The organism is Methanimicrococcus hacksteinii (assembly GCF_032714515.1).
In the GTDB taxonomy this organism is placed as follows: domain Archaea; phylum Halobacteriota; class Methanosarcinia; order Methanosarcinales; family Methanosarcinaceae; genus Methanimicrococcus; species Methanimicrococcus hacksteinii.
This window is the reverse complement of the sequence record NZ_JAWDKC010000013.1, coordinates 57,672-115,342: the sequence shown is the minus strand read 5'-3', so window position 1 is coordinate 115,342 and position 57,671 is coordinate 57,672. Positions and strand designations below refer to the sequence as shown.

Genomic DNA, 57,671 nt, shown 5'->3' with positions numbered 1-57,671 from the left:
CGTCGAAATAAATGCTTTTTTAAATTCATGCCAACCACCGTTTTAAACAATTGACTGTTTCAATTGATGCAATCGTGAGAGAATTGCAAGTAAAACTAACGCAGTAAACGTATATAAAAATGATTCAAAAATGAGACTGTCAAAACAAAAAATCAGGAAATCAAAAATTAAGAAAATACCAACAAATGAATGAAAAAAACAAGAAATAAATGAAAAAGAATGAAAAACGAAAATGAAAAGAAAATAACAAAAAAATGAAGAAAATAAAACGAAAATGAAAAGAAAAAAATGAAAAGAAATAAAAAATGACCGGAATTAAGGTTCCGGCGGGATGGTTTCGAGTTTTCCGAGGATGCTCCAGATCAATGTCCCGGTATGCATCGGAAGGTTTGAGTCGTAGCTGACATCGGAAAGTGTTTTTAAAGCGGACGCGGCACGCAGGAAAAGTTCCTGATTTTCGTCTTTGAGGACTTCAATAATTTCCGTCACGGACCGTCTGATATTTCTCGGAACGGACGTATCATTTGCAATTACGTCTAATTCAGCAATGCACTGTTCAATAGTTTTTTGATATTCATCAGCTGCCATATTATCACCTGAAAAAAGAGTCGAATCAACACACCCAAACATTATTCCCTGAAAGATCCAAAAAACAAGAGAGGAGAAAGTCGGAAAACAGAATTTCAAAAATTCCGATTCGGGCTCTTTATATAATTTTGATTAGAAATTTTGATTAATGAAATTATGATTAATTAAATCAAAGTAATTAGCATTAAATTAAAACTTTATCGCTTAATTACTTTATGCATAATATGCATAATGTCAGTCAAACGAAAGTTTAGTACAAACAACTCTCATTTAAATTTATCCTTTGAGAAACCGGAAATTCTTTCGCCCTCAATTTTGACGGCACGCATTAAATAGACGCGGTGCCGTGAGAAAGATTAATTAGAAAAACCGACAATTTCAATAATCATTCAATAAGATTTCAATAAAATTTCAACAGATTTAGATTTCAACAAATTTAAATTTTAACAGTAAATAAATTGGATTTCAATACAAATTAAAAATGAATTGACACAAGTGAAAAAATGGACTCAGACGACAACGTAAAAAAGATTGCCCGTTTCCTTGAAAACGGCGGCACGATGCTTGCCAACCACTGCGACACATGCGGCGCGCCTTTATTCAGATTTAAAGGCGAAATCATCTGCCCGCTTTGCAGCGGCATGGAAACCGACGAAACGCCCGTGCCGATTTCAAAAGACGCGGCGCCCGTATTTTGTTCTCCCGGCGTTCCCGCCAAAAAGGAAAATGCGCCGCAGAAATACAACAAATCAAGCAAAAAGCAAACCGCTTCCGGAACGCCGATTGAAAATTTGAAAAATTATACGATTGAGCCGACCGTCTATTCGGTGGAGGAAGAACAGCTCAGAGAACTAATTCTGTTTAAGCTCACCGCCGTCGCCGAAGACATGCAGAACGAAAACGACCCGCGCCGCGTTTTAGAATATTTGGAAATTATCGAAAAAGGCTTGGATTTAATCGAACGGCTTTATTAAAGCCGTTTTTCTATTTTTCATATATTTTTCATATATTTATTCATATGTTTTTAATTTTTAAAAATGAAGAGAAACATCAATGAACGAACTGCCCGAATGTATCGTTATCGCCGGTCAAATGAGTCATGAGCTGACCGGAAAAACTGTTTCATCCGTCATCGCCGGAAAATCGCCTCACAAATTTGCCTTCTTTTACGGCGATCCGAACAATTATGAAGCTCTGCTGCGCGGAAAAACAATTCAGAAAATCACACCGATTGCCGGATACGTTGAACTTTCATTCGGAAACGAAATCCTGCTTTTCGGAGAAGGCGTAAATATCCGCTGCTTAAAAGAAGAAGATTCAATTCCGGAAAAACATCAGCTTTTGATCGAATTTGACGACAAAACCGCTTTAGTCTGTACCGTTCAAATGTACGGCGGTATGTGGGTTTATAAGAAAGGCGAAAACGATAATCCGTATTATACCGCTGCTGTTGAAAAACCGTCTTCGCTGTCGGGCGCGTTCAGTGAAGAATATTTCAATGAGTTAATCATCGGCAGCAAACAAACCTTGAACTTGAAAGCTTTTTTGGCAACGGAACAAAGAATACCGGGACTCGGAAACGGTGTGCTTCAGGATATTTTGTTCAATGCCAAACTGCATCCGAAACGCAAATTGAATTCCTTATCGGAAGATGAAAAAAAGGAATTATACAAAAGCATAAAGAAAACACTTAAAAAGATGGCAAATGACGGCGGCAGAGATACGGAAAAAGATATTTACGGAAAATCAGGCGGTTATTCGACCATCCTGTCAAACAAAACAGCCGGTAAACCCTGCAAAATTTGCGGCGAAACGATTCTTAAAGAGACGATGATGGGCGGAACTGTATACATTTGCCCGGGCTGCCAAAAATTGTAAAAATCGTAAAGACGAAGATTTCATCAAATATAAATCAGCAAATTTTCAAATCAGCAAATTTTCAAATCATCGAATATTCAAGTCATCGAATATTCAAGTCAATAAACTTTCATTTTTTATATTCCGCTTCCACGACTTCACGAATGCGCTTTGCTGTGACTTTGCCGATGCCTTTGACGCGGCACAGTTCTTCTTCGGATGCGTTGAAAATATTATTGAGCGACCCGAATTCCTGAAGCAGAATCTGAGCGGCATGCGGGCCGACGCCTGAAATGGAAGAGAGAATATATTCCTGCTGCTCATGCGTTGTTTTCGCCGGCTTTTTGCCGTGCGGGTTGACCGTTTTTTTCTCGTTGACCTGTTCCTTTTTGGCCATCATTTTCAGCAGCAATGCCGTTTCTTCTTCGGTTTTGGTGTAAAAAATCGAAACGTTCAAATCAATTTCAATGGAAAGAAGCGCGCCCCGAATGGAATTTTCATTCATCCTGCCGGAAGCCAAATTTTCGTCGCCCTCAATAATCAGAACCGGTTTTTTGTACGTTTTGGAAAGATCGATCAGCTGAGAAAACAAATTGCGTTTGCCGTCGATTAAAGACGCCGAGAAATCGGCGATTGTTTTTCGCTCGATTGCCATGTCGTCGCTGACAACATAATCGGCGACCTCTAATTTCGCGGTTTTGATTTCAATGCCGGCAGCATCCAAACATTTCAAAACCCCGCTTTTGATTTCACGCGTATCGGCCAAAATTTTCAATTTCGGCTCCGAAGAATCTTCACCACTGTCGGAAAGAGAAGCGAAATTTTCGGAAAAGTCATGAGAACGGACAGGAAGAGTGTCAGACAAAGCAAATTTTTGCAAGCTGCTGACATCAACCAGATCAGATAAAGCCGGCTCAGAAACAGAACCGGATTTGGCAGGTGTTGAATCAGATTCAGCTTCGAATCCAATATCAGAGTTAAGATCAGATTCAAACCCGCGTCCGAATCCCGGTTCGGACCCGAGTTCAGATTTATCCATTTTCACAGACATTTCTGCGGATTTGCTTCCTGTAATTTCATTTTCAGATTTTTTGGCTTCATATTTGCTTTTAAATTCTTTTTCAAAATCCAAAAAAGTCTTTTGCGTTTCATTTTGATTTTCGTTCTCGTTTTCATTTCGGTTTGCGGCGCCTTTGGAAAAAGAGCCGGAACTGCTGCCGGAATAATTTCTTTGAAGACTTTTCATTTCCGAAAGCATTCTTTTTTCCTTGTTCTGGCTGCTCCAGCGGTAAGCCTCGTCGCGCGTCCCTTTCGTCACCAGCATAATCACGCGGCCGGTTTGGAAACGCCCGGTTCGGCCTTTACGCTGAATGCTTCTGATTTCAGACGGAACCGGCTCGTAAAACAAAACCATGTCCGTTGACGGAATATCCAATCCTTCTTCGGCAACGGAAGTCGCGATGAGAACGTTGTAAACGCCGGCGCGGAACTGTTCGATGATTTCGGTTTGCTGTTTTTGAGTCAGCCCTTTGTCTTTATTGCGCGACCCCTGCCCGACAAAACGGACGGGACGGACATCCGAAACATCCGACAGCGCTTCTTTGACAATGTTTGCCGTTTCCCTGAAATTGGTAAAAACGATAATTTTCGAATCCGGATAATTTTCAAGCTGTTCGCGGACAATTTTTTGAACCGCGTAGAATTTCGGATGCTCGACGCCGCACTTTTCCGTTAAGTGAAGTGCCTGTCTGAAATAGAGGTCTGCCGCCAGCCGTTTAACCGCTTTGCTGGCATTGGCCGTTCCCGCCTCTTCATCCATTTTTTTCAGATAAGCCAAAAGCGCTTTCGTCCCCTGCGTTTCGGTCAATTCCACAGCGTGCTCGATTTTCATGATTTCGGCCATCACGGAAACCGCCTGATAAACATTCGGGTCAGCCGTTTCGTTTCGCATTTCAGCCGTCAGCGCCGACTGAAGCGCCAGCAAATCCCTTTTCGCCAAAAACTTTTTGTCAAGCGGATAGCCGTATTCGGTCAGTTTGTCCAGCCGCTCGTTTAAGATTTTTTTCAAAGCTTCCCGAATTTCAGCCAACTCCTTCGGAAGTTCCAAAGACATCCATTCCAGTTCTTTCTTGTGAACATACGGTTTGATATCCGCGTCGTCTTCCGTTTTAACGACAACGTTTTCAATAAAAAGAGCGTCGCAGACTTCATCAATCTTTTCCTTTTCACTTCCCGGACTTGCCGTAATCCCGAGAATCAGCGGAAAATCCGCCGTCTGCGCATACTTGTCCGCGATATATGTGTAAGCGTAATTCCCGACCGAGCGGTGCGCTTCGTCAAAAACAATGCAGGAAACATCCTTCAAAGAAAAACGGGAATTAATCAAATCATTTTCAATGACTTGAGGCGTTGCGATAATGAAAGCCGCATCGTCCCACATTTCCTTTCGTTTTTCAGGCGAAATACTTCCCGTAAACGCTTTAACCGACCCCTCCGGAAGTTTCAGAACGCGGGAAAAAAAAGCATAATGCTGTTCGACCAGCGGTTTTGTCGGCGAGAGCAATAAAACTTTGCCGCCAAACTTCTCAAGACGCATCACCATAACAAGAAGCGCGACAACCGTCTTTCCCAATGACGTCGGCAAAACCACAAGAGAATTTTTCATCGTGCATCCGGAAACAATATTGAGCTGATACAAGCGCTGCTCGACGGAATTCTCCAAAATCAGCGGATGTTTGATATATTGCTTGTTTGCGGTCTCTTCCTGCATACCGGTTGTCTCCGAACGGTCATTTTCAGTGTTTTAATGTTTAAGCTCTATGAGATTTTTTCTTATAAATAATCAGCCTGCAAAGTGAAACTATTGAATTATATTGAAATGAATTAGAATTAAAAAATGAAATAAAACCGGAAAATAAAAACAAAAGAAAAATGAAAAAAGAAAATGAAAACAAAAATGAAAAGATGAAAACGAAAACAAAGGATGAAAACAAAAACAAAGATGAAAACAAAAACAAAGATGAAAACAAAAACAAAGATGAAAACGAAAAGACAAAAATAAAAAAGAAAAGATGAAAACAAAAAGACAAAAATAAAAACGAAAAGACGGAAACAAAAAATGAAAATGAGAAGCTGAAAACAAAAATAAAAGAAAACAAAAAAAGAAAAAGAAAAAGAAAAAAGGAAGAAAGAATGAAAAGGGGTGAAGAAATGAAAAGAGAAAAGATTAATCTTCGACTTCAATCGTGTCGACTTTTTTGGGGAGGAAAACGGTCAGAACGCCGTTTGCCAGTTTCGCCGTTGCTTTTTCTTCATCGATCTGAACGGGGATATTGACGGATCCTTCATATTTTCGATAAAATCTTTCGCGGCGGATGTAAATACCTTCTTCGATGTCTTTGAGACACTCGGCGCGCACCGTTAACAGGCGGTCCTGAATTTCAAGCGTCACATCGTCTTTTGTGACACCCGGAAGATCGGCTTTTAAAACGATATCGTTTTTGCGTTCAATCAAGTCCATCAAAGGCGTTTGTTTGAACTCGCCGAAAGCATTTTCTTTACTGTTCTTTCCAAATGAGGTCAGCTTGCTGAAAATCTGATTGACCGAAGATTTCGCCTCGGTTTCGTGTTCAGCCTCACACTCTTTTTCTTTGGATTGTTTTTTCTGAAACGGATTCATTTCCCCTCATCCCTTCTGATTGAATTCAACCGTTTTTGGATTTATTAAACTAAATGAAATAATATTGAAATGAATTGTAGATATATTAATCTATTTCAAAACTTACGCCGATTTGACCGCAATATCTTTTTCACCCGTTTTCATCCATTTCAAATTCAGTCGTCTTGAATCATCAAAGAAACCAATTCGGAGGCATAAACCGTCCCGAAACTTCCGGACTTCACCGATTCCTCGTCAAACACAAAAACGCCGTCGGCGTCCGTTTCACGCGTGTCGTACAAAACAAACGGAATCGGATCACTCGTGTGCGTCTTCAGCGCAACCGGGGTCGGATGATCGGGCATCACCAAAATCCGGCACGGCTCATCCAAAGACTTGGCATATTCCAAAAGCGGCCCGATGATTTTCGAATCCAGGTCAACAACCGCCTGCATTTTCTTTTGATAATCCCCGATGTGACCGCATTCATCCGGCGCTTCGATATGAACAAAAACAAAATCTTTCGACTTCAGCGCTTCAGCGGCAGCATCCGCCTTGCCCTTATAATTCGTGTCCAAAAAGCCGGTCGCGCCTTCGACATCAATCACATCCAAACCCGCGCAGATGCCGATGCCCTTGAGAAGATCAACCGCAGAAATGACCGCGCCCGTTTTGTGATGAAGCTTTTCAAACAATTCAAACTTGGGCGCATTTCCCTGTCCCCAAAGCCAAATGCAGTTCGCCGGAAGTTTGCCTTCCGACACACGCTTTTGGTTAACGGGATGATTTTTAAGAACATCATAAGACGCTGCCGTCATATCCAAATACGTCTGCGCCGCGTCTTCCGAAGCCGGGTCGCCGTTTCCCTTCGGGAAATAATCCGATGCTTTCTGCCCCGTAATGTCATGCGGCGGCGTAAACAAAAGTTCCTTTCCGTAATTGTCCTGCGCGACAAGCAAGTGCCGGTAACTGATTCCCGGATAAAATTTGAAACGGTCATTGCCGAACTTTTCATCAACCGCTTGAATCAATTCCGCCGCTTCTTCCGACGTGATATGCCCGCCGCTGTAATCAACCACATAAGCGTCTTCCAATCGCGGTCCGTCCGCTCCGACCGTGTTGTCCGCGTTTCCGATTGTAATCAGATTCGTTCGAAAAGCCAAGTCGTTTCCCTGAAGCGAAACGCCCATGCTGAGCGCTTCTAAGGGAGAACGCCCCGTATAATAAACAGCGGGGTCGTAGCCGAAAATGGACATGTTGGCCACATCGCTGCCCGGCGGATACCCTTCGGGAACAGTCATTGCAAGGCCTGTCCGGCCGTTTTTTGCCAAATAATCCAGATTCGGCTTTTCAGCCGCCTGCAAAATTGTTTTTCCGCCAAGTTCGGGAATCGGCAAATCAGCCATCCCGTCTCCGATAATGACAATGTATTTCATGAGAATGATGATGCCTTATTGTTATTTTAACTCTCTGATTCCAAAAAGATGAAAACGGGACTTCCTTTTCAGACGAATTTTCCATTTTTCCGTCAGAAGATATTTAAATATCTATTACATTGAAAAAGAATCAAAAAAAGAATTAAAATCCATATGCAACGGAACAGAGAATTATGAAGATTGTGATGAAATTCGGCGGAACTTCCGTCGGCGACGGGAAAAAAATACGCCATGTTGCCGAATTGGCGAAGAGTTATTATGACAAAGGAGACCAGGTCGTTTTGGTGACATCGGCGCTTGCCGGCGTAACGGACAGGCTTTTGGATGTCGGAAATGATGCCTGCGAAAACGGCAAAGTCACCGCCGTGACGGAATTCATTACAGCTTTGAAACAGCAGCATTTTACGGCCGTTGATGAAGCGATTGATGACGAATCTGTGAAAGCCGAAGTCATCGAATTTTTAACAACCCGAATCGACGAACTCGAAAAAGCGCTCGTCGGCATCTGTTACTTGGGAGAGCTGACACTGCGCTCGCGCGACAACATCTCATCCTACGGCGAACGCTTGGCAGCACCGATTGTTTCCGGCGCGCTTCGTTCATCGGGAATCGCTTCCGTTGATTACACCGGCGGCGAAGCCGGCATTATCACAACCGACGTTTTCGGCGGCGCAAAACCGCTTCAGAAATCTTATGCGCTGATTCAGGAAAGATTAACGCCCGGACTTAAAAATTCGGTTCAGGTTGTCACCGGATTCATCGGCGAAAATGAAGACGGAAACATCACGACACTCGGCCGCAGCGGCTCGGATTATACCGCGTCCATCGTCGGCGTCGGTATCAAAGCGGACGAGATTTGGCTCTGGAAAGAAGTGGACGGCATCATGACCGCCAACCCGAAAATCGTTCCGAGTGCCCGCACCATCCATTTTATTTCGTATCAGGAAGCCATGGAACTCTCTTCCCTCGGCGCAGAAGTCCTGCACCCGCGTGCGATTGAGCCCTCCATGATGCACAACATCCCCGTTCGCGTGAAAAGCACGTTCAAGCCGGACTTTGACGGAACGCTCGTCGTGACCGAGAACAAAAAATCCAAGAATGTTGTCAAAGCCGTCAGCATGATCAAAAAAGTCTCGCTGATCAATGTTTCAAGCCCGGAAATGGTCGATTCCGTCGGAAAGCTTGCGGTCATCTTTTCGATTCTTGCAAACAAAGATGTCGGCGTCCGCTTAATCAGTCAGGGATCCGAGTCCAGCATTTCATTTATCGTCAACGATGCGGACCGCTCCAAAACAGTCAAAGCGCTCAAAGCTGAACTCGGCGAAGCTTATACGATTGACTACCGCTCGGACGTGTCCGTTGTCGCGGTCGTCGGTGCCGGCATGGCCGGAACGCCCGGTGTCGCAAAACGTGTGTTCACCGCGCTCGGCAAGGAAAACATCAGCATTATTATGATCAGCCAGGGCTCTTCCGAGTACAACATTTCCTGTGTCGTCAGCAGCGCCGAAGTCAACACCGCCGTTGCCGCTTTACACGCCGAATTTGAGCTGGACAAGCCGGAAAACGGGAAAGAATAAAATAATAATTCGGAAAATAATTCTTAACAATTTCATTCATACATCATTCATTTATTCAATTTATCAAAATTCATGTAATTTAATGAGGCTTACTTTATGACGGGAAAAGAACAATCCACTTACGCGACTTCCGGCGTCGATATTCACCAGGAAGAAGACACCATTAAATCGCTGACAAAAACAATGACCTACAAAAGAGAAGGTTTCGGCGCGCCGTTAACGGATATCGGCCACTATGCCGGTTTGATGGATTTCGGGGAATTCGCAGTCGCCATGACAACCGACGGTGTCGGCTCCAAAGTCTTAATCGCAAACGAAATGGGAAAATGGGACACGGTCGGCATTGACTGTGTCGCAATGAATGTCAATGACTTGCTGGCCATCGGCGCGGAACCCATCGGTTTTGTCGATTATCTCGCGCTTGAAAAGCACAAACCCGGCTTTGCCGAGGAAGTCGGTATCGGCCTTGCCAAAGGCGCCGAGATTTCAAGAATGTCCATTGTCGGCGGCGAAACGGCAACGCTTCCGGATGTCATCAAAGGCTTTGACCTGGCCGGCACCTGCATCGGCGCCGTCAAAAAAGAAGATGTTTTGACGGGCGAAAAAATCAAAGTCGGCGACGTCATCATCGGCCTTAAAAGCAGCGGCATTCACAGCAACGGTTATTCCTTGGTCAGAAAAATCATCAAAGAATCGCCTTACGATTATCAGGATTACTGCCCGTACGACTCCAAGAAAACAATCGGCGACGAACTTTTGATCCCGACGAAAATCTACATGGAAGTTTTAGACGTTCTCAAACAGCACGAAGTTCACGGCCTCGCCCACATTACCGGCAGCGGTCTTTTGAAATTGAGACGCATCACAAATCTCGGTTTTGACTTTGACGACCCGATCGAACCGCCGGAAATTTTCAAATTCCTTCAGCAGCAAGGCAATGTCAGCGACCTTGAAATGTACAAAACATTCAACATGGGCATGGGATTCATCATCATCGTCCCCGAAGAAGTTGCGCCCTACGTGATGGGCCTGACGGGCGGAAAACGTGTCGGAACAATTGTTGAGTCCGGCATCAAAGTGAAAGATTTAGTGATTGAGTGATCTCAATCATTTCATTTTCTTTTAAGTTTTAAATTTTCAATCTTTTTTAAATTCAATTAATTCAAAATTCGATTAATTCAGATTTAATTCTATTTTTTAAAAACAAAATCAATTACGGTGTTTTCATGGTCTGCATTAAAAATATGGAAGTTGTCATCATCGGCAGCGAAATGACGCTTTTCGAATGTGAAGACTTAATCATGGAAAAATCGGATGATGTTTGGCTTGTTCCCGGCGGCTATGAATTGCTCGGAATCATGCTCAAAGGCGCGCGTCCGTTTCCCGTCGGAATTTCGGGAAATTGTTTGTATTTTCAATATGTAAAACCGTGTTTCGGAATTTTTGCGCTGCTGCTTGAAAATTGCAAAGAAATTGAAGCGCTGAAAAAAGATTTTTTGAAAAACGGATTTGAAAAAAAGAAATGATTGGAATTGAATAAAGAAAAAAATGAAATAAAAATAAGGCACGGCCGCTAAAAATGAAACGGCCGGAATCAAAAATCGGTTTACTCGATTCTGTATACCGGAATTTCGGGAACCGGATAATTTGAAACGATTTGTTTACCCCCAATGATTGAAAATTGGCCGGTAGGCATGGTTGTTTCAATCGTAAACGGCCCTTTATAAATGATTTCATAAGTTATATCTTTCATATTTTACGCTCCGTTATAAAACCTGATTTTCCATTCAATATCGGATGACGTGACATTTAAACGAATGTTCAAATCCATCGGGTTTCTGAATGCAAATATTTTGAATATTTCATCGCGGTAACTGCACGCACGTTTCGTTTCTAAAATCGCTCCTAATACTTTAACATCTGTAATTTTATTATTTATTTGTATTGTTCCGCTCGGAGGCGCCGATAACAAGAAAGCGAATTCATCCATTTCTAAAATTTCCGAGATGAAATCGAAATTTTTTTCACATTTCATTTCGTTTGAAATGTCTTCCCAAACATCCCAAATCAATGACTCCAATTCAGAATCCGGCAAAGCAATGTTTAAACCGATTTCTTTGGCTTCTTTTCTGCCGACCGCATACCCGTGATGGAAATAGGATGAGTTTAAGGTCTTTGCAATCGATTGTGCTTTTGACTGATCTTTCATATGCATCATCAGCATTTTTTCACAGAGCGAGACGGACAGTTGATTGCTCCGTTTTGCCGATCCGATCGGCAGAACGCCGACTTCGTCCGATAAATGACCCAATGCCTGAACGACATATTCCTGATCAGTGATTCCGAAATCATTTCGTATAAAATCAATGAAATTCCGAATATCTTCGGACCCGAAATGCAGCCGATTCGGACCGTCCGGCGTTTGTTTATGAGCAATAATTTGAGGATCGACCGGACCTAAATTTGAATAAGGATGCATAATAATTTCATCGGCCCCGAGCGCCAAAAGCGTTGCAGCGCTGTAAGCGACGAAAGGAATCAAAACAGAAATTTCTTCGAATCGTTCTCTTAAAATATTCATAATTCTCCAAGAAGCAATCGGGTCGCCGCCGTTACTGATAATAAGCAAATCCGCTTTATTCTCGGACTCGGGAATCAAGCGGATATGCTTAATAAATTCGGCAATCACGTCGCCGGCCATGTTGGAATTCATACCCGAACGAATGCTTGTCGCATAAACAATCAGCGGGCATTCTCGACGGTTTTCAATCTGAGTGTACAAATTAATTCGATCTGAATAGGACATACATATTCACCAAAATAGACAGAGAAACCAAGAGTTAAAGACTTAATTATATTATTTGAAAAGTGTAAATATGTTCAATATAATTTTAAAAACAATATTAAAAATGAGAATTAAAACAACGATTAAAAAACAATGATAAAAAAACAATGATAAAAAAACAATGATAAAAAAACAATGATAAAAAAACAATGATAAAAAAACGATGATGAAAAAATGATGATGAAAAAAACGATGATTAGAAACAATAATGAAAAAACAATGGTGAAAAAAATAACGATTAAAACAATGATGGGAAAAGCAATTAAACATCAAATGAAAATGAAAAACAAAATAACAAAGAAACAGAAATAACAAACCGATACTGAAAAACAAAATAACAAAGAAACAGAAATAACAAACCGATACTGAAAAACAAAATAACAAAGAAACAGAAATAACAAAGAAACAGAAATAACAAAGAAACAGAAATAACAAAGAAACAGAAATAACAAGCTGATACTGGAAAACAGAAATGAAAAAGAAGCAGAAATGAAAAACAGATATCAAGAAACAAAAATAAAAACAAAAATTCATCCGTAAAAACGGATGAACATTTATTTTTAACATTTAAATTTTAAAATTAAGCTTTTGTGAAAGTGTCGGAAATGTTCAAAAGTCCGGAGCCCAATGTGACCCGAAGAACTTTGCCTTCGAATGCGGCGGAGCCGACTTTAACACCCTGAACATAAAGCGTGTAATCGCCGTCAGTCTTTTCCCAGGTACCTTTGATTTCAAGGCCTAATTTTGCCGTAAAGCTGCCGTCTTTATCAAAAGTTATTGTTGCGCTGGTCTTTTCACCGTTCCATGTTCCGACGATTTTGTCGCCGAGGCAGCCGGAAAACATACAGGCTGCTAAAACAAGGACTAAAACTGATACGAGTAAAGTCTTTTTAATAGTATCCCCTCAATTTTTTTGTTTAAAGATAACTGCCGAATCAATCGAAATTCGACAGGTATTACAAATACCCGAGAGTATAAAAACATATTTCTCGTAACGATTTGAGGAGAATTATATAAAAAATAAACGGAGGCAAGCAGTGAAGCCGAACAAATAAACGGATGCAATGAAAACCAAGCAAAAAAGAAGAAGATCAACAAAAACAACGAAATGAAATCAATAGAACGGAAAACAACAAAACAAAAGCAACAGAGAGAAAAGAACACATTAAAAGCAACAGAAAAGAAAACAACAAAAATGAATGAAATAAAAAAGTAGTCCCGAACGGATTCGAACCGCTGTCACCGGCTCCAAAGGCCGGAATGATTGACCACTACACTACGGGACTGCACGAACACAGGATGAAAGGAAAAGATTACATAAAAAGATTTTGATATGAAAAGACCGATTTTAAAAAATAGAGGAGAGAGAAAAGTTCTCTCTCAAACGGATTCGGCTTCATTCATTAAACAGGATTTATGAACTTCAGCCGACTCTCGGGTTGGTTGTGTGCGTTACATTTAGAATTCTGTAACGAATTTGCGGGCCATGTAAAGAGCGGCGACACTGAGAGCGAGGATGAGGATCATCCAAGTAATATCAGCGGCCGGGACAATGCCTGCCCACATTTCATAATAAGCTTCCATTGCTGCTTCTGTTTGTGCCATATTATCACCTTAGACTTGTGCGCAAGCGCTGTTTGCTTTTTCTCTTCCGAAGTCAGTGATGACATACTTGTGCAGCAAGAAACCTTTCTTGTAGATACCGTCCGTATCCACTTTCTGTTCAATGTCCGCAAGCATGCCGCCGGAAGCCAATTCAATGAGGTCGAAGTTAATCAAATCGCGTTCGTAATTTCCGCTCATGTTGTAGTCCTTGAAAATCGTTTCAACGACTTCATAATTCCAGTGCGGCTGTCCATCCTTGAAGATTTCCAAAAGCCTGATTTTTAAAGGTCTTTCACCCATATTATTCACCTCTCAAACTTTCCATACCGTCCGTACTTTCCGTGAACATAAGCATACTGCCGATGACACAAAGAATACCGCCGATGATAATTGCCCAGCCGGGTGATGTTCCGAAGAACAGGAAAACGAAGATGACGGCACAAAGACCGTACAAGTTTCCGATACCCTGACCGCGGCCGACACCGATGAGCGGGAAAGATTTGTACCAGGTCACATAACAGAAACCGAATGTGATACCGGCAAACATCAAAACGACGATGACAAGCGGATCGAAGACCTGAAGCGCGTATGTAATGACCGGGAAACCGAGGAGCGCAAGGACCGGAATCACAATAATCCACCAGTAACCGGCTTCGGCAATGAAGCGGATGGTGAGCGCAGAGTCGGGTTCTGCCAAGTCCAATCCTTTTCCGGCAACAGCGCCTTCAAGACCCCAGCACAAAGCCGCCATCAAACCGCCGAGGTAACCGAACCACTGAACATTGCCTGTTGCAAGTTCAGAGACGAGACCGCCTGCGTAAATGGAAATACCTCCGGCAACGATAACAATAATGCCGGCTGCAGCGCGCTTAGAGATTTTTTCGCCGTACCACAGGCGTGACACAGTCGCGCCGACGACAGGATACAAGAGACCGGCAACAGCCGAGAAAGCAGCGCCGATGAAACCCATAGCCAAATAAGATCCGAAAACGGCCATCATACCGCAGATACCTGCGAGGAAGAACCATTTGGAACATTTTTTGAAGTCAAGAATTGTTCTTTTCAATTCTTTCAATTTGTGTTTTCCGAGAACGGCATTCCATACAAGCAAAGCAATAACACAAGTTAAAGCATTCAAAGCCGTAATCAAAACAGCGACAATCACCAAAGACATGGAATCGCCGTGTGTTGCCGCAATCGCGACAGACATATCGTCAAACGGGTTTAAGACCCAAATTGCCGTACCCGGCAAGTACCAGATACCCCAAAATACGGCACAGAAAAGCGCCCACATGTAGCCGTACTTAAATTTACGGCTTCTTTCTTTTGCTCTTATTTCATCTAAAGAGACCACATTTTCAACCATAGTATATTTCTCCTGAAATATTTATACGCCCACACACACTTTTAGCGACAGTCCGTTTTCGGACTCTATGGCCACCTTTTGTTTTTCCGTTATTTGCCAAAATTGCGGAATCGCAGACTGCCGAAGAGATCGGCAGACTGCTTTGATTCCTGTGATGAATTTTGTTAATAATTCATTTTGTAAATTAATTTGTAAATTAATTCATTTTTAAATTAATTCATTTTTAAATTAATTCATTTTTAAATTAATTCATTTGTAAATTAATTCATTTGTAAATTAATTCATTTGTAAATTAATTCATGTTAATTTATATGTCAATTTATGCCGATGCCTTGCTCTTTTTCTCTTTCTGAGCCCACCACCAAAGCGGAGCGAACACTGCAAGCACAACGAAACCGAGGAGCGTCGGGCCCCAGCCGGCATCTGTTGCGTTCAAGTAAACGATACCCACCAAGTAGAAGATAAGGTTCAGGAAAGCACAAGCCAATGCAACATATTTCCAGCCTTTGGGCGCCTTGAACGGGCGTTCCAAATCCTTGAATTTCGGGTCTGTGGCTGCTTTGTAGTATGCGAGTAAACTGATACCGTTTGCAAACACATAACCGAGTGCGGATGCTGACAAGATTGCTGCCGGTCCGCTGGATGCTTCCAGGAAGGAGAAGAGCAGAATCAGGAAAATGTTGAAAATCGCAATGATAATCATTGCTCTCATCGGTGTTCCCTTAGAGTTCACTTTTGCCAAGTAAGAGGGAAGGTTTCCTTCAATTGCCATGGAGTGCATAGATCTTGCAGAGCCGTTAAAGGCGGTCTGAATGATCAAAACCATTGCGGCAATAAGCATAACGATCGCAACGATAGCGCCCCAGTCACCGAAGACCATGGCGGCCATCGGAAGAAGCGGAGAAACACGCTGTTCAATAATGCCTTCGACGCCGAGCGTTCCGGTAACGGATGCCTGAACGAAAACGTAAGAGAACAAACAGATTAAACCGCAGATAAAGAGTGCTTTCGGAACATCCGATTTCGGATTTTTATATTCCGGACCGTAAATAGCTGCCGTTTCCCAGGCACAAGCACTCCACTGAGCGGTTGCCATGATACCGAGGAAAATTAAGACATTTGAAAGTCCCCAGTTCCATTCAGTCGGGAACCAGCTTCCGGTAATGTTTTCCATATGGAAATTACCGGTGAAGAACGGCGCGACTGTAATCACGAAGAGCGGAATTAATGAGAAAACGGCTAAGATATAACCGACTGTTGCACCGCTTGAAACACCTCTGGCATTAATCAAGATAAGTGCGGTAAAGATAATAATTCCGGCCGCGATTGAAAGCAAAACGGGCGAGACACCTGCAAATTCGGGAAGGAACATCGGCACGATACCGCTGAGGTAGTCGCCGATTAAAATGGAGTAAATCGCAAGCACGGGATTCCATGCAAACCAATAACTCCAGGCGGAGAAACCGCCGATAAATTTACCTGTTTGTGTTCCTGCGCCGAACACAGCCTGTGCGAAACCCGGCAATCCGGATGCGTTGGGAAATGTTGTTGCCATTTCACCGTATGCCAAGTTTTGGATAAAGCCCTGCAATACTGAGAGACCCCACGCCACAATAGCGAAAGCCCATAAGTAAATCGCAAAGGTACCTATTGACGGTAAAATCAATAAAGGCACACCAAGTGCGATTGCAAGACCCTGTTTCCAGTCAATTGATCTTTGTAATGAAGTACTGTCACTGTCCACAAAACCACCTTTTATGGGTTTATTATAATTACAACAATATCTGACAAACACCTCGATCATCAATATTCATTAACAAATCAATATCACGGTGTTCAAAAATTTTGACATTATGAATCGATTTGAAACTGATTTCATGAAAACGAGAATTATAGAAACGGCGGCGGAAGAAGAGATAACAGAATCCGTAAACCCGGCTGTCGCCTACAGCCTCCGCTCAACCAATCATTTTTGCTTGTCTTTAAACCTCCGTATATTTTGCACGCGTGTTTTGAGGCCCGCATACAAAATCAGGGCGCGAACGCAAAAAATAAAGTTCAAGAGAAAAGATCCCCTGAAAATACCCCCATATCCCTGTGACAATAGCTCGGCAAAGCCGAAAAATCGCAGGCTTTATTTTTTAATTCCCGGAAGAATAATAAAATTACCCTTTCGAAAATTATTCGCGGTGTGTAAATGGTCAAAATCGTATATAGCATAACCGACCACAAGTTTCTCGGAGCCCCGGGAAAATATGCTGTGATGAGAGAAAACGATTGAAAAAAAAGATTATAAAGACATTAGAATAATTGAACATTGTAATAAAATCCGCGAAAAACGGAAAATACAATGCGGATTTGAGAACGAATCGACATCGTTCGAAGTCCTTCATTTTTCGGCGTTCAAAAAAATACGAGCGTTGTTTTTCCTGATTCAACGCAAATAAATTTTTGATGCAATTTATCATCTGTTTTTGAAGCAGAATCTTTGATAATTCTGACCGAAATTTAAGGCATTTTATCCTTTTTTTTGCCGATTTTTCGTTTATTTCTTCAAAAAATTTGAATTCGGGAAGTTTTTTGAAAGAAATTGATTCCGACGTTATTTTGAAAGGATCCGCTTCAATAATTTATGCATAACATCTTCCTGTTAATAAAGCTTTAGATTTATATAGTTAAAAACGCATCTAAACTTACGAATCAAAATTTTATTTCATTTGAATTACAGAAATAAAACTGTCGGCAGCGGCAAAAACGGAGGGGAATCGGCTGCCGCCGATTTTCAGCAAAATAGGATGAAAATCGGATTCAAAAAGAAATCAAATCGTAAACTGAGACGACAGGTACAGGAGATATTCATAATCAATATTTATGACGAATAATTTCCGGACGGCTGATTTTTCACGCCGCCCGAAGACACGGCTGACAGCCGGTAAATAATTATTCGGCATTTCAATCTTTATGGACATTTTATGGACATATTTTCGATGAACTCAGTTGCCGTTTGAAAAAACGATGCAAAAGAGATATGGCATTAATAGTTTCGATTCGACGGAAAACTCGGGACGGCGGTAGTGTTTGAACAAATCAACTGTTGCATTAACTTTGAATGATATTGTATGTTTATCTGAGAAGAGAAGAGCAATTCTTCTGTATCTCGGAAAGAAAGGGCATACGATTGATGAACTCACGGAAAAAATGAATATGACAGCGCATTCATTAGCTCCGCAGCTGAAAACTTTAAGAGACGAGGAGATTGTTGTTTTAAAAGACGGGATTTACGAACTGACGGACATCGGCCAGGTTCTTGTTAAAAATATGTATCCGCTTTTTGAAACGATTGACATTCTTGAAAAAGACAACAGATTCTGGTTCACCCGGAATTTGTCGGTGATTCCGGCGGATTTGATGGAGCGCATCCGCGACATCGGCAGCTACAGACTTTTGGAATACGACATCAGCGAATATATGTTCGATGTGCCTGTCGAATTCAGCGACAATTTCAAAAAATCCAAGCATGCGATGTGTCTTTTGTCGGTTTATCATCCGGTGTACACCGAGATGTAGTTTGAAATGGCTGAGTCCGGCAAAGAAATGACGGTGATCGTCACGCCTAAAGTTTATGACAGGCTGGTTGAGGATCATGAAAAGCGTCTCAACGAAATTATTCAGAAAGAAAATGTCACGGTCATGAAAATCAACGACAAAGGCGGCATTATTTTCCCGTCCATGACGATTACGGATGTTTTCACTTACATTTATTTCTTCAACACCGACGGCGTTTACGACAATAAAATCATTGTCAGCCTGGATGACGCGACAAAATCGTGGGCAAAAGAACTGTACAAATATTACAAGAAACAGTCAGCGGTTTTGGAACAATAATCAGGCAAATTCAAAAAAGATACATAATCGGGAGATTAATTCCCGTCTTTTTTCATTTTTAATTCCTGTTAATTTTTATTTTTAATTCCTGTTAATTTTCATTTCATATGATTTTTAGATTCGTTTTTAAAATTCATTCAAACCGAAACATCTGTTTTTTTAAAGTTATAGAAACCCGAACGCCCCTTTTTACATATTAAATGGATTGAAGAGGGCGTTCGGGTTTGACAAAAAATAAAAAATGATGTTTCCGTTTTTAAAAAGAGAATTAAACCCCAAAAACCGCCCCTCCAATCCGAGTTTTACGAGCGCAGCGCGTAAAATGAGGATTGGAGATTCGTCCCAAAGAAGTCAATTAAAACAAAGCAGCCGTATTAGATTCTGTCTGTTTGCTGCCGCAGCTGTCAGTTATTGCCTGTTTGCTGCCGTTGTTGTCAGTTATTGTCTGTTTGCTGCCGTTGCTGTCAGTACTGCCTGTTTGCTGCAGTCTGCATCCATACACATCTGCTCTTTTTCATCACATCCGCTCGCTACGCGAGCGTGGGCACAGATTACCTACAGGTTTCTGTTTGCACTGCTACCGACAGGTTTCTGTTTGCACTGCTACCTTACCGATTCCGTTTGCACTGCTGTCGCAGATTCTGTAAATACAGTTGCCGACTTGCCGGCCTGTCTGCTGCGCCGTCCGCGCGCGAGCTGCACCGATTCAAAAAAATAACAAAAACGTACCGCGTTTTTTCAAATAATCAAGAAATGAAAAAATGAAAAAAAGAAAAAGGAAATGTAAAGAAAAGAAAAACGAATCTGAAAATAAATCAGAAAACGTTTTTTGCAAATCCTTCGAAAACGAATTTCGTCATAAACGGCAATGCGCCTTTTGAAATTGAAACGTCTTCTTCAAACATTTTGAAATCGACTTTTTCGGGGGGAACGGACTCTTTTTCCATGTATTCCATAATCATTTGCTTTCCGAGAGCGCGGGCAAATTCCAGCGCTTCTTCGCGTTTAACAAAAGCGCGGCGGCCGCCGGGGAAGTAAACCAAAAAGCCGCTGGTCTTGACAACATAATGGGATTCGCTTTGAATGGTCCGGACCGAAATGTCAATGCGTTTTGCGATTTTTCCGACAAGCGCGCCGACGGCGTTTCCGACTTCAAAGTGATCGGGCGTTAGGATCTCGGCGTCTAAGAGGTCCCCGAGATCATCGGCAAAAGCCTTGACGGGACCGCCGATTAAGACGACGGGAATATTCAATTTGTATTTCAGAAGCGGTTTTTTGAAAGACAAAACCATTTTGACGGACTCCCGAAACGGTTTTGAAGACGGCAGATTCGGATCGATTGCGGCTTCAAACTGAGATCTTGCGGAAAAAACATCCGAACGGGACGTGACGACAATGTTTTCCGAATTGTCGGCCAGTCCTTTTTCCGCCAGGAAATAAACCAGTTCCTGCGCCATTTTAGAAGCAAACGACTGCTTCAGATACCTGCACAATTCCGTGTGGTCCGTGTCCAAAAAAGAAGCCGTGATGCGGGCGGCCAAAACAGCCGCTTCCGTGTCAAATTCATTGTAATCGCCCAAAACGTGCAACACATCCGTCGGCGTAAACCCGATCATGTTCACCAGTTTCTTGGAAACCAAAGATTTCAGAATATCCGCCGGCACGTAAGACAAGTCCCACATAATGTCGTTCATTGAAACCGGCACATCGTCTTTGATTTTGTTGTAAATTTTCTGCTCGTCCGCCGTTAATCCTTCCGCGGGATTGCCGCTTCGGATGTAAAACCGGACCGGCTGAACAAACTCGCTGAAACGGTAGCGGTCCGCAAACCAGCGCTCTTTTAGGCTGTCCAAAAGAGACGGATAAATCGAAGCGGCGCGGCAGAACGGAATAATACGGCGCGGCCCGAACTTAATTTTATCCTGAACGGTGGAGTCGGAAAGCGAATGATGACGAATCCAAATTTGACTGTCACCGCCGAGCGCCGTTGTTTCCATCCGAATCGCGCGCACTTTTGTCCGCCATCCGCCGACAACAGCCCCGGCATCGGAAATGTCCGGGAAACCGTTTTCGACCATGGAAACATCCGAACTCGTGCCGCCGACATCAATCATCAGACACGTGTCCCGTCCGGACAAAAAGGAAGCACCCAAAAGACTGGCGGCAGGACCCGAGAAAATGGATTCGACCGGCTTTTCCATAGCTTCTTCGATGCCTGAAACCGCGCCGTTGCATTTGAGAATTTTAATATCCGCCTTCAATCCGCGGCGCTGAATTTCAGAAACAACCGCGTTGACAAAGCGGTGCGTCACCGGCAGAAGCATCGCATTCAAATAAGCCGTCACACCGCGCTCGTAAGTGCCGAGAGACTGCGCCAATTCATGGCCGCAGACAACCGGATAAGCCGGTTTTTCCCCGTCGGCCGTCAATTTCTGAATCAATTCTTTTGCCGAAAGTTCGTGTTCCGGATTTCGAATGCTGAAATAAGAAGAAACCGCAAACGCCGAAACTTTATCTTTAACCGAAAAGACATATTCTTCAATGGCTTTCGTATCCAGCGGTGCCGTTTCGGTACCGTCGTGATCATGTCCGCCGGAAACAATAACATAATTTTGAACCGCCTTTTGATCATCAAAATTCAAAAGTTTGGAATCCCCGATTAAAATCAAAGCCGCCGCTTCGCCGGTGTTTTCAAGAACAGTATTCGTCGAAAGAGTCGTTGAAACCGAAACCGTCGACACATTTTCGAGCAGATCCGCGGGCATTTTATCCAGCACATGCCGAATGCCTCCGATCGGATCCGGATAAGTCGTCAGCGATTTCGCCGACTGAAGAACAATTTTAGATTCATTATCAACGATAACGGCATCAGTATAAGTTCCGCCTGTATCGATTCCCAAAGATAATTTCATTCTTTAATCTCCCTGTATGGAATAAATATTCCCGTATGCAATTAATATCCTTGTATGCGCCGAATTCATAAAAGAATTCGTGCGGGATGAAATCCTAAAATTTTGCCGAGCCAGATTATAATTGGCGGCGGACAAAATTCATCCGTATCAAACATTACAAATATTACTATTGCAAATAGTTACTATTATATAATTTTTGCAAATACAACATTTACAGAAATTACAAAGTTTACAAGTTTAATTTATAATTAAAATTTACAAATCAAATTTCACAAATTTAAAATTTATAAATCAAAGTTTTACAAATTTAAGATTTACAAATCAAATTTTTACAAACTTAAAATTTACAACCAAATTTACAATTTAGGTTTACAAATCTAAACTAAAGTTCTTACAAATTCCGGTTAAAATTTATAAATTCAGCATTTACAGAAACCGTCATATCATATGAACAATTAAATAAAAATTTAAACGATATAAATTGCAAAGATTTATAAGAACCTGCACCAATGTGTGCACGTTTTTGGTAACCCCGAAAATAAAAAAAAAGGAAAAGGAAAAGCCGTTTATTCGGCCGTCCTTTTCCGACACGGGGGTTGTTGTATATCGTGTCGGCTGATTTGTTGCAGTTCGAATCGGAACAAACAGTGACAGTGATTATACAAAATATTAAAAACGAGTGGGACGGAGTGTGTGTGGAATTTTTCTGCGCCGCCCCTCCCGCTTCTAATCGTGAGTTATTTAGGCACCGGTTGCAGCTTTGACTTTTGCAACAGCGTCGGTTGCGCTTTCGCCGTAGATGTCTGCGCCGATCTTGTCAGCCCAGTCCTGCGTGCACGGTGCACCGCCGACCATCGTTTTAACGGAGTCGCGGACGCCTGCTTCTTTGAGCTGTTCTTCAATCTGGATCTGGTTGACCATTGTTGTTGTCATCAAAGCGGAGGAACCGACGATAACCGGCTTGTTTTCTTTGACGGATTCAACGAACTTTGCGATCGGGACGTCACGGCCGAGGTCGATAACGTCGTAGCCGGCAATGCCGAGCATGGAGACGACGATGTCTTTTCCGATGGAGTGGATGTCGCCTTCGATTGTGCCGATAACGACTTTACCTTTGCTGGTTGTTTCAGCTTTTGTCTTTTCCATTTCCGGTTTCAAGATTTTGATGCCTGCGTTCATTGCTTCGGATGCTGCTAAAACGTGGGGGAGGAAGAGTGTGCCTGCTTCAAACTGAACACCGACATCGCCCATTGCATCTGTGTATGCCTGGATGATTTCGACAGGGTTGACGCCTGCTTTGAGACCTTCCTGTGCTGCTTCTTCGGCCATTTCGCCGTCGAATTCCATAATTGCTTCTTTTGCCATTGCAATAACTTCGTCTTTACTTGCCATAATTAAACCTCTGTATATTTTGTTTAATGAATTCAGATTTTGAATTCTTTGTCTGCTTTGTCAACAATTGCTTTCATTGCTGCAAGGATGTCTTTGTCGATTGCCGGAACTTCGTGGTTCTTCATGACATCAACATACACGTCGTGTGCTCTGTCGGCTGCGTCTTTTGCGCCTGCTGCTGCCCAGTCGCCGAACATCTTTCTGTCGAAGAGTTTCGGGGAGGACGGGAGGTCAACGAGTTCTCTTGTCTTTTTGAGTGCAAGGAAGTTGTTGCCGATACCGACTTTCTTGATCTGGTCGACACCGAGGGTTTCTTCCGTAACCGGGATGCCTTCCATGGCTTTCTTGACCATTGCAATGATGTCGTTGTCGATAACGAGCTGTTCCATGGAGAAAGTCATACCGAGTTCGAGCATACCGGCGCCGTAGATTGTGTTTGCGCCTGCAAGTGCTGCAAGGGTTGTTGTGATGGTCTTTTCGTGGCCGGCCTGTCCGTCCGGAACTTTTGCGTCAGTCTATGCGCCTGCAACGAATGCGGGGAGACCGTAGAATTTAGCGAGCTTGGAGACACCGGCGCTGATAAGGCCGAGTTCGGGGGAGCCGACAGGTGCTGTTCCCATCTTCAAGTCGAATGTTGTGGTGGAGCTGCCGTAGTAGACAGGTGCGCCGGGGTTTGTGATCTGTGCAAGAACGATGCCTGCGAGAACTTCGGCGTTGTGGGTCACAAGTGTGCCTGCAAGGTAGACCGGTGCGGAACCGCCGGACATGGCCATGGAAAGAACGTTAACAGGCATGCCGCGCTGTGCGCCTTTCATGATAACTTGACAGGCGTTGCTGCTGAGTTCGAGCGGGCTGGTCGGGCAGACCAACATGGACATAATCGGCTTTTTGATTGCTTCTTCCTCGTTGCCGCCGTAGAATGCTTTGATGATTTCCCAGTATGTTTCGACGTTTTCGCCGACCGGGTCAATGTCATGGTAGTGTTTCTCGGTGCTTGTTAAAGGTGTGAAGACTTCGTGAACATCCTGTGCGCCTTTTCCGGCCCAGTCTCTTGCGGAAACAGGGAGAGAGAAGTAGTCGATGTTTTCAGCCCAGTCACAAAGTTTTGCAATGTTTGCAATGTCCTGTTCAACGGAGTCGACAGTTTCGTATTTACCGGGCGCGACATAGTTTGTCATCTTAACGCCGGTACCGAAGCAAGTCCAGTGGACTTTGCCGCCGCATTCCTGAACGGTGTTGTATTTTTTGTTTCTGGCCCAAAGCGTGAATCTGGAAGGAGCTGTCTGAAGTGCTCTTCTGACAACAAACTCGGGGATCTTAACAACCTGTGTTGCTTCGTCGACGTCACAGCCGTTTGCTTTGAAAACAGCTCTGGCATTCGCATCGGAAACCTGGATACCGGGGTCCATGAAGACATCCATGGTTGCTTCGTGAATTGCTTTTAATTCGTCTTGGGTAAAGAGTTCGAGCTCGATACCGTTGATTGATTTTGTTGCTGCAAATGCATTACATTTAGACATATTTCTAGCCTCTTGTATTATATTTGTACAGTTAGTTTATGTAAAACACACTGATGCGTGCTTTATAAATGTGAAAGGAGTGTTCGTAAACACATATTAGGGCGAAAGGGAGCAAAATCCGATTCTGGTTGTTTGGTTTTGTATGGTTGTGTGTTGGGTGTGTATGTCAGCCTGCATAATGCCGGCCTAAACTTTTTTTGTCGGGCAGTTTTTGCCGGACAAAAGACAATTTTTGGATTTTTTGGTATTGTTTACCAATTTTTTTGGATTTTACGTTAGACAATTTTTTTGGGATTTGTTCCGTTTTTTTAGACAGCATAAGCTCATCTGTGAATGGAATTTTGCTTCCCGCGCCGATAAGGCAATTTCGCCGAAGTGCGGTTTTGAAGTTTTAAGCTTTTTTTGAAAGGGTCATAAGACTTTGAAATTCAAAATCGGCCACAAACCCGGATACCGTAAATGATTTGCTGAAGGATTGCTTTGAAAACACATACAAAGCAACCCTTTTTATAACGCAAATCAAAAGTCGTTTACAATTACTGTTTCAGTTGGTTTCTGAATGTGTCACAGCAGTTGATCTTGATGTCAAGCGCTTTTTCGATGTTCATCTTAGCAGCGATGCCTTTGGGTGCGCCCGGAACGGATGTAATGACACCGATACCGAGTTCTTCTCTGACATCTCTCATTGCGTATTCGTCTGCTAAGTCGAATGTGTCGACGCCGACTTTCTTTGCGACGTATTCTTTGGCTTCCTTGATTCTCATGCTCTTGGAGAGTTCCATACGGGCAACGAGGTCGCCGCCTGCGCGAAGACCGGTCATACCGGATGCCATGATGTGGGCGATCGGCATACCGAGCGGGTCACCGACACCGATCTAGAGACCGTCGACATTGGTCATTTCGACCATTGCTTTGCTTGCGCGTGTGACAGCGTCAATCGGAGGTGTTTCAAGCATCGGGATACCGCCGACACCCATACCCATGTCAACATGGAGCGGAATTGTTGCGACTTTAGAACATTCTTTAATGAATGTAATAGCGCGTGCAAGATTCCACGGGAATGTGCGGCTTGTGTTTGTGTTCACGACAGGACCGAAGATGCTTGCGCCTGCTTTCTCAGCGAGTTTAACCTGCTGGTGCGGCCAAAGGCCTGCAAGGATCTGACCGTCGAATTCGAGCATGCCGTGCATACCAATGATGCTTTCTCCGGCCATACCGACTTCGATGTACATGTCGGGGAATTCTTCGCGGAGTGCTTTCACGGCGTTAAGGGTGCCGTATGCATCTGCGTCGCCTGCTGCGCCGGTTGTGTCTAAGTTGACACCGTCTGCGCCGGATGCCATTAACTTCTGCATGATCCAGACAATGTCGCGGGTCAAGTGTTCTGCAGAGTGTTCCATGGAAGCGAAGGCTTCGTCGAGCTTGAAGGCTTTGAGCAAGTCTCCGGGGTTCTCGAACGGACCGTCAGGGGTGTAGTAGAGACCCATGTTCGGCATTGCACCGTAGAACAACGGAACAATCATGTTCTGCTGAGCGACTTCCATCATTTGGCATTCGTTGGAAACGATGGGCTTGACGGGTTTGTAACTGTAGTCGATGTGACCGAGTTCCATTGTGTCAGCGCCGAAGGCGCGTTCGTGCATCATCATACCGACAAGGCGGCTGGACGGAATACCGACACCGCTGTTGCCCTGGTCACCGTCAAGACGGATGGTACCGATGTCGTGTGTGACAGGGACTTCCATACCGTATTCGACAGCAACGGATTTACCGGGCATTGTACAGATTTCAATGATCTTGTCGATTTCGTCAGCAGAGAGGTCGGGGACTAAGCCGTAGTCAACTGCGTTTGCGGCGCCGGCAATTGCTTCTTCCTTGATCTGATCTTTGGTCAAGAAAATGCGTTTACCGTCACCCATTCTTAAAACATATTCTGTTGCCATGTTTAACCACCATTCAATTTTTTAATTACAACAGAAGTGATTTTGCTTTGTCAACTGCTTCAGGAGCGTTTTCTGCGTAGCAGTCTGCACCGATCTTTTCTGCCCATGCGTTGGTTGCCGGAGCACCGCCGACCATGACTTTAACATTGTCTCTTAAGCCGTTGGCTTTGAGGAGCTCAATGACGTCTTTCTGGCCGTTGAGTGTGGTTGTCATCAAAGCGGACAAGCCGACCATGTCAGCATTGTATTCTTTAACTGCTTCAATGAATTTTGCGATCGGGACATCTCTGCCGAGGTCGTGGACTTCAAAGCCTGCGGACTGGAGCATTGTTGAGACGATGGATTTACCGATGTCGTGAACGTCGCCTTCAACAGTACCGTTGATGATGACTTTCTTGACGGTTGCGCCTGCTTCGCCCATGTCGAGTGTGTCAACAGCGGCCTGCATGCCGTTTGCTGCCATCATAACGTGGGGAAGGAAGAGTTTTCCTCTTTCGAACTGGTCGCCGACTTCGGTCATACCGGCTGCGAGACCGTCAATGATTTCGACGCCGGGCATGCCCTCGTCAACTGCTTTCTTTGTAGCTGCCATGATAACATCTGCTTTGCAGGTGACCATTGCATCGGATAATTCTTTTAAAATAGCTGCTTTATCCATTGTATTTTACCTCCGTAAATAACTCAATTGTTCAAAATTCTGATTTTTTCCATCAAAATTTTTAAAACTCGTTTTTGTCTGAGTCGGGTTTTTCAAAAGACGCAAAATCAATTGCATCCCCCCGTGTACAATTCGAAAAACCTCCAAAAAATTAATTGTACTGGGAATAAGAAGGGCTGAAATATATAAAGACTAATCCATTTCAAGTTTCTATTTTGGGAGATAAATCACATACAGATGGAAATTTTCAAGAGGAAACGCCCATTGCAAAGAGAGTACAAAATTAAAACGGCGTTGTAAGATAAGCCGACCGATTGCGAAAATAAGAAAACGCGCAAAAATGCAAAATAGGCAACAGGTGGCAACTTTTAAATTTTTTGAAACATTGTGCACAAATTTTTGAAGGCCCGAATCAATCAAAATAACAGAGAATATTTTCCGAAAAAAAACCTTTTTGAGCTTTTTTTTCAGGGTTTTTTCAAAGCATTTCAAAGTTTTTTTAAGTTTTTTCAAGGCATTTCAAAGTTTTTTTAAGTTTTTTTCAATAATCAATGACATTTTTCTGCAGGAATCGGAAGGAATTTCCGAACGGACGGCATTCGAAAGAATTCCGTCTCGTTCGGTGTATCCCGAGTCTGTTTTGAGTTATTAAAGATAAAACAGCAATCAGTTTCCTGCAGCGGTTTTGATTTTAGAAACGGCATCGGATGCACTTTCGCCATAGATATCTGCACCGATTTTGTCGGCCCAGTCCTGTGTGCACGGTGCGCCGCCGACCATTGTTTTAACGCCATCGCGGATGCCTGCTTCTTTGAGCTGTTCTTCGATCTGAATCTGGTTAATCATTGTTGTTGTCATCAAAGCGGAAGATCCGACGACGACAGGGTTGTGTTCTTTGACAGCCTCAACAAAAGTTTTGATCGGAACATCACGGCCCAAGTCAATGACATCAAATCCGGCAATGCCGAGCATGGAAACAACGATGTCTTTTCCGATGGAGTGGATGTCGCCTTCGATTGTGCCGACAACAATCTTACCCTTGCTTTCGGTTTGTGCTTTTGATTTCTCCAATTCGGGCTTCAAGATTGCCATTCCTGCGCCCATGGCTTCAGATGCTGCCAAAAGGTGGGGGAGGAAAAGTTTTCCGGCTTCGAATTCAACGCCGATGTCGGCCATTGCCGCTGCGTACGCTTCAATGATCTCAACAGGCGCAACGCCTGCTTTGAGACCTTCCTGTGCTGCTTCTTCGGCCATTTCGCCGTCAAGTTCCATAATCGCTTCTTTTGCCATTGTAATAACTTCGTCTTTGCTTGCCATAATTTAAACCTCTGTATATTTTTAGTATTTATATTGTCTAAATTTTAGTATTACTTGCTAAATTTTAGTTTTATATTGTCTAAATTTTAGTTTATTTCGTATTTATATTGCCTAAAATTTTTAAAATTCAGATTTTGTATTCTTTATCTGCTTTGTCAACGATTGCTTTCATTGCCGCGTAGATGTCTTTGTCAATCGGGGGGACTTCATAATTCTTCATGACATCGACGACAACATCATGTGCTCTGTCAGCCGCGTCTTTTGCGCCTGCTGCTTCCCAGTCGCCGAACATTCTTCTGTCAAAGAGTTTCGGAGAGGACGGGAGGTCAACGAGTTCTCTTGTCTTCTTAAGCGCAAGGAAGTTGTTGCCGATACCGACTTTTTTGATCTGGTCGACACCGAGGGTTTCTTCCGTAACCGGAATGCCTTCCATGGATTTTTTGACCATTGCAATAATGTCGTTGTCGATAACGAGCTGTTCCATCGAGAAAGTCATACCGAGCTCGAGCATACCTGCGCCGTAAATGGTGTTGGAGCCTGCAAGCGCCGCATATAATGTCGTAATTGTTTTCTCGTGGCCTGCTTGTCCGTCAGGGACTTTTGCGTCAGTCTATGCGCCTGCGACATATGCCGGAAGGCCGTAGAATTTAGCGAGCTTGGAGACACCCGCGCTGATAAGGCCGAGTTCGGGGGAGCCGACAGGTGCCGTTCCCATCTTCAAGTCGAATGTGGTGGTGGAGCTGCCGTAGTAGACGGGTGCGCCCGGGCAGGTAATCTGTGCGAGAACGATGCCTGCGAGAACTTCCGCGTTGTGGGTCACGAGCGTGCCTGCAAGGTAAACCGGTGCGGAACCGCCGGACATGGCCATGGAAAGGACATTGATCGGGATGTTGTATCTCGCGCCTTTCATAATCACTTGGCAAGCCTGACCGCTGAGTTCGAGCGGGCTGGTCGGGCAGACCAACATGGACATCAAGGGTTTTCTCATGGCTTCTTGTTCGTCGCCGCCGTACCAGGCTTTGAGAATTTCCCAGTAAATTTCGACGTTTTCGCCGACGGGGTCAATGTCATTGTAGTGTTTTTCCGTGCTGACCAAAGGCGTGAAAACTTCGTGAACGTCCTGTGCGCCTTTGCCGGCCCAGTCTCTTGCGGAAACAGGGAGGGAGAAGTAGTCAATGTTTTCCGCCCAGTCGCAAAGTTTTGCGATGTCGGCGATGTCCTGCTCAACGGAGTCGACAGTTTCGTATTTGCCGGGTGAGACATAGTTTGTCATCTTAACGCCGGTACCGAAGCAAGTCCAGTGGACTTTGCCGCCGCATTCCTGAACGGTGTTGTATTTTTTGTTTCTGCCCCAAAGCGTGAATCTGGAAGGAGCTGTCTGAAGCGCTCTTCTGACAAGAAATTCGGGGATTTTGACAACTTGAGTTTTTTCATCAACGAGACAGCCGTTTTCTTTAAAAACAGCTCTGGCCTCTTCGTCGGAAACCTGAATACCGACATCGGTGAGAACTTCCATTGTTGCGTGGTGGATGGCTTTTAACTCATCTTGAGTAAAAAGTTCAAACCCAATACCGTTGAGTGATTCTGTAGCTGCGAATGCATTACACTTTGCCATAATTTTAACCTCTATAAAACGTTATTAAGCATATGTTAAAACACACAAATTGACGCGTGTTCAAATCAAAAATACCGAAAATCCGGTCCGTTTTTGCTCTTGGATTTCTTCAAGGAATCTGTTTTCTAAGGAACCTGCTTTCCAAGAAACTTGTTTTCTAAGAAACCTGCTTTCCAAGGAATCTGTTTTCACAGATTTTGGTTTTACAGATTTTGGTTTTACAGATTCTGTTTTTAACGAAACACAGGATGAATTTTTTCTATAACCGTTCTCCAAATGACAATTTTTCGGAAGAATTGATACGGATTTGAGAAATTGTTCAAGCCACACAATTCAAACAACTTTTTTTTCAAATCCGAAAATCATTCAATACCATTTCAATAATTACTGCTTCAGTTGATTTCTGAAGAAATCACAGCAATTAATTTGAGTGTCCAGAACTTTTTCGATGTTCATCTTAGCAGCGATGCCTTTGGGCGCGCCCGGAACGGATGTCACGACACCGATGCCGAGTTCTTCTCTGACATCTCTCATTGCGTATTCGTCCGCTAAATCGAAGACATCAACACCGACTTTCTTGGCGACATATTCTTTGGCCTCCTTGATTCTCATGCTCTTGGAAAGCTGCATACGTGCGACAAGGTCGCCGCCTGCGCGAATACCGGTCATACCGGATGCCATGATATGTGAAATCGGCATACCGAGCGGGTCACCGACACCGATCTAAATGCCGTCGACGCCTGCCATCTCAACAATTGCTTTGCTTGCGCGTGTGACAGAGTCAATCGGAGGTGTTTCAAGCATCGGAATGCCGCCGACGCCCATACCCATATCGGCATGAATCGGGATCTTGGAAACTTTGCAGCATTCTTTTGTGAATGTGACCGCACGGGCAAGATTCCACGGGAATGTCTTGCTTGTGTTTGTGTTCACGGCCGGGCCGAAAATGCTGGCGCCTGCCTTGGCTGCAAGTTCGACCTGCTGATGCGGCCAAAGACCTGCAAGAACCGTGCCTTCGAATTCGAGCATGCCGTGCATACCGATCCAGCTTTCGCCGGCGCTGCCGACTTCGATGTACATGTCGGGGAATTCTTCGCGGAGTGCTTTCACGGCGTTAAGAGTGCCGTATGCATCGGCGTCGCCTGCAGCACCTGTTGTGTCCAAGTTGACACCGTCTGCACCGGATGCCATTAATTTTTGCATGATCCAGATAATGTCGCGGGTCAAGTGTTCTGCGGAGTGTTCCATGGAAGCGAAGGCTTCGTCGAGTTTGAAAGCTTTAAGCAAGTCTCCGGGGTTCTCGAACGGACCGTCAGGCGTGTAGTAGAGACCCATGTTCGGCATGGCACCGTAGAACAGCGGAACAATCATGTTCTGCTGAGCGACTTCCATCATTTGGCATTCGTTGGAAACGATGGGCTTGACAGGTTTGTAACTGTAGTCGATGTGACCGAGTTCCATTGTGTCGGCGCCGAAGGCGCGTTCGTGCATCATCATACCGACAAGACGGCTGGACGGAATGCCGACACCGCTGTTGCCCTGGTCACCGTCAAGGCGAATGGTACTGATATCATGAGACATCGGAACTTCCATGCCATATTCAACGGAAACGGATTTGCCGGGCATTGTACAGATTTCAACAATCTTGTCGATTTCGTCGTCAGAAAGTTCAGGAACCGAACCGTAATCGACCGCGTTTCCGGCGCCGGCAATCGCTTCTTCTTTGATCGTTTCTTTAGACATTGAAACGCGCTTGCCGTCACCCATTCTTAAATAGTATTCTGCTGCCATTTTAACCACCTTGAGGTATTCAATTTTAAAAATTACAAAAGAAGTCTTTTCGCTTCGTCAACCGCTTCTGTTGCGTTTTCAGCGTAACAGTCCGCGCCGATTTTTTCAGCCCATGCCGTTGTTGCCGGTGCCCCCCCGACCATGACTTTGATATTGTCTCTCATGCCGTTGGCTTTGAGAAGCTCGATAACGTCTTTCTGCCCGTTGAGCGTTGTCGTCATTAAAGCAGACAATCCGACCATGTCGGCGTTGTATTCCTTAATGGCTTCAATGATTTTGCCGACCGGAACATCCCTGCCGAGGTCATGGACTTCAAAACCTGCGGACTGGAGCATTGTCGAAACAATGGATTTGCCGATGTCGTGAACATCGCCTTCAACGGTTGCGTTGATGATGATTTTTTTGACGGCTGTGCCGGATTCGCCCATGTCGAGCGTGTCAACAGCAGCCTGCATCCCGTTTGCGGCCATCATGACATGGGGAAGAAAAACTTTTCCTCGTTCGAACTGGTCACCGACTTCGGTCATACCGTCTGCGAGACCGTCGATAATTTCGATACCGGAAATGCCTTCATCGACTGCTTTCTTTGTTGCCGCCATAATCACATCCGCTTTACAGGTGACCATTGCTTGTTTTAATTCATCTAAAATATCTTGTTTACCCATTAAACTTACCTCCGTTAGTATTAATTTCTTCAAAATTTTTGATGATTTTTTCAGAATTATTTCCAAATTTGCCGGATTTTTTCCAAAAGATACAAAATCAGATGCATCCCCCACCATACAATTTGAAAAATCCAAGAAAAAATGATTGTACAAATACCTAAAATGAATCGGAATATATATAGCCTAAACCATTTAGACTTTTTTTCACGAAGGAAAAAGAACCAATATCCAATAAGATTCCTGAATGATATATAATTACAAAGACGTTGTAATTTGAACAAAACTAATAGAATTTGTAATGGTGATATATGATTTTCGAATTTGAATCACGAATCGAATTTTTTGATAAAACAGCCGCCCGAATTTTATTTTAAAGAACAGGCCGAGAACCGTGAAAAGAGCGGGTTAAAAACAGACTTGCCTGGATTACGAATAAAAGACAAACAGAAGACATTGCGAAATTCGCCCTGAAGGAAAACGTAATTAATCATGATAAATACAAGATATGCAGTCAAAAAAAAAGAACCCTTGAATCAAATATTTCAAATGATTTTAAAAATTTGAAATAAGAGAAAAAAGAATTGATTTTATTTACATTTGCGAGATGATAAAACACCAAAAATTAAATGAAAAATATCAAATAAATTGAACAGATTGGAGACCGCAATGATAAAGCATACTCTGTTAAATTATTCACCCGATTCTTTGAATATGATTTGGTTAACGAATTTGACAGAATCAACAAATTTGACAGAATCAACAAATTTGACAGAATCAACAAATTTGACAGAATCAACAAATTTGACAGAATCAACAAATTTGACAGAACCAACAATTTGACAGAATCAACAAATTTGACAGAATCAACAAATTTGACAGAACCAACAAATTTGACAGAATCAACAATTAGACAGAATCAACAATTAGACAGAATCAACAAATTTGGCAGGATTAGCGGATTGATTTGCCGGCCGAGATTTTGCAATCCGGACGACAATTAAAAAAATAAAAAGGATAAGTTTTGTTTCAAGCATTAATTTGAAGAAAACAGTAAAAGAAAAATAGCGAAAATAAATTAACAGAGGTAAAGAGCGGAGACAAAGAGCAGAAATATTAATAGAAACAACGGGCCGGAACAAAAATTGGCATTGATTGTAGAAACAGAACGGTAAAATAAAAAATGAAAGCCGTTTGATTTTTCGGCTTTCGGAAAAAAGGAAATAAAAAATGAAAATCAGTCGGATTCGATTCTCGGAGCCAAAAGGAATGTCACATGACAGGTATTCGGCGCAATATCGAATTCGATTAAGATCGGGAAGTCGCATCCGATGGAAAGCGTGACTTCGTTTGCCTTGCCGGCCGACTTGATGATGTCAAGAAGGTAGTCCAAGGAGAATAAAGAGTTGGCTTCGCCGGATTTTAAGTCGATTAACTGATCGGTTCCCATTTCCAAACGGACTTGGTCGGTGTCGCCTTTGGCTTCCATGAAGAAGATGTCACCGGTTACGCCGAGCGTCATGTGGTCGCTGACTTTTTCCGCGGCTTTGACGGCGCGCTTTAAGTCCTGGCCGTTTAAAACGACGCGGGCGGGAAGGTCCAGCTGCGGAACGCGGGGTTCGGAGCGGATGGTGGACGGGTCAAGCAAGGATAAAGTGTAGGACAAACCGCCGAAATTCAAATGAAGCTTTTGTGCGGCCATGTCAAGTTCCAAGTCAACCAATGTCTTTTTCTCGACAATTCCGAGGATATCGTTGAGCTTGACAAGATCAAGGCCGACTTCTGTTTCATCCGCCTGATAGCTTTCAAAGGCACCGGCTTTTAAGTCAAAAATGACCATCGCAACGTTTGCGGCGTCCACGGCTTTGACTGAAATGCCGTCCGGCTGAATTTTTAAGCGGACCTCACTGACGATGACGTTAAGCGCCGTCACGGAATCTCTGAGAAGATCAATATCGATTGAAGCTTTAAGCATAGGAATCACTTTTGTGTTCGTTGAATAATTAAATTATGCAAATAATTAAGATGTAAAAAGATTGACGCAGATGACATGTAAGGACATGTAAGTCGATTTGTCAGATTTTTACTGTTATAACAATTTACAGATATAAATATTTAATATTCCTCAAAAATGCAAACATTTAAACTTGCAAGGATTAACTCGAAGTAACGAATTATTTAAGATTATTTAATCGTATTCACGCCATGTGTAAGCGCATTTTGTACATTTGAAGAAACGGGTTTCGGATTCGTCGGCCGATCTGAGCTGGCGGAGCCACCAGTACGCGACTCTGTTTTTGCATTCGGGACATGTCGCATCTGTTGTCGGGAGCCCTTCTTCGATGTCGCCTTCCAAAACAACGACTTCACGTTCCTGAATATCGGCCTTGAAAGTCATCTCGGATGAATCATTCATTGCGGATGTGCACCCGCATTTCTTACATTTATATTCGCCGCCGGACGGCATCATCATGCTTTTACATTTCGGACAAAATTGCATAGAATCACTTTCTTTTTACATTTCGCTTGTACAAATGTTAAGCAGCAGCGACCACGGATAAACTGTTAAAAAAAGTGATGCACTGCGAATTGCTCAACGACAAACGGTTTTGAAAACAATTTAGATTAAAGAATGTTATTTCATGATTTAACCGTTTCTGTCAGTCTTTTTTTTCAGCGCTCTTAAAAAAACCCCGAAATTTCCCAAAACCCCTTCCTGCATCAAAGTCCGATTCAATCAGTCAAATCAATCAAATCAATCCAATCAATCCAATCAATCCAATCAATCAAATCGATTCAATCAAACGAATTACCGAAGCCCCAAAAAATAAAGCATAACGGGAAAAAGAATCACGCCCATTAAATGCGATTTGTGAACGTGCAGAAGAACCGGTAAAAATCCGATTAAAACGGCGGCAATAAAAATAGCGAACCCGTATGTTCCGCACATCAGAAAGATTAAAACGGACAGAAGCAGAAGCGTCAAAGCCGAAATTTTCCGATAATCGACTTTTTGAAACAAGCGCGGAACAAACTTGCCGGCGCGAATGGTTGAAAAATAAGAAAGAAATGCGCTGAGTATAATAACAATATAGAACAGAAGAAACAATTCAAGCATTTCGCCCGAAAAGGTTCCCGCCGTCAGCGGAAATCCGGCGTTTTCCAAAATATCGCGGACGGAGACGACCGCGCCGTTTCGGGATTTTCCGATTGCAAAGAAGGCCAAGAGTCCGAAAACCGCGTTTGCCGTATTGATTGCAGAAACGATGACAATGTATTCGGCGGCTTGAATGAGTTCATTTTCTTCAGCCGCCGGGATATTTTCGAGCTGATCGGCACCGGCATTTTTATTCTTTTTGAAAAAACCGGCCAGAATCGCCGCAACCGAAGACGAAACGCCGGGGATCCATGAAACGAAAGCGCCTGCGGCGGTCCCGAGAGCAGCGTTTTGAAGAAACAGATTCGACGGAAATTGCATTTCTGTTTTTGAACTTTCATAACTTTCAGATTTTGAAAACAAACTGAGAATTAACTGCGGCACGCCGAACAAACCGCTTAAAAGCGGCATCAGAACGGAAACGGAGGATGCAAAAAGGAACGGATCTAAACCGGATTCGGTTTCAAAAGCAAACAAACCCAGCAGGCCGGCGGTCAAAAAAACAATTGCCGCAAAAAAGATTTTCGGAATTTTCTTTTCGGAAAGAAGAACAACTAAAGATAAAGCAAGAAGAATCCACCCCATGCAGGATTCAAAAATCGGATAAAACATCGATAAAAACCAAATTGTCGGAAGAATCATGAGAACGGAAAAAAGAACGGCTGCCGCACTCCCGAGCGCGGAAAGGCGAACGGCGGGAAGACCGTATCCGGAGATGAGAAGTTTGTGGCCGGGAAGAACCGCAAAGACGGTTTCTTCGCCGGGCGCGCCGAGAAAAATAGCGGGAATAATATTATGAAAAGTGTGTGAGACGGCGCAGGAGAGAATGACGGCGGACAGCAGAATCGGAGAAAACCCGAAAGCATACAGAAATCCTGCGGCGCCTGCCAAAACGGCGGCGATGTTGTTGACGTGAATTCCCGGAATCATGCCGGTCAAAAGACCGAAAAGCCAGCCGGCAAGGATGCAGAAAACAAACCCCGCCGCAGGGTTTGCAAGAAAAATTGAAAACGATTCTGAGAAAAATTCTGAGAAGAACTCTGAGAAGAATTCTGAAAAGGTTTTTGAAAAGATTTCCGGGAACATAAAAAGAGGAAAAACGAAAAGAAATATCAAGCTGCCGAAATTTTCAAAAACATAAAGTTTAAATGAGAAATGTTTCGTTTTTCATTTCATCATCCTTTTTATTTTGACGGACAGGTTTGACTTATGACAACAAAATGCCGAAAATGCAGCACCCCTGCAATCATTTATCAGCCGTATTCCGGCCTTCACTTGTGCAAAAAACATTTCTTTGAAGATGTGGAACGCAAAGCGAAGCTGACGATGCGCCAGCGCTATCCCGTGAAGAAAAATGATGTGATCGCGGTTGCTTTTTCCGGCGGCAAAGACAGCTCTGTCGCACTTCTTTTGATGCACAAAATTTTCGGCGGCCGGCCGGATATCCGGATTGTTGCAATCACAATTGACGAAGGCATTGACGGCTACCGCAATTTTTCAATCGAGCGGACGCGGGAAATGACAGCGCGGCTCGGCATTGAACATATTATCAAGTCTTTCAAAGACGAATACGGAAAATCCATGGACGAGCTTGTCTCCGAAAAGAAAATGGCTGAAAACCGTTACAGCGACGACAAGAAAGAAGTCGGCCCGTGCAGTTACTGCGGTGTTTTGCGCAAAAAGATTCTCAATAAAGTCGCCCGCGACATCGGCGCAACGAAACTTGTGATCGGCCACAATTTGGACGACGAAGCGCAAACCATTATGCTTAACCATTTCCGCGGCGATGTGGAGCGGATGGTTCGCTTTTCAGCCGCAAACGAGCTTGACGGATTTATCGTTCGTGTCAAACCGCTTCGAAAAATTCCGGAAAAAGAAATCGCGCTTTACGCTTATTTGAATGACCTGCCGATGGAATTAACGGCGTGCCCGCATTCGTTCGGAGCACTTCGAAAAGAAGTGCGCCGGCTGCTCAACGGCTTTGAAGTCAACCATCCCGGAACAAAATACTCGTTAGTCCGCGGTTTTGATACAATGGTTCCTTTGATTGCAGAGGCGCTGGATGTTTCAGATATGAAAAACTGTCAGATTTGCGGTGAGCCGTGCAATGACGATGTTTGTCAGGCGTGCAAGATGCTTGAGAAAAAAGCGGTTGAATGAAACAGCGGGCTGTTGAATGAAGCAGCAGACTGCCAATGAAGCAGCAGACCATCGAATGAAACAACAGGCTGTCGAATGAAAAAGCAGACCGCGAATGAAAAAGAATTTTGAATAAAAAAGAATTGGAAGGATTGAGAAATTATTCAATCACAAACAAATAAAGATAAGCCAAACATATGATAATGAAAATGAGAAGAATGTTTTTCATCTTAACGACGTGTAACGCGTGGTCAAATGCCTCTTCGGCGGATTCTTCGATTTGATGCAGGTCCATAATATTGCCTCTTTTTTGTTTTAACTACTTTTTGATTTCATTTAAATGTTACTTTAAAACAGCAAGTTTTGCAAAAGAAGAGGCAGCGCATTAATCATCCAAATATTTCTGCTTATCTTCGATATACTGCGGCATACTTCCGGCATAAAGTGACTTTAATTCGTCTTTACTAATTGTGCATTCAACAACACCTGCAAATTGTTCCGGTTTTAATTTCAATTGCTTGGACATTGCATTAATTAATGAAGAATGATAATCTTGGTTATTATGGCTGGTTTTTGTTTTGACAAAAGTTTTTCCGGCTTCATCGTAATAAATATAATATTTATGATCCCCGTCACGAATTTCCGTGAAACCTTTTTTTGTTAAAGCTCCTTCAATTTTTCGACATTTGTAAGCCATAATTCTCACCCACATATTTTAAAAGTAAGTCTCTTAACACCAATCCGCTGGGGGCTAAACTTTTTTCATCAACGGATACGTATTCAGACCACAAAAAACGAATTTGTTCTTCGATGTCAATTCGTGCTTTTTTCAAATCTTTATGGAATGAAAAAATATCAAAAATGTCGTTTTGCATTATGTATACATCATCTTCAAAACTTAATTCAAAAGGTATCGGTTTTATCACTTTCAAATTTGTTTCAGTTATAAAATCGTTCATTACAAACGTTGAATCCGGTTTAAAATTTTCAATGATATTTTTATTTTCCTCAATGGCTATAAATTGAAACAGATGAGAAAATAAATCCTTTTGATCCCGATCTTTATACAAAAATGATCTTTTTCCTTGCAGCGTATCAATCATTATCCTTTTTTGATCTCCGATGATACGAATAAATCGGCCAAAATATTGATGTTTACCTGATTCATCGACATCCTTTAAACTATATTGAATTCGAGAAATATTTTTTTTCATGTGCCCGTTAAACTTGAATTCATCATAACCTTCCGTTTTCATAGAAAAAGTATAATCAGAATTATCATCCGGCCAGAATTCAATGATGTTATTGACCGCCTTTTTCATCCGTAATGTATCTTCAATGTCATCTAAAAGATCTGTAACATCATCCGCCCCATTATTCAATTTAATTATAATGTCGTTTGCTTTGTTGATTGCCAAATTTTTGATTGAAGGCAACGTATCAATTGTTTGCTGATTATCCAAGATCTGCAAATCTAATTCCGCGCTTCCTTTTCTCAAACCGGTTGTCTCTAATTTAAAATCTTTTTTAATATTCTCGGGGAAACTGCCTGATTGTCTGCTTTTTCCTTCGCTGACATATTCTCCCAATTCATAAATTAAATTTTGATAAAAGATTAAAAAATTCCCGAGAACCGCAGCAGCAGCATAACCGCTCTCATCGCTCAAAGTGATTGTTACTTTTTTGCTTAGAATTTTTGGTTTATCTTTTTGGTTATTACTTCGAGACATTCAAACCCATCCGAGAATATATAATTCGAAAAATGGAAAAAGGAAAAAATGAATTACAATTTCATATAGATGTAAGTTATCGTTTTAATATATAAGATTGTCGTGGCGCTTGCTAGTTTTATTTTCAAGAGATAATATAAAAGGGAAATAAAATCAAATAAATCAAAACAATGCGACGCCGAATTTATTCCTGATCGAAATGGATGTGTTTCTGTTTGAAATCGGCTTTCCGATGACCGCCCGATTAATTATACATTTTGCCGACAGCTGAAAACTGTACGCCACGCGCGAGCCGCCCTGTTTTTGAAATGTTCATTAAAATCGCCACCCCATTTTGGAAAAAATAAATCGAAAAAAAATCCCCTCCGGTTTTTAAAAATTTTAAAATATGAGATTGCCGTTCTCATCCGAAGTTATTATATTACTCAGATGAATAGGATTGACATTATTTGACTGAATTCTAATTCTATTAAATTTTCTGTTAAATTTTATTAATCCGATACATAAAATGTGATTATCATGTCATTAAAAGCACTCAGAACACACTTTACGGGAGAAATTGTTCCCGATGCGGACAACGGCAAAACCGTGACGCTTGCCGGCTGGGTCCACGAAATCAGAGATCTCGGCGGCATCACTTTTCTTGTCCTCCGCGACAGAACGGGCCGCGCCCAAGTCACGCTTGTGAAGAAAAAAATCGATGCCGAACTTTTGGAAATCGTTAAAAGAATGAGCCGCGAATCCGTCGTGACCGTGACCGGAACCGTTAAGGCCGAACCCAAAGCGCCCAACGGCTTTGAACTTCTGCCGGACTCCATCACCGTTGTCAACGAAGCCGGATCTCCGCTTCCGATGGACACGACCGGCAAAGTCGACGCGGAACTTGACACGCGCCTTGACAACCGTTTTATGGATTTGCGCCGCGAAGAGCAGACGGCTGTTTTCATCATCCGCGACACTGTTCAAAAGGCAATCCGCGACTTTTTGGAACAAAACAAATTCGTTGAAACAACGACATCCAAGATTGTGGCGGCCGCAACCGAAGGCGGAACGGATTTGTTCCCGATTAACTATTTTGACCGCGAAGCTTTCCTCAACCAGAGCCCGCAGCTCTTTAAGCAAATGCTGATGTCCGCGGGGCTTGACCGCGTTTATGAGATCGGCCCGATTTTCAGAGCCGAAGAACACGACACAAGAAAACACCTCAACGAAGCCACATCCATTGACATTGAAATGAGTTTTGCCGACCACGAAGATGTGATGGAGCTTTTGGAAAACATGATTGTTTACGTTTACGAACAAGTCGTCGAGAAGTGCCAAAAGAGTATTGACATCCTCGGCATTGAGCTTCACGTTCCGAAACTTCCGTTCAACAAATACACTTACGAGCAGGTTTTGGACATCATCAACAATGAAATCCCCGAAATCGAAGACAAGATGGAATTCGGAGACGACATCGGAACGCAGGCCGAACACCTTTTCGGCGAATATGTGTTTAACAAAACCGGCGAATCCCACTACTTTATTATTGACTGGCCGACGGAGACCAAGCCGTTTTATGCCATGCCCTACGAGGACCGCCCCGAAATTTCAAAGAGTTTCGATATGATGCACCGCATGATGGAGCTTTCTTCCGGCGCTCAGCGTGTTCATCAGCATGATTTGCTGGTCGAACGCATCGAAGCCAAAGGACTCAACCCGGACGGCTTTGAATTCTATTTGAAAACTTTCCGCTACGGCATGCCGCCGCACAGCGGATTCGGCGTCGGCGCAGAGCGTTTGGTGATGACGATGCTGAACTTGGACAACATCCGTGAAGCAGTTTTGTTCCCGAGAGACAGAAAGAGACTCTCCCCCTGATTTTTTGGAGGGATAAGACATGACAGACAGAAACCAGACAAAAGAATCTCCCGAAAAGAAGGCGGCCGGCCTTTACGCCGCGTCTTTGGTCAAAGACGGCGATGCCGTGGGTCTCGGGACCGGATCAACCGTCGCTTATACAATTAAAGAACTCGGCCGCCGCGTCCGCGAAGAAAATCTGAACATCGTCGGCGTTGTGACATCGTATCAGTCCGAAATGATTGCAATCGAGGCCGGTGTTCCGCTGACATCGCTTGCCGAAACGCCGAAACTGGATATCGCCATTGACGGCGCCGATCAGTTTGATTCGAATTTGTTTGCAATCAAAGGCGGCGGTGCCGCGCACACGCGGGAAAAGATTGTTTCCATGTCCGCCGACCGTTTCGTCGTTGTGTCCGACCCCGGCAAGAAATCGGAAATCTTAACCGTTGCCGTTCCGATTGAAGTCATGCCTTTCGGCAGAGAACTCGTCACGAAATCCTTAAAAGATCTCGGCGGCGAACCGGTTCTTCGCGCGGCAGCCAAAAAAGACGGCCCCGTCATTACCGACAACGGCAATTTTGTGATTGACTGCACCTTCGGCGAAATCAAAACCCCCCAAGAATTGGCGGCAAAAATTTCTCAAATTCCCGGCGTCGTCGAGCACGGCATTTTTATGAATGTCGATGAAGTCGTCATCGGAAAAACCGACGGAACAATTGAAATTATCAAACTTTAAAAACGAAAACGAATCAACTCGCGATTGAAAACGGTTTTCCGTATTTCAATCAAATTATTTTTAAAAACGAAACATCATCTTTTTTTATTTTAATCAAAATCGAATCCCGTTTTTTGTTCAAAATACAAACTTGCTTTCAGATTTATTTTCAGGGTTTTATCGGGGATTCGGGTTTGATAATTTTTTCAAAACCGATGTTTGGATTTGAAAATACAACAAACCCCACTCCAAATTACGAATTTCGGGCGACGCGAAGCGGCGAACGAAATCGGAATTTGGAGAGGTTTTTAAAAAAAAGAAAAATTAGAAGAAAAATGTAAACGTTTGAAATTCAAATAAGTACATCTCATTTTGGTTTTCAATTAATTTCAGAAAAAAACAAACATCGGCTTCTCTCAATTTTCAAAAATATGAACTCCGTTTTTTGCTTGAGCTGCTCTTAAGATATTGTTTTTTCAGGTTTTATCGGGAGTTCGGGTTTGCCGAAAATTCGAAAAACCGATGTTTGGATTTGAAACAAATACAGCAAACCCCACTCCAAATTACGAATTTCGGGCGGCGCGAAGCGACGAACGAAATCGGAATTTGGAGAGGTTTTTAAAAAAAAAGAAAATTTAAAGAAATACGAATTTTAAAAAAGTTTAATGACAATGCCGCATTGTGTTTTCGTTGAATTCATGGGGCCAATCTTCAACTCCTCCTAACACTTGCTTCGCTCACGAAACGCGTTGTTGGAGGTGGCCGTTTTGGTTTTTCAATTAATCTCAGAAAAAACAAACATCGACTTCTCTCAATTTTCAAAAATATGAACTCCGTTTTTTGCTTGAACTTCTCTTGGGACATTGTTTTTCGGGTTTTATCGGGAGTTCTGATTTGGATGATTTTCCAAAACCGATGTTTGGATTTATTCAAAACCAAAAAAAACAAAAACCAAAAAAACAAAAACCAAAAAAACAAAAACAAAACCAAAAAAAACTAAAACAAAAACTGATCAGAAAAAGTCGTCAAACCTTTTCTGAACCTGAGAAGGAGATTCGGATTCCGATCCCGATTCCCCCCCGAAATCCGAATTCGAGTTTTTGGAATCCGAAACGACATAACCGCCGACATCAATTCCGATTTCATTGAAAAGCTGACGCGCGATTTTCGGGCCGATCAATCTTGCAGCGGTCTCGAAATCGGCCGGCTCAAACGATTCCTTAGATTTAAAACCCGCATTATAAAGGCGGCGCGCTCTGACACGGCCGATCCCGCGAATTTTTAGAAGCGGGAGCAGCTGAATGCTTGCACCGTACTGAAGCCGAAGCTCCAAGTCGGAAAACAGGCCGGCAGACGAAAGGCCGCTCATCTTAAGCAGACGGGAAGCAGCACCTGCAATCCAGCCCGCTGTTTCCGAGAACTGCCGAATGTCGCCTTCGCCGACATCAAACTCCTTGGATATTTCATTCTCGGGAGCCTCTGAAATCCAGCGGTAAAGCAAAATCGCGGTTTTCAGTTCGCCCAAAAACCATTCAAATTCCGCCGCGTTTTTCGTCGGCGGCATGGAAATAATGTGTTCGGCGTTTTCGGCGGCAAACTCGGTCACCGGAATATAATCATTTGTTTTCATGTACAGTTGCGGCATATCAGTCGTTTTGCAGATTAAATGAAGCAGACTGATATCCGTCAAATTCATTCCCGCAGATTCCGCTTTTTGAATGTCTTCCAAAATGACCGAAGCCGACAGCGGATCCAAATACAATTTGGAAACCAAAATCCCTTTTTTCGTTGCGAACAGCGGGTAGTCGTCGGCCTCTTTTAACGAATTGAATTTGTCCGCCGTCACAAACGGGCTTGCAGGGCCTTCGTCAACACCATTTGCCGCCGCATTCCCGTTCGAATTCCCGTTCGAATTTCCGCTCGTGTTCCCCGAATCGCCGGAATCTTCCCGGCACATATCCGCCTGAATTAAGAAATCCAAACATTTGTCAATAACGGTTTTAAGTGCAATCGTACTGAGAAGACCTTTTTGATAAGCAAAAAAAGTATCTTTAAAGAAATCCAGCAGCTGAGCGCGCGTCGATGCAAACCCGTTTGAAACGGTTGACAGCACGTGTGTCCGAAGCGCGTTTTCGGCGCCCAATTTGGATTCGACCGACTCGGGTTCGGCTTCGATATAAAATTCGGTGAGTCTTTCAACATCTTCTTCTTTGGAAGCAATCAAAACCGACTCGCCGAAAGGATCCAAATGCGGCCGCCCGGCACGCCCGGCCATCTGTTTGTATTCCATGACCGGAATCGGCTGCATACCGTCGTTGGCATCATAACGCCGCCAGGCCGCGATAATCACGCGCCTTGCCGGCAGATTCAATCCCGCCGCCAGCGTCGGCGTGGAGGCGATCAGCTTGATTTTGCCCGCCAAGAACGACTTTTCAACCAGCTCGCGCTGATCGGAAGACAGTCCCGCGTGGTGGAAAGCAACCCCCGTTCGAATGCAGGAAGCCAGCACTTTGGCGGCATCCGTGTCGCTCCGGTCCGTGACGGCAGACGCCAAATCCAGCAGCTCCGCCTGTTCGGAAACCGTCAGATAAGACTGAATCACAGGCCCCGCTTTTTTGGCAAAGCCCGCCGCGTTTTTGCGGCTGTTGGTAAAAACAAGACACTGGCCGCCGTCCCGAATCGTGTCGGCCGCCAGAGAAACGCCGGCGTCTTTTCCTTTGCCGACAAGCTCGATTTCTTTCATCGTTTTTTCTTTGGTGTGAACCACTTCGCCTTCAAAAACGCCGTCGAAATAAACGCCTTCATAAAGCTTCGTCGGGCGCCAATCACTGACAACGCATTCCGCTTTCAGCCAGTCGGCGACCTCCTTTGAATTATGAATCGTTGCCGAAAGCGCAACAATCTGCATTTTCGGATTCAGTTTCCGAAGTTTTGTAATCACGATTTCAAGCGTCGGTCCGCGTCCGGGAGAGTCCAGCAGATGAACCTCGTCCAGCACAACAACGGAAATCTGATTCAGCCAATGCGTTCCGTTGCGGATCAGCGAATCCACTTTTTCGGATGTCGCGACAATAATATCATGGTCGCCGAGATTTTCATCCCGCTCGTCCAAATCGCCCGTCGAAATGCCGGTCCGGAATCCGAGGTCCCGGAATTCCGAGAAACGCCGGAACTTTTCCGAAGCCAGCGCCCGAAGCGGAACGACATACAAACATTTGCCGTGATCTTCCAAACTCTTCAGCATCGCAAGTTCCGCAAGAAGCGTTTTTCCCGAAGCCGTCGGAATTGAAATCAAAATATTTTTCCCGTCAAGCAGCCCCGCTGAAATCGCTTTAGACTGCGGCGGGTACAGCTGCAGAATTCCGGATTCTGCGTAAAAAGATTTAACCGGATCGGAAAGCGGCAAAGACTCTGTCGGAATGCGGATATCCGCCGTCTGAGAATCCCCTTTTTGATCTTTGTTCCAAGCCGGAACCCCTTTTGATTTTTTTGCCGCCACAAACCGACCTCTGTAAAATATTTGTTTTTGAAAAATAACGGCGGTTATAGAATTTAAAGACTGCCCGAGCGAAATGAAACTATTCAAAAATATACAAAAACAGAAATGGAATCAATGAAAACAAAAGGCAATGAAACAATAAGCAGCAGACACCAAACGATAAGAAGAGGACACTAAACAATAAGAAGAGGAAAAGAAAATCAAAATGAAAAAAGAGAATTAAATGAGACGAACCGTCTCATTTAGAAAACAGCAAACGAATTTTTCCGATATACGGAATCTTAAATTGAGACACACCGATAATCCATTCTTCTTTAACGGGCGTTTGCGGCATAATGCTGGTCTGCTGGTCCAAAAATGTATTCGTCTGCGCATTATCGCCTTTGGTAATGTATCCCGCATGCGGCGCTGTCGGTCCGCCCGGCCACATTTCTTCACCCGCTTCAACATAATACATGGCCCGATGAATAATCGGAACGCGTTGATTGCTGCCGTAAGGCCTGTACAGAATGACATCGCCCGGGTTCTTGAATTTAATGCGCGGGTCGGACATATTTTCGGCCTCCTGCCAAGTCACAATATCCGTCCGGTCAACGCTTTTGACAAAAACAATGTCGCCGACATTCATATTCGGCTCCATGCTGCCGGAAGACACAACATACATCGGCGTCCATAAGCCGAAAACAGCATAACAGAAAATCAAAAAGACAGCAACAATGCCCAAAACAACACCGACATCTTTTGCCAAGCCTTTTAATTGTTCATTATCCCACATGAATTCACCTGCAAATAAAATAAAAATAAAACTAAATGAAAATAAATAAAGCTCTGCAGACAAAATATAAACAAAATGATAAATAAGTTTCTTAAGAATGAAACGCCCGAATGAAACAAAATGAAACGCTCAAATGAATATCCGAATGAAACAAAATCAAACGCTCAAATGAATATCCGGATGAAACAAAATGAAATGCTCAAATGAAAGATCCGAATGAAACAAAATGAACCATTCAAATGAAAGACCCGAATGAAACAAAATGAAACGTTCAAATGAAAGATCCGAATTATTAAACCGTTTCAAAAACGGTTAAAAAGAATCAGAGGGTATTTATTTCAAAGAACAGTTTTTCAGCAAGACTTTTACAGAGTTTTTCCGGAAAATCATCCGGGAAATCAAAAACATCGAGCGGTCAAAATGAATGAGACGATTATTTTAGAAAAAGCATCCGATGCGGGCTTCATGATCAATAAAGAAGCCGTTGACTATCTGGTCGGCTGCCGCCTTTCCGAAGACTGTTTGCCGGTAATCTTTTCCGAAATCGATCTCTCCGTTTTTGTCATCGAAACCGAACATTTGACCGCGATTGTCCGGGATTTGGAAAAGAAAATGCCGCCGGCAGGCGACGGCGGAGAAAACACAAACACAAGCGCTGCCGCCGTCGAAGACGAGCCTTCTTTTGTTTACAAATATCCGTTTGACGACAATCCCGTTGACATTTTGGAAGACGTGACCGAAAAAACAACCAGCGTCGGCGAATATACGCAATTCGTTCAATACTTTAGAGACCGCTACACCCGCATCAGCGAAATGATCCGCTCACGCGTCAGCGCCCGTCCGATTGAAAGCCTGCCCAAAGGAAAAAATGTCAAACCCTTATCGCGGGACGGAAATACGGAAATTACAATCATCGGAATGGTTTCGGAAAAAACCACCACCGGAAATCAGCATCTTATCTTAACGCTGGAAGATCCGACCGGAACATTTCCCGTATTAATCAACCAAAGAGACACCGATTTGATGGAAGAAGCCGAAAAACTCGTGCTGGATGAAATCGTCGGCATCACCGGCAGCCTGACGCCGGAAGGAACAATTTTAATGGGCAGCAAAATCACGCAGCCCGACGTTCCGAACAATTATTTCTCCAACCGCAGAAGAACAGAAGGATACGCGCTTTTCATATCAGACATTCATGTCGGCAGCAAGGAATTTATGAAAGAAGAATGGGAAATCTTTCTGGATTTCTTAAACGGCAAATCGGAAATGCCGCAGCTTCAGAAAATGGCTTCCGAAATCCGCTACATCGTCGTTGCCGGCGACATCGTTGACGGAATCGGTATTTATCCGGGACAGGAATTGGACCTGGAAATTCCCGAAATAATGAGACAATACGAAGTGACTGCGGAATATTTCCACAGAATTCCGCAGAATATTCATGTCATCATCGCGCCCGGCAATCACGATGCCGTCCGTCGCGCCGAGCCTCAGATTACTTTTCCGAAAGAAATTCAAAGAATGTTTCCGGAAAACGTCACGTTTGTCGGCAATCCGGCCGTCATCTCATTAGACGGCATCTGCGTTCAGATTTACCACGGCTGCTCCATGGACGACATGGTCGCAAGCATCAAAGGCGTGTCGTATCAGGAACCGACAACGGGAATGGTTGAAATGGTCAAACGCCGCCACCTTGCTCCGACTTACGGCAGCCGCGTCATGATTTCACCTGAAAAGAAAGATTATTTGATCATCGACAAAGTTCCCGACATCATTCACTGCGGCCACGTTCATACCATCGGCATTCAGAATTACAAAAATATTCTGCTCATCAATTCGGGCACCTGGCAGGCACAAACGGATTTTCAGAAGAAAGTCAATATTGTGCCCAACCCTGCGAAAGTTCCGTTCGTTGATTTTCGAACGATGAAACCCGGCATTTTGGATTTTAATTTGGCCGACGACTATTGAAACGCGGTTTAAAGAGGCGTAAAAAATGACAATCGTTGCATTTGCGGAAAAAAATAAAGCGGCTGAAGAAATTGCCAATATTTTGGGAAAAGGCAATTACAAGCGGACATCTGTTGAAGGCATTGCCGTCTACCGCTTCCAAAGAGACGGAAAGGACTGGGCGGTGACGGGACTTGCCGGCCACATTATGAATTATGATTTCCCGGCCGAATACAACAGCTGGACAGGCGTGCCGCCCGGAGATCTTTTGGACATTTCGCCGATTAAACTGGTGACGAAAGAAAATTTCGCGTTTGTCATCGAACGGCTTGCCAAAGAAGCGGAAGAAATTATTTTGGCTTGCGACTATGACCGCGAAGGCGAAAACATCGGTTTTGAGGCAAAAGAACTGGCCGAACGCATCGCAAAAGTGCCGATTAAACGCGCCCGCTACTCAACGTTTTCTCAAAAAGAAATTGAAGAAGCTTTTGACAATCCGGGAGAGCCGGATGCCGCTTTGGCAATGGCTGCCGAAACCCGCCAGATTCTGGATTTGAAAATGGGCGCCGCTTTTACGCGCTATGTGACGCTTTCGGTTCGCGAAAAAGCATTTACGAAGGAAATTTTGTCCATCGGCCCGTGTCAGACGCCGACCTGCGGTTTTGTTTACGAGCGCGAAAAAGCAATCCGCGAATTCAAGCCGAAAGATTTCTGGAAAATTACGGCAGACTTTGACGCCGACGGCAATATTTTTACCGGAACGCACCGCGCCGGCCACATTCCCGAGAAGGAAAAAGCCGACGAAATCATGGCGCGGATTAAAGGTGAAAAAACCGCGCTCGTTGACAAGAAAACGATTCGCGAGCAAAGTTTGGCGCCGCCGTTTCCGCTGAACACGACGGAATTTTTAAAGCGCGCGTCAGCGTTTTTAAACATCAGTCCGGAAAAATCTTTGGAAATTGCGGAACAGCTTTACCTGTCGGGTTTGACGAGTTACCCGAGAACGGAAACAAACAAGTATGCCGATGATTTTGATTTTAAAGTGATTTTAGCCGATTTGGCCAAAAACAAAGATTACACGACAGCCGTTTCTCAAATTGTGTCCGCGCCTGCCGGCATCAAATCCAAGAACGGGCCGAAAGATGCGAAAGACCACCCGCCGATTCACCCGATCAAAGGCGCTTCGAAAGAAACAGTGGAAGCCATGATCAAGCTCCCCGGCGCTTATGTGGTTTACGATTTGATCTGCCGCCACTTTTTGGCAAATTTAATGCCTGCCGCCGTTTTTGAAAAGACGAAGCTTGAGATGAAAATCAAAGAAGAACTCTTCGACGCCGCCGGCTCCATCAAGAAATTCTCGGGCTGGCTTGACATTTACGATTTTGAAACGAAAAACGACAAGTTTTTGCCCGACATCAGCGAAGGCGACACGACAGGCGTTAAAAAGATTTTAAACACCGCTTCCAAAACGGCGCCGCCCAAAAAGCTGACCGAAGCCGAACTGCTGACCCTGATGGACAAAAACGGCATCGGAACAAAAGCAACCGCGCCGACACATATTGAAACAAACAAAAAACGCGGCTACTTTGAAGCCAAAGGCAAAACATTGTCCATCCTCAACACCGGCTATATGCTGATGGAAAGCTTGGACGATTCGGTCCCGATTGTGATCCGCCCGAAAATCCGCGCGCAGGTGGAAGAATTGATTCAGCAGGTCGAAGACGGCAAAATCACGATGAACGAAGCCGTGTCGACCGGAACAGAATTGATTAAAAAAATGTACGCCGACTTAACGGAAAACAAAGACAAACTGGTCACAAAACTCAGCGGCAGCATCAAGACAGAAGCCGCCGAAACCGACAAGAAAAATTATATCGGTGTCTGCCCCGCCTGCCAAAACGCGCTCCGAATTGTGACAACGGATAACGGACGGTTCGTCGGCTGTGTCGGTTACCCCGATTGTTCTCAAACATATTCGCTGCCGAAAACCGGCGCAATAACTGTTCAAAGAACCAAGAATTGCCCCAAAGGCGGCGCCGCGGTTTTGGATGTCGGGAAAAAATACGAATGGGCCGTCGGCATCGGTCCCTGCTTCAACTGCGACCAAAACGTAACCTGCAATCCGCCCGAAGTTGTCGGCAGCTGCCCGCGCTGCAAAGAAGGCGAGATGCAGCTCATCGAGTACAAAGACGGACGATTTTTGAAATGCACGCTTTCGTGCGGTCATACGCAATCGCTGCCGAATAAAGGCAGAATGACGGTTCTTGATCAAAAATGTGAAATTTGCGGCTGGAATTTGTTCCGCGTGAAAGAGCAGGGAAAAGACGCTTTGGAGTTTTGTGCCAATCGCAGATGCAAGGCAATCGGCATGCGGAAAGAAAAGACAGAGTAACTGTTGCTGTGCAGCCTGCTTATTCTGTATTGTGTACTGTATTACCGCGGCGAAGCCGCCTAAAAATCGCGAAGCGATTTTCTGCAAACACCCAATTCCAATCGGAGGCGAAGCCGTAAAAAATTGCGAAGCAATTTTTCTGCAAACGCCGCCCTCCCCCCGCCCTGAAATTTTGTGAGCGAAGCGAGCAAAATTTTTGTAAACCGATTGGGATGAGGAAGGAAAAAGAATGAGATGCGGCGACGCGTGCGAAACGCTGCATTTTTGAAAAGATGATGAAATCCGGGATAGGGATTTTATTTTATTTCATTTAAAAAAATCCCATATATGAATTTGAAAAATAATTTAAAAACAGAATCTTATTTTGAAAACAAAGACAAAAACGATGCTCATCCAAGCTTAATGGAAAGCTCCCGCATCATTTCATACAAATTGCAATATTGAATACCAAAAGGACGGCAAACATCGGGTATTTTGATTTTGCGGCTTTGATTGGCAGGGCTTAAATTGTTGTTCGGCAGCTCAAATGTAACGACTGTATAACCATAAACACAGGCTGCTGCAATTAGCCAAGGATCTGCTGCCGGCAAGTTCCATTGATCAAGAGCTTTATTTATTTCATAACAGCCGCATTCTTCAATATATTTTATGATTTCAGCGTAACTGTTCACAATGTCTTGATTTTTGTATTGTACTAAATTTTTGATATTGATTTCTTTCAGCCATTTGCCTAAATCGTCATCGTTTTTTTCAATTTCTGCTTTAACAAGATCTAAGATTGCAATATTTCCGGCTTCGACGTGATATTTCATTTGTTCCCAAAAAGTTGGAACCAGATCGAAAGGATAATAATTGCGGTAAGGAGCAATCAGTGCGTTGGAATCAATTAAGTATGCATCAGTCATGCTCATTCCGGCTCCTTGCTGTTTCCGTCACTTTAATAAAACTATTATAAGTAGTATGTGTCAATTTGAAGGCGTCTGTATATTGTGTTTTCCCTTCTTGGACACTGTCTGCCAGAGATACTAAAAAGCGGTTATCAATATAGGATGCCAGTGTGTTAATATGAGAAGCGTGACCGGCTTTTTCCTTTTTTTGCTGTTTTATTTTTAAATAATGCTCAACCGCGTTTTCAAAAATTTGATTGTAAACAGACTGTTCAATAAAACCGGAATCAAGCGCTTTTCTTGCAATGACAACAGTACCGCATTTAAAATATTTTGACAGCTCGGAAATGATGTATTCCGGACTCGGTTCATTCGAACAGGCCCATTTTTCAAGAAAAATATCATTCGGAACCAAAATTTCACTTGCCGCCGCGTTGCATTGTACTTCAATACTGTTTGTTTGTTTTTGATTTCCGGTATGGTCATTAAACACACTGTCTCTGCCGTACCAAATGTGCGCGGTTTCATGAAGCAAAGAAAATAATTGGGCATTTACGGAATCATTCGTATTTATAAAAATTAGCGGCGCATATTCGTCTATTAATGTAAATGCGCGGAATTCCGCACTATCCAAAGCTCGATGTGTATTGGACCGAACAATACCGCTTTTCATCACCAGAATTCCGTATTTTTGTGCCGCTTCACGGATTCTTTTAAAAGAATCTTCGGCATTCTTGCTTTTTTCAAACCAATTCATTTCAAGATTGAACTGATTTCTTATCGATTTGGCAACTTCAACCGCATTTTTATTATTTTTTTGAGACCCGACAAAATCCAACGGGCTTTCACCGGAATTGATTAAATACTCCCGCATCCAGTCTTGAATATTTTCCATATCATTAATTGTGTCCACCAAATTCCGGCTCGGCTCTTCGAAATCTTTGCTGCTGATTGTCCGGTATTCTAAAAGCGGATAGTTTTCGGCAGGCGGATGATTTAAAAAAAAGTATCCGAGCGGCAATTTTGTTTCATTGCTCAGGTCAACAATTTGATTAAAGGTCGGTTTTTTTGTTCCGTTTTGCCAATCCAATAATCTTTCAAAAGTTTCGGGTTTAATTTTTTGAACATATGTCTGATTCACTAACCAAGATAAAATTTCGGGTTTTATTTCAGCTTGAATGCTTATGCTCATGTTTTAACCTTCCTGCATAGAATAATAAATAAACGGCTTTATAAAATAAATAAACACCTTTGACAAATATTTATTCGTTATTGCCGTTTCAGTGAAAACACTCAACTGATTTAACGGATTCTATTTTTACAAAAACGATAACTTTAAAAGTGAAATAAAAGAAAGCATCCCGGCAGCCGCCTGAATAAACGGGGACAGGACCGCTGCCGTTTTGCTCGTGTTTACAATTGCTTTCAACGCATAATCGGGGGGCGAAAATGCTTCTTCAAGTCAAATTTGAAAGCGGAAATTGTATTTTGTGTGTGTATTTTTGTTTTGTACGGATTTTATGAGATGAAAATAAAACCCGGCACAATTTTTGAAAAAAAAGAAGAATACAAGAGGCTGCTTCTTCCGGTCGATTGGTATCGTGCGATTTGAGAAAATCGGGATTGGAGGTTAATGATATTTCTCAAATCAAGTAAAATTGTGCAATTCTTGATAGAATGTTATCTTATATAAAAGTTGGCAGAACTGCGAAAACGATAATTAAAAACCGTGACAAATTATAAATTTTGCTTAAAATTCGGAAAAGGAAGTTAAATCGGACAATATAAAAGAGAAATAAATCAAAAAGAAATAAATCAAAAAGAAATAAATCACAAGCAAATAAATCAAGGGTCACGAGTAGAACAACTAACTATTTAGGTGTTCAAATCATGATCTTGTTAATGAAAAATAAGTATGCAAATCGTTCGAAAATTTCTGAAGCCAAATTTAGACAAATTGTAAAGCTTTTTGCTTTAGATCTGGATGCAACTCAAATATCCCAAATTGTGGATTTAGAACGAAAAACAGTTAACAGATATCTCATGGCAATCCGCGAGCGGATTGCCGGATTCTGCGAAGCAGAATCCCCTTTTCAAGGAGAGATTGAAGTTGATGAATCTTATTTCGGCCCGAGACGCGTAAAAGGAAAGCGTGGACGTGGTGCCGGCAGCAAAACGATTGTTTTTGGGATGAAAAAAAGGAACGGAAACGTCTATGCCGAAATTGTCCCGGATTGTTCTAAAGCAACATTACAAGCAATAATCCGAGGAAAAATTGAACCTGATAGTGTTATTTATTCAGATAATTGGCATGGATATGATGGATTGGTAGATGTCGGGTATGATAAACACTATCGAGTGAATCATGGAAAAGATGAATTTGTAAATGGGAAAAGTCATATTAATGGGATTGAAGGATTTTGGGGTTATTCTAAAACCAGAATGAGTAGGCATAGGGGAGTGAATAAAAAGTATTTTTATCTCCATTTAAAAGAATGTGAATTTAGGTATAATTATAGGAATGAAGATTTATATCAAAAAATCTTAAAGATTGTAAGAGAAAATCCTCTATTCTACTCGTGACCCTAAATCAAAAACAAAAAGACCGCCGGAAAACCCCGGCAGTCCTTTTTAACTTTTCATTTTATTTCATCAACTTTTCATTTCGTCAGACATTCTTCCTTCTGAAACCGTAGAAGATGGCGCCGACCACCAACACCACAAAGGCGATGGCGATGATGCTTGAAGTTGAGAAAGTCGGATTTTGGATGAAATCTCTGACTGAAGATGCCACTCTTGAAATCGTCATTTCAAAACCGGAAACATCTGTCGGTGTCCCGGATTCGGTGCCGTCAAGGCCGACACCCGGATTTTGAGCGGACTGTGCTTCTTCGCCTTCTTCATCTTCTCCGGCATCAGGGTCAGCGTTGAGTTCAATAACAGACGCCATGCCGACACCTGTTCCCGAAGATTTGCTTTCGGTAAGCTTTTTCGGCGGTTCTGTCGCATCTTTGACAATTTCGAGATACTTTTCTTTTTCTTCGTCTGACAAAACATCCAAAGAAATCGTTTGAAGCATTCCCTGAACGAAGCTGTCAAAAGTCGGATTGCCGCAAGTGTGGTGACAGCAGGCGACACCGGATTCAAGAACGGATTTAACGTAGTTTTCGATAAGCTGATCCATCTTGTCCTGCTGTGCCTTCAAAACATCAGCAACTTCTTCCGGCGTTAACCCTTCCACATTCGGCGACCACATTCCCGTTCTCATCGCTTCAACCATTCTGGCATTTATCGACTGCAGCGCATACGGGGAAGTGTGCGAAAGCCAAGAATTCATTTCATCGCTTGTATACATTTCAAAGACTTTGTCCCAAGTGCTTTCGCCGATGAGATTTCCGTTACTGATAACAGACCATCCGTACAAGTTTTCAATGAATTCGGCCATCATAGTTGCGCCGCTGTAACCGGCTTCCATTTGTCCTTGAATCCATTTTTCATTCAAATAACGGGCAGCTAGATCTTTTTGGATGTATTCGGCAGCGGTGTAGACAATTTTTTTGCCGTCTTTGTATTGGTGAATGTTGCTCGTGTCAGCGATATACATTTCAGGCGTCTTCCAATTTTCAGATCCGGAGATATAATTGCCGTTTTCATCATACATGGAAGAAACCATGTTCATGACACCGAAATACTGGAAAACATCATCATTATCAACCGAATCGTAAAGATTGCCCGCGCTGGCAAAGATGGAGGCATCCGTTCTGCCGAGAAGCGTCTGCAGCAATTTCGTAATCGCCTCAGAGCTTTGTCCCCAGTTGTCTTCCGTATAGAGGAAACCCATTTTCGTCAAATATGTGTCAGCGATTTCTTTCAATTTCGCTTCATATTCAGGATCGCTCGGGTCGGGTAAATTTCCGCTGGCACTGATTAAGTTACCGGTTCCGATTTCGTAATTGCCGAGTTCCTGTGCGAAAACACGCGCAGTTGCAATATCTTTGGGAATGTTTAATGCAATTAATTCATCGACATTCTTTTTGACATTGTTGACAACACCGTTCGCATCTTTATAACCGCCGGATTTGGTTTCATCCAGATTATTAACAGCTTTTACAGCTTTGTCAATATAGCGGAGCATGCTTCCGTAACCGTCCCTCATACCGGCACTGTTGTACACGACATCGACACGCGGACGATATTCGGTAACTTCCTTTCCGGCTTTGTTTTTGACAGTCAATTTAAACATTTCTTCATAACTTTCATCACCAGCGACAATCGGTTTTGCGCCGGTGAAAGTGCCTGTACTGCTCCATGTCGGTTCACACCCAAGCAAATAGAAGAGACATGCTTCCAAAGTTCCTTCATCTTGAATGAAATCGACACCGAATCTTTGGAACGAAACCGTTGTCGGGAACTCATTATATTTGCTGTAGTAATCAGACAACAATTGTTCTCCCATCGCTTGGCCGACTCTCCATGCAGCCGGCGTTGAATATGTTGAAGGATCAATGCCGACAAAGTTGCGGCCGGTCGGTAAAACATAGGGGTTTAAAACAGGATCATTACCGGAAGACGGAGAGATATAACCGCCGTTGAGAGCATTAATTAATGCACTCATCTCGGAATCACCGACAGCTCTCAAATTTTCAACATAATCGACACGGTTGTTACCGCGTACATAATGCACCATTTGTTCGTTGTACCAATATCTGGAAAAATCATTTTTATCACCGACTGTGTTGGATAATCCTTTTTCAATAACACTGTATGATGGACTTAACCCTGCTGGAGTATTATCAAGAACATATTTTACAAAGGTAACCATTTGGGTTTCCATTTTATCCATGTCCAGATACTCCATGTTTGAACTGCGATATTTGCTGTTTTCAGGTGTTTCATCAAGTGTTCTTAAATGTGCAGCAACTTCAAAGTAATGATAAAATTCAAAGAATTCGCCGACCATTTCATCGTAGATACCGTCTCTTTTCCAAGCATCGACAACAGCTTCTGCTTTTGCAGAATTATCCGCACCGATTGCCACATCACTCATCGTTATGTAGCCGGCAGGGCCGAGAAGGAAAAGAATAACCTGATTTTCATAAGTTTCATTCTCAATACCGAATTCAGCCCTTAAAGCGGAACGGATTGTATCAGCGGAAGGTGTTTCGGACGCAAAAGCCATCTCAACGAAATCGGAAATATTATCTTCAGTGTAAGTTGATTCGAAATCGGTTGCATCATATGTTTTGTCTCCAAACAATTCGTCCAAATTAACACTTGTTGTCGAAGGAATGCTGGTAACACCTGCATCTTTCAAGTCTTTGAAATATGTATCCAAAAATACATCTTCCAATCCTTGACGACTCCACATATTCCAAACCATCGGAATAACTTGCTTACTGTCAAAATCACCGTAAACATGTGTTCCGTATGATAAACTGGTTTCACGGATTGCTTCGACAAAATTATGCAAATAATCTTCCAAAAATGTATCAAAGACAACTTTATTTGTCGTTAAATAAAATTGAATGTCTTCATTTGTTACACTTTTAGTATTTGCACGTGTTTTTCCATCATTCATTACGATTTTATCAGATACGATCACTTCTTTATACGAATTAAACTGACCTGAGAATGCATCTTCCCATCCGATTTCGAAAAGCGTTTCCATAATGATAGCTCTATAGGCCGCCAGAATTTCAGAGTCGCCGATCCCGGTAGCCGATTGTTTTTGGTAACCGCGTATAGCTGTTTCCATATCAATGATTTGATCATAAACCGTTGTTTTGACCATCGGCGGCGTCATATGAGAAATGATTAAAGCATTTCCCCTGTATTCGGCCGTCAATCCTTCACCGACATTTGCAATAATGTAGGGGTAAATGTTCGGAAGATTCGGGAGCAAAACCGGGCCCCAATCGTGCGTTCTATAAAGACCGACAGAGGTCCCCGGAAGCCATTCCT

At 43.3% G+C, this 57,671-nt stretch carries 42 protein-coding genes, 1 tRNA gene and 4 pseudogenes (2 of these 47 cut by a window edge); 14 read left to right on the top strand and 33 right to left on the bottom strand.

The genetic code is table 11. The features are described from left to right. Together MmiAt1_RS04340 and MmiAt1_RS04335 are read right to left on the bottom strand one after the other, a co-directional pair. Window positions 1-29 carry the beginning of a hypothetical protein gene (locus MmiAt1_RS04340; RefSeq protein WP_318785674.1) on the bottom strand. Its footprint begins 382 nt before the window's first position, so only the first 29 of its 411 coding nucleotides appear in the window; its start codon is at window positions 27-29; the stop codon falls past the left edge of the window. 286 nt (window positions 30-315) lie between these two features. Continuing rightward, a complete protein-coding gene (locus MmiAt1_RS04335; protein WP_318785673.1) occupies window positions 316-588 on the bottom strand; it encodes a stationary phase-response protein in 273 nt (90 codons plus the stop codon). 503 nt (window positions 589-1,091) lie between these two features. Between MmiAt1_RS04335 and MmiAt1_RS04330 the strand changes: the two genes are divergently transcribed. Together MmiAt1_RS04330 and MmiAt1_RS04325 are read left to right on the top strand one after the other, a co-directional pair. Then, a complete protein-coding gene (locus MmiAt1_RS04330) occupies window positions 1,092-1,562 on the top strand; it encodes an Sjogren's syndrome/scleroderma autoantigen 1 family protein (protein ID WP_318785672.1) in 471 nt (156 codons plus the stop codon). A 79-nt stretch (window positions 1,563-1,641) separates the two neighbouring features. After that, complete coding sequence (locus MmiAt1_RS04325) at window positions 1,642-2,466, top strand: hypothetical protein (RefSeq protein WP_318785671.1); 825 nt, start codon at window positions 1,642-1,644, stop codon at window positions 2,464-2,466. A 109-nt stretch (window positions 2,467-2,575) separates the two neighbouring features. On the opposite strand, the gene MmiAt1_RS04320 is transcribed toward MmiAt1_RS04325, so the two are convergent. The 3 genes from MmiAt1_RS04320 to MmiAt1_RS04310 all read right to left on the bottom strand — a co-directional run bounded on the left by MmiAt1_RS04320 (window position 2,576) and on the right by MmiAt1_RS04310 (window position 7,539). Then, window positions 2,576-5,215: a DEAD/DEAH box helicase gene (locus MmiAt1_RS04320; protein ID WP_318785670.1), complete on the bottom strand. Its 2,640-nt coding sequence runs from the start codon at window positions 5,213-5,215 to the stop codon at window positions 2,576-2,578. Between the two features lie 456 nt (window positions 5,216-5,671). Continuing rightward, window positions 5,672-6,124: an Hsp20/alpha crystallin family protein gene (locus tag MmiAt1_RS04315; RefSeq protein ID WP_318785669.1), complete on the bottom strand. Its 453-nt coding sequence runs from the start codon at window positions 6,122-6,124 to the stop codon at window positions 5,672-5,674. A gap of 155 nt (window positions 6,125-6,279) precedes the next feature. After that, window positions 6,280-7,539: a cofactor-independent phosphoglycerate mutase gene (locus tag MmiAt1_RS04310; protein ID WP_318785668.1), complete on the bottom strand. Its 1,260-nt coding sequence runs from the start codon at window positions 7,537-7,539 to the stop codon at window positions 6,280-6,282. A 173-nt stretch (window positions 7,540-7,712) separates the two neighbouring features. Here MmiAt1_RS04310 and MmiAt1_RS04305 point away from each other — a divergent pair, with 173 nt between their 5' ends. The 3 genes from MmiAt1_RS04305 to MmiAt1_RS04295 all read left to right on the top strand — a co-directional run bounded on the left by MmiAt1_RS04305 (window position 7,713) and on the right by MmiAt1_RS04295 (window position 10,642). Next, window positions 7,713-9,116, top strand: coding sequence for an aspartate kinase (locus tag MmiAt1_RS04305; protein WP_318785667.1), 1,404 nt, complete (start codon window positions 7,713-7,715; stop codon window positions 9,114-9,116). A gap of 96 nt (window positions 9,117-9,212) precedes the next feature. Further along, on the top strand, window positions 9,213-10,217 hold the full coding sequence (gene purM, locus MmiAt1_RS04300; protein WP_318785666.1) for a phosphoribosylformylglycinamidine cyclo-ligase: 1,005 nt from the start codon (window positions 9,213-9,215) through the stop codon (window positions 10,215-10,217). A gap of 125 nt (window positions 10,218-10,342) precedes the next feature. Continuing rightward, window positions 10,343-10,642, top strand: a complete 300-nt coding sequence (locus MmiAt1_RS04295) for a DUF1894 domain-containing protein (RefSeq protein ID WP_318785665.1) — start codon at window positions 10,343-10,345, stop codon at window positions 10,640-10,642. Between the two features lie 80 nt (window positions 10,643-10,722). On the opposite strand, the gene MmiAt1_RS04290 is transcribed toward MmiAt1_RS04295, so the two are convergent. The 8 genes from MmiAt1_RS04290 to MmiAt1_RS04255 form a co-directional block, all read right to left on the bottom strand. Beyond that, a complete protein-coding gene (locus MmiAt1_RS04290; RefSeq protein WP_318785664.1) occupies window positions 10,723-10,869 on the bottom strand; it encodes a hypothetical protein in 147 nt (48 codons plus the stop codon). 3 nt (window positions 10,870-10,872) lie between these two features. Next, window positions 10,873-11,922 (bottom strand): SDH family Clp fold serine proteinase, encoded by a 1,050-nt coding sequence (locus tag MmiAt1_RS04285; protein ID WP_318785663.1) that lies wholly within the window; start codon window positions 11,920-11,922, stop codon window positions 10,873-10,875. 619 nt (window positions 11,923-12,541) lie between these two features. Next, on the bottom strand, window positions 12,542-12,805 hold the full coding sequence (locus MmiAt1_RS04280; protein WP_318785662.1) for a hypothetical protein: 264 nt from the start codon (window positions 12,803-12,805) through the stop codon (window positions 12,542-12,544). Window positions 12,806-13,174: 369 nt separating this feature from the next. Next, a tRNA-Gln gene (locus tag MmiAt1_RS04275) sits at window positions 13,175-13,247 on the bottom strand. Window positions 13,248-13,419: 172 nt separating this feature from the next. Then, window positions 13,420-13,566, bottom strand: coding sequence for a hypothetical protein (locus MmiAt1_RS04270; RefSeq protein ID WP_318785661.1), 147 nt, complete (start codon window positions 13,564-13,566; stop codon window positions 13,420-13,422). Window positions 13,567-13,575: 9 nt separating this feature from the next. Further along, window positions 13,576-13,866: a hypothetical protein gene (locus MmiAt1_RS04265; RefSeq protein ID WP_318785660.1), complete on the bottom strand. Its 291-nt coding sequence runs from the start codon at window positions 13,864-13,866 to the stop codon at window positions 13,576-13,578. Between the two features lies 1 nt (window position 13,867). Next, entirely contained in the window at window positions 13,868-14,932 is a 1,065-nt protein-coding gene (locus tag MmiAt1_RS04260; RefSeq protein ID WP_420891285.1) for a DMT family transporter, read from the bottom strand. Window positions 14,933-15,251: 319 nt separating this feature from the next. After that, window positions 15,252-16,676 (bottom strand): APC family permease, encoded by a 1,425-nt coding sequence (locus MmiAt1_RS04255; protein WP_318785659.1) that lies wholly within the window; start codon window positions 16,674-16,676, stop codon window positions 15,252-15,254. 1,334 nt (window positions 16,677-18,010) lie between these two features. Between MmiAt1_RS04255 and MmiAt1_RS04250 the strand changes: the two genes are divergently transcribed. The 3 genes from MmiAt1_RS04250 to MmiAt1_RS04240 all read left to right on the top strand — a co-directional run bounded on the left by MmiAt1_RS04250 (window position 18,011) and on the right by MmiAt1_RS04240 (window position 19,535). Further along, window positions 18,011-18,499, top strand: coding sequence for a helix-turn-helix transcriptional regulator (locus MmiAt1_RS04250; protein WP_318785658.1), 489 nt, complete (start codon window positions 18,011-18,013; stop codon window positions 18,497-18,499). 6 nt (window positions 18,500-18,505) lie between these two features. Continuing rightward, window positions 18,506-18,817 (top strand): transcriptional regulator FilR1 domain-containing protein, encoded by a 312-nt coding sequence (locus MmiAt1_RS04245; protein ID WP_318785657.1) that lies wholly within the window; start codon window positions 18,506-18,508, stop codon window positions 18,815-18,817. Between the two features lie 322 nt (window positions 18,818-19,139). Continuing rightward, a complete protein-coding gene (locus tag MmiAt1_RS04240) occupies window positions 19,140-19,535 on the top strand; it encodes a hypothetical protein (RefSeq protein WP_318785656.1) in 396 nt (131 codons plus the stop codon). 97 nt (window positions 19,536-19,632) lie between these two features. Here MmiAt1_RS04240 and MmiAt1_RS04235 read toward each other — a convergent pair whose 3' ends face one another. The 12 genes and pseudogenes from MmiAt1_RS04235 to MmiAt1_RS04180 form a co-directional block, all read right to left on the bottom strand. Beyond that, window positions 19,633-21,729: a hydantoinase/oxoprolinase family protein gene (locus MmiAt1_RS04235; RefSeq protein WP_318785655.1), complete on the bottom strand. Its 2,097-nt coding sequence runs from the start codon at window positions 21,727-21,729 to the stop codon at window positions 19,633-19,635. 741 nt (window positions 21,730-22,470) lie between these two features. Further along, complete coding sequence (locus tag MmiAt1_RS04230; RefSeq protein WP_318785654.1) at window positions 22,471-23,121, bottom strand: corrinoid protein; 651 nt, start codon at window positions 23,119-23,121, stop codon at window positions 22,471-22,473. A gap of 32 nt (window positions 23,122-23,153) precedes the next feature. After that, a pseudogene (mttB, locus tag MmiAt1_RS04225) lies at window positions 23,154-24,641 on the bottom strand ([trimethylamine--corrinoid protein] Co-methyltransferase). Between the two features lie 536 nt (window positions 24,642-25,177). Then, window positions 25,178-26,584: pseudogene (gene mtbB, locus MmiAt1_RS04220) on the bottom strand ([dimethylamine--corrinoid protein] Co-methyltransferase). A gap of 25 nt (window positions 26,585-26,609) precedes the next feature. Beyond that, window positions 26,610-27,242, bottom strand: coding sequence for a B12-binding domain-containing protein (locus MmiAt1_RS04215; RefSeq protein WP_318785653.1), 633 nt, complete (start codon window positions 27,240-27,242; stop codon window positions 26,610-26,612). Window positions 27,243-27,908: 666 nt separating this feature from the next. Next, the gene (locus tag MmiAt1_RS04210) at window positions 27,909-28,559 is read right to left on the bottom strand and encodes a corrinoid protein (RefSeq protein ID WP_318785652.1); all 651 of its coding nucleotides are present in this window, start codon (window positions 28,557-28,559) and stop codon (window positions 27,909-27,911) included. A gap of 127 nt (window positions 28,560-28,686) precedes the next feature. Beyond that, a pseudogene (gene mttB, locus MmiAt1_RS04205) lies at window positions 28,687-30,174 on the bottom strand ([trimethylamine--corrinoid protein] Co-methyltransferase). Between the two features lie 384 nt (window positions 30,175-30,558). Further along, a pseudogene (mtbB, locus tag MmiAt1_RS04200) lies at window positions 30,559-31,965 on the bottom strand ([dimethylamine--corrinoid protein] Co-methyltransferase). A 32-nt stretch (window positions 31,966-31,997) separates the two neighbouring features. Continuing rightward, window positions 31,998-32,630: a B12-binding domain-containing protein gene (locus MmiAt1_RS04195; protein WP_318785651.1), complete on the bottom strand. Its 633-nt coding sequence runs from the start codon at window positions 32,628-32,630 to the stop codon at window positions 31,998-32,000. A 1,234-nt stretch (window positions 32,631-33,864) separates the two neighbouring features. Next, window positions 33,865-34,602: a DNA polymerase sliding clamp gene (locus tag MmiAt1_RS04190; protein WP_318785650.1), complete on the bottom strand. Its 738-nt coding sequence runs from the start codon at window positions 34,600-34,602 to the stop codon at window positions 33,865-33,867. A 213-nt stretch (window positions 34,603-34,815) separates the two neighbouring features. Continuing rightward, the gene (locus MmiAt1_RS04185) at window positions 34,816-35,127 is read right to left on the bottom strand and encodes a transcription factor S (RefSeq protein WP_318785649.1); all 312 of its coding nucleotides are present in this window, start codon (window positions 35,125-35,127) and stop codon (window positions 34,816-34,818) included. Window positions 35,128-35,436: 309 nt separating this feature from the next. Continuing rightward, window positions 35,437-36,870, bottom strand: a complete 1,434-nt coding sequence (locus MmiAt1_RS04180; RefSeq protein WP_318785648.1) for a tripartite tricarboxylate transporter permease — start codon at window positions 36,868-36,870, stop codon at window positions 35,437-35,439. Window positions 36,871-36,993: 123 nt separating this feature from the next. On the opposite strand from MmiAt1_RS04180, the gene MmiAt1_RS04175 reads away from it, so the two are divergent. Beyond that, window positions 36,994-37,944 (top strand): TIGR00269 family protein, encoded by a 951-nt coding sequence (locus tag MmiAt1_RS04175; protein WP_318785647.1) that lies wholly within the window; start codon window positions 36,994-36,996, stop codon window positions 37,942-37,944. A 139-nt stretch (window positions 37,945-38,083) separates the two neighbouring features. On the opposite strand, the gene MmiAt1_RS04170 is transcribed toward MmiAt1_RS04175, so the two are convergent. From MmiAt1_RS04170 to MmiAt1_RS04160, 3 genes are all read right to left on the bottom strand, one after another. Next, complete coding sequence (locus tag MmiAt1_RS04170; RefSeq protein WP_318785646.1) at window positions 38,084-38,218, bottom strand: hypothetical protein; 135 nt, start codon at window positions 38,216-38,218, stop codon at window positions 38,084-38,086. 90 nt (window positions 38,219-38,308) lie between these two features. Further along, entirely contained in the window at window positions 38,309-38,620 is a 312-nt protein-coding gene (locus MmiAt1_RS04165; protein WP_318785645.1) for a hypothetical protein, read from the bottom strand. After that, window positions 38,595-39,653, bottom strand: a complete 1,059-nt coding sequence (locus MmiAt1_RS04160) for a hypothetical protein (protein ID WP_318785644.1) — start codon at window positions 39,651-39,653, stop codon at window positions 38,595-38,597. The genes MmiAt1_RS04165 and MmiAt1_RS04160 overlap by 26 nt, the downstream gene beginning before the upstream one ends. A gap of 519 nt (window positions 39,654-40,172) precedes the next feature. Between MmiAt1_RS04160 and aspS the strand changes: the two genes are divergently transcribed. Together aspS and rpiA are read left to right on the top strand one after the other, a co-directional pair. Further along, entirely contained in the window at window positions 40,173-41,513 is a 1,341-nt protein-coding gene (gene aspS / locus MmiAt1_RS04155) for an aspartate--tRNA(Asn) ligase (protein WP_318785643.1), read from the top strand. Between the two features lie 19 nt (window positions 41,514-41,532). Next, entirely contained in the window at window positions 41,533-42,231 is a 699-nt protein-coding gene (gene rpiA, locus MmiAt1_RS04150) for a ribose-5-phosphate isomerase RpiA (protein ID WP_318785642.1), read from the top strand. Between the two features lie 991 nt (window positions 42,232-43,222). On the opposite strand, the gene MmiAt1_RS04145 is transcribed toward rpiA, so the two are convergent. Next, on the bottom strand, window positions 43,223-45,709 hold the full coding sequence (locus MmiAt1_RS04145) for an ATP-dependent DNA helicase (protein ID WP_318785641.1): 2,487 nt from the start codon (window positions 45,707-45,709) through the stop codon (window positions 43,223-43,225). A 238-nt stretch (window positions 45,710-45,947) separates the two neighbouring features. Further along, on the bottom strand, window positions 45,948-46,484 hold the full coding sequence (locus MmiAt1_RS04140) for a S24/S26 family peptidase (RefSeq protein ID WP_318785640.1): 537 nt from the start codon (window positions 46,482-46,484) through the stop codon (window positions 45,948-45,950). Between the two features lie 420 nt (window positions 46,485-46,904). Between MmiAt1_RS04140 and MmiAt1_RS04135 the strand changes: the two genes are divergently transcribed. After that, window positions 46,905-48,452: a DNA-directed DNA polymerase II small subunit gene (locus tag MmiAt1_RS04135; RefSeq protein WP_318785639.1), complete on the top strand. Its 1,548-nt coding sequence runs from the start codon at window positions 46,905-46,907 to the stop codon at window positions 48,450-48,452. Window positions 48,453-48,477: 25 nt separating this feature from the next. Beyond that, entirely contained in the window at window positions 48,478-50,823 is a 2,346-nt protein-coding gene (locus MmiAt1_RS04130) for a DNA topoisomerase (RefSeq protein WP_318785638.1), read from the top strand. A 389-nt stretch (window positions 50,824-51,212) separates the two neighbouring features. Here MmiAt1_RS04130 and MmiAt1_RS04125 read toward each other — a convergent pair whose 3' ends face one another. Continuing rightward, window positions 51,213-51,734 (bottom strand): DUF4411 family protein, encoded by a 522-nt coding sequence (locus tag MmiAt1_RS04125; RefSeq protein ID WP_318785637.1) that lies wholly within the window; start codon window positions 51,732-51,734, stop codon window positions 51,213-51,215. After that, window positions 51,721-52,902, bottom strand: a complete 1,182-nt coding sequence (locus tag MmiAt1_RS04120) for an ImmA/IrrE family metallo-endopeptidase (protein WP_318785636.1) — start codon at window positions 52,900-52,902, stop codon at window positions 51,721-51,723. Before MmiAt1_RS04120 ends, MmiAt1_RS04125 begins: the two co-directional genes overlap by 14 nt. A 710-nt stretch (window positions 52,903-53,612) precedes the next feature. Between MmiAt1_RS04120 and MmiAt1_RS04115 the strand changes: the two genes are divergently transcribed. Then, window positions 53,613-54,293, top strand: coding sequence for an IS1595 family transposase (locus MmiAt1_RS04115; protein ID WP_318785681.1), 681 nt, complete (start codon window positions 53,613-53,615; stop codon window positions 54,291-54,293). Between the two features lie 85 nt (window positions 54,294-54,378). Here MmiAt1_RS04115 and MmiAt1_RS04110 read toward each other — a convergent pair whose 3' ends face one another. Further along, window positions 54,379-57,671, bottom strand: the 3' portion of a protein-coding gene (locus MmiAt1_RS04110) for a cobaltochelatase subunit CobN (RefSeq protein WP_318785635.1). 2,728 nt of this gene lie beyond the right edge of the window; only the last 3,293 of its 6,021 coding nucleotides appear in the window; its start codon lies beyond the right edge, outside the window; the stop codon is at window positions 54,379-54,381.

Coding starts and splice junctions, on each gene's coding strand:
- MmiAt1_RS04335 (WP_318785673.1), bottom strand. CDS start 588: ATGGCAGCTGATGAATATCAAAAAACTATTGAACAGTGCATTGCTGAA.
- MmiAt1_RS04330 (WP_318785672.1), top strand. CDS start 1,092: ATGGACTCAGACGACAACGTAAAAAAGATTGCCCGTTTCCTTGAAAAC.
- MmiAt1_RS04325 (WP_318785671.1), top strand. CDS start 1,642: ATGAACGAACTGCCCGAATGTATCGTTATCGCCGGTCAAATGAGTCAT.
- MmiAt1_RS04320 (WP_318785670.1), bottom strand. CDS start 5,215: ATGCAGGAAGAGACCGCAAACAAGCAATATATCAAACATCCGCTGATT.
- MmiAt1_RS04315 (WP_318785669.1), bottom strand. CDS start 6,124: ATGAATCCGTTTCAGAAAAAACAATCCAAAGAAAAAGAGTGTGAGGCT.
- MmiAt1_RS04310 (WP_318785668.1), bottom strand. CDS start 7,539: ATGAAATACATTGTCATTATCGGAGACGGGATGGCTGATTTGCCGATT.
- MmiAt1_RS04305 (WP_318785667.1), top strand. CDS start 7,713: ATGAAGATTGTGATGAAATTCGGCGGAACTTCCGTCGGCGACGGGAAA.
- purM (WP_318785666.1), top strand. CDS start 9,213: ATGACGGGAAAAGAACAATCCACTTACGCGACTTCCGGCGTCGATATT.
- MmiAt1_RS04295 (WP_318785665.1), top strand. CDS start 10,343: ATGGTCTGCATTAAAAATATGGAAGTTGTCATCATCGGCAGCGAAATG.
- MmiAt1_RS04290 (WP_318785664.1), bottom strand. CDS start 10,869: ATGAAAGATATAACTTATGAAATCATTTATAAAGGGCCGTTTACGATT.
- MmiAt1_RS04285 (WP_318785663.1), bottom strand. CDS start 11,922: ATGTCCTATTCAGATCGAATTAATTTGTACACTCAGATTGAAAACCGT.
- MmiAt1_RS04280 (WP_318785662.1), bottom strand. CDS start 12,805: ATGTTTTCCGGCTGCCTCGGCGACAAAATCGTCGGAACATGGAACGGT.
- MmiAt1_RS04270 (WP_318785661.1), bottom strand. CDS start 13,566: ATGGCACAAACAGAAGCAGCAATGGAAGCTTATTATGAAATGTGGGCA.
- MmiAt1_RS04265 (WP_318785660.1), bottom strand. CDS start 13,866: ATGGGTGAAAGACCTTTAAAAATCAGGCTTTTGGAAATCTTCAAGGAT.
- MmiAt1_RS04260 (WP_420891285.1), bottom strand. CDS start 14,932: ATGGTTGAAAATGTGGTCTCTTTAGATGAAATAAGAGCAAAAGAAAGA.
- MmiAt1_RS04245 (WP_318785657.1), top strand. CDS start 18,506: ATGGCTGAGTCCGGCAAAGAAATGACGGTGATCGTCACGCCTAAAGTT.
- MmiAt1_RS04240 (WP_318785656.1), top strand. CDS start 19,140: ATGAGGATTGGAGATTCGTCCCAAAGAAGTCAATTAAAACAAAGCAGC.
- MmiAt1_RS04235 (WP_318785655.1), bottom strand. CDS start 21,729: ATGAAATTATCTTTGGGAATCGATACAGGCGGAACTTATACTGATGCC.
- MmiAt1_RS04230 (WP_318785654.1), bottom strand. CDS start 23,121: ATGGCAAGTAAAGACGAAGTTATTGCAATGGCAAAAGAAGCAATTATG.
- MmiAt1_RS04215 (WP_318785653.1), bottom strand. CDS start 27,242: ATGGATAAAGCAGCTATTTTAAAAGAATTATCCGATGCAATGGTCACC.
- MmiAt1_RS04210 (WP_318785652.1), bottom strand. CDS start 28,559: ATGGCAAGCAAAGACGAAGTTATTACAATGGCAAAAGAAGCGATTATG.
- MmiAt1_RS04195 (WP_318785651.1), bottom strand. CDS start 32,630: ATGGGTAAACAAGATATTTTAGATGAATTAAAACAAGCAATGGTCACC.
- MmiAt1_RS04190 (WP_318785650.1), bottom strand. CDS start 34,602: ATGCTTAAAGCTTCAATCGATATTGATCTTCTCAGAGATTCCGTGACG.
- MmiAt1_RS04185 (WP_318785649.1), bottom strand. CDS start 35,127: ATGCAATTTTGTCCGAAATGTAAAAGCATGATGATGCCGTCCGGCGGC.
- MmiAt1_RS04180 (WP_318785648.1), bottom strand. CDS start 36,870: ATGTTCCCGGAAATCTTTTCAAAAACCTTTTCAGAATTCTTCTCAGAG.
- MmiAt1_RS04175 (WP_318785647.1), top strand. CDS start 36,994: ATGACAACAAAATGCCGAAAATGCAGCACCCCTGCAATCATTTATCAG.
- MmiAt1_RS04170 (WP_318785646.1), bottom strand. CDS start 38,218: ATGGACCTGCATCAAATCGAAGAATCCGCCGAAGAGGCATTTGACCAC.
- MmiAt1_RS04165 (WP_318785645.1), bottom strand. CDS start 38,620: ATGGCTTACAAATGTCGAAAAATTGAAGGAGCTTTAACAAAAAAAGGT.
- MmiAt1_RS04160 (WP_318785644.1), bottom strand. CDS start 39,653: ATGTCTCGAAGTAATAACCAAAAAGATAAACCAAAAATTCTAAGCAAA.
- aspS (WP_318785643.1), top strand. CDS start 40,173: ATGTCATTAAAAGCACTCAGAACACACTTTACGGGAGAAATTGTTCCC.
- rpiA (WP_318785642.1), top strand. CDS start 41,533: ATGACAGACAGAAACCAGACAAAAGAATCTCCCGAAAAGAAGGCGGCC.
- MmiAt1_RS04140 (WP_318785640.1), bottom strand. CDS start 46,484: ATGTGGGATAATGAACAATTAAAAGGCTTGGCAAAAGATGTCGGTGTT.
- MmiAt1_RS04135 (WP_318785639.1), top strand. CDS start 46,905: ATGAATGAGACGATTATTTTAGAAAAAGCATCCGATGCGGGCTTCATG.
- MmiAt1_RS04130 (WP_318785638.1), top strand. CDS start 48,478: ATGACAATCGTTGCATTTGCGGAAAAAAATAAAGCGGCTGAAGAAATT.
- MmiAt1_RS04125 (WP_318785637.1), bottom strand. CDS start 51,734: ATGAGCATGACTGATGCATACTTAATTGATTCCAACGCACTGATTGCT.
- MmiAt1_RS04120 (WP_318785636.1), bottom strand. CDS start 52,902: ATGAGCATAAGCATTCAAGCTGAAATAAAACCCGAAATTTTATCTTGG.
- MmiAt1_RS04115 (WP_318785681.1), top strand. CDS start 53,613: ATGAAAAATAAGTATGCAAATCGTTCGAAAATTTCTGAAGCCAAATTT.